The sequence below is a fragment of the Streptomyces sp. NPDC005820 genome (assembly GCF_040630255.1).
Taxonomy (GTDB): Bacteria; Actinomycetota; Actinomycetes; order Streptomycetales; family Streptomycetaceae; genus Streptomyces.
In genome coordinates this window covers 111,706-168,049 of sequence record NZ_JBEXXE010000017.1, presented here as the reverse complement: position 1 = coordinate 168,049, position 56,344 = coordinate 111,706, and the positions used below count along the sequence as shown (strand labels likewise).

The 56,344-nt window shown below is 72.3% G+C and carries 52 protein-coding genes, 1 tRNA gene and 3 pseudogenes (1 of these 56 cut by a window edge); 40 read left to right on the top strand and 16 right to left on the bottom strand.

All coding sequences use genetic code 11. From position 1 onward, the window contains the following. On the bottom strand, positions 1 to 232 hold the 5' end (the start) of the coding sequence (locus ABZ464_RS22395) for an aldehyde dehydrogenase family protein (RefSeq protein ID WP_359279384.1). Its footprint begins 1,235 nt before the window's first position; the window shows 232 of its 1,467 coding nt (coding positions 1–232); it begins with the start codon at positions 230 to 232; its stop codon lies off the left edge, out of view. Next, the gene (locus tag ABZ464_RS22390; RefSeq protein WP_359279383.1) at positions 229 to 960 is read right to left on the bottom strand and encodes an SDR family oxidoreductase; all 732 of its coding nucleotides are present in this window, start codon (positions 958 to 960) and stop codon (positions 229 to 231) included. The genes ABZ464_RS22395 and ABZ464_RS22390 overlap by 4 nt, the downstream gene beginning before the upstream one ends. Positions 961 to 1,126: 166 nt before the next feature. Here ABZ464_RS22390 and ABZ464_RS22385 point away from each other — a divergent pair, with 166 nt between their 5' ends. From ABZ464_RS22385 to ABZ464_RS22370, 4 genes are all read left to right on the top strand, one after another. Then, positions 1,127 to 1,933, top strand: coding sequence for a TauD/TfdA family dioxygenase (locus ABZ464_RS22385; protein WP_359279382.1), 807 nt, complete (start codon positions 1,127 to 1,129; stop codon positions 1,931 to 1,933). Continuing rightward, entirely contained in the window at positions 1,930 to 2,682 is a 753-nt protein-coding gene (locus ABZ464_RS22380) for an SDR family NAD(P)-dependent oxidoreductase (protein WP_359279381.1), read from the top strand. The genes ABZ464_RS22385 and ABZ464_RS22380 overlap by 4 nt, the downstream gene beginning before the upstream one ends. Beyond that, entirely contained in the window at positions 2,679 to 3,203 is a 525-nt protein-coding gene (locus ABZ464_RS22375) for a carboxymuconolactone decarboxylase family protein (RefSeq protein ID WP_359279380.1), read from the top strand. The genes ABZ464_RS22380 and ABZ464_RS22375 overlap by 4 nt, the downstream gene beginning before the upstream one ends. A 118-nt stretch (positions 3,204 to 3,321) precedes the next feature. After that, positions 3,322 to 3,759, top strand: coding sequence for a hypothetical protein (locus ABZ464_RS22370; RefSeq protein ID WP_359279379.1), 438 nt, complete (start codon positions 3,322 to 3,324; stop codon positions 3,757 to 3,759). Between the two features lie 16 nt (positions 3,760 to 3,775). Here ABZ464_RS22370 and ABZ464_RS22365 read toward each other — a convergent pair whose 3' ends face one another. The 3 genes from ABZ464_RS22365 to ABZ464_RS22355 are packed head-to-tail and all read right to left on the bottom strand — an operon-like array spanning position 3,776 to position 6,599. Beyond that, entirely contained in the window at positions 3,776 to 4,570 is a 795-nt protein-coding gene (locus tag ABZ464_RS22365) for an enoyl-CoA hydratase (protein ID WP_359279378.1), read from the bottom strand. A gap of 17 nt (positions 4,571 to 4,587) precedes the next feature. Beyond that, positions 4,588 to 5,748: an acyl-CoA dehydrogenase family protein gene (locus ABZ464_RS22360; RefSeq protein WP_359279377.1), complete on the bottom strand. Its 1,161-nt coding sequence runs from the start codon at positions 5,746 to 5,748 to the stop codon at positions 4,588 to 4,590. Continuing rightward, positions 5,745 to 6,599, bottom strand: coding sequence for an acyl-CoA dehydrogenase family protein (locus ABZ464_RS22355; RefSeq protein WP_359279376.1), 855 nt, complete (start codon positions 6,597 to 6,599; stop codon positions 5,745 to 5,747). Before ABZ464_RS22355 ends, ABZ464_RS22360 begins: the two co-directional genes overlap by 4 nt. A gap of 145 nt (positions 6,600 to 6,744) precedes the next feature. On the opposite strand from ABZ464_RS22355, the gene ABZ464_RS22350 reads away from it, so the two are divergent. Next, positions 6,745 to 7,587, top strand: coding sequence for a helix-turn-helix domain-containing protein (locus ABZ464_RS22350; protein WP_359279375.1), 843 nt, complete (start codon positions 6,745 to 6,747; stop codon positions 7,585 to 7,587). 357 nt (positions 7,588 to 7,944) lie between these two features. Here the strand turns inward: ABZ464_RS22350 and paaZ are convergent, their stop codons facing one another. Further along, on the bottom strand, positions 7,945 to 9,492 hold the full coding sequence (paaZ, locus tag ABZ464_RS22345) for a phenylacetic acid degradation bifunctional protein PaaZ (protein WP_359279374.1): 1,548 nt from the start codon (positions 9,490 to 9,492) through the stop codon (positions 7,945 to 7,947). A gap of 61 nt (positions 9,493 to 9,553) precedes the next feature. Beyond that, positions 9,554 to 10,441 carry a VOC family protein gene (locus ABZ464_RS22340; RefSeq protein ID WP_359279373.1) on the bottom strand — a complete coding sequence of 296 codons (888 nt, stop codon included), beginning with the start codon at positions 10,439 to 10,441 and terminating at the stop codon, positions 9,554 to 9,556. Between the two features lie 82 nt (positions 10,442 to 10,523). Here ABZ464_RS22340 and ABZ464_RS22335 point away from each other — a divergent pair, with 82 nt between their 5' ends. The 11 genes from ABZ464_RS22335 to ABZ464_RS22285 all read left to right on the top strand — a co-directional run bounded on the left by ABZ464_RS22335 (position 10,524) and on the right by ABZ464_RS22285 (position 20,805). After that, positions 10,524 to 11,117, top strand: a complete 594-nt coding sequence (locus tag ABZ464_RS22335) for a carboxymuconolactone decarboxylase family protein (RefSeq protein ID WP_359279372.1) — start codon at positions 10,524 to 10,526, stop codon at positions 11,115 to 11,117. Continuing rightward, positions 11,114 to 11,962 carry a fumarylacetoacetate hydrolase family protein gene (locus ABZ464_RS22330; protein ID WP_359279371.1) on the top strand — a complete coding sequence of 283 codons (849 nt, stop codon included), beginning with the start codon at positions 11,114 to 11,116 and terminating at the stop codon, positions 11,960 to 11,962. The genes ABZ464_RS22335 and ABZ464_RS22330 overlap by 4 nt, the downstream gene beginning before the upstream one ends. Positions 11,963 to 12,000: 38 nt before the next feature. Continuing rightward, entirely contained in the window at positions 12,001 to 12,546 is a 546-nt protein-coding gene (locus ABZ464_RS22325) for a MarR family transcriptional regulator (protein WP_359279370.1), read from the top strand. A 151-nt stretch (positions 12,547 to 12,697) separates the two neighbouring features. Beyond that, complete coding sequence (locus tag ABZ464_RS22320; protein WP_359279369.1) at positions 12,698 to 13,228, top strand: cupin domain-containing protein; 531 nt, start codon at positions 12,698 to 12,700, stop codon at positions 13,226 to 13,228. Continuing rightward, positions 13,225 to 14,424 carry a cytochrome P450 gene (locus ABZ464_RS22315; RefSeq protein WP_359279368.1) on the top strand — a complete coding sequence of 400 codons (1,200 nt, stop codon included), beginning with the start codon at positions 13,225 to 13,227 and terminating at the stop codon, positions 14,422 to 14,424. Before ABZ464_RS22320 ends, ABZ464_RS22315 begins: the two co-directional genes overlap by 4 nt. Before the next feature lie 49 nt (positions 14,425 to 14,473). Next, positions 14,474 to 14,797: a 2Fe-2S iron-sulfur cluster-binding protein gene (locus ABZ464_RS22310; protein ID WP_359279367.1), complete on the top strand. Its 324-nt coding sequence runs from the start codon at positions 14,474 to 14,476 to the stop codon at positions 14,795 to 14,797. Further along, complete coding sequence (locus tag ABZ464_RS22305; protein WP_359279366.1) at positions 14,794 to 16,032, top strand: FAD-dependent oxidoreductase; 1,239 nt, start codon at positions 14,794 to 14,796, stop codon at positions 16,030 to 16,032. The genes ABZ464_RS22310 and ABZ464_RS22305 overlap by 4 nt, the downstream gene beginning before the upstream one ends. Beyond that, positions 16,029 to 17,513 (top strand): AMP-binding protein, encoded by a 1,485-nt coding sequence (locus ABZ464_RS22300; protein WP_359279365.1) that lies wholly within the window; start codon positions 16,029 to 16,031, stop codon positions 17,511 to 17,513. The genes ABZ464_RS22305 and ABZ464_RS22300 overlap by 4 nt, the downstream gene beginning before the upstream one ends. Before the next feature lie 94 nt (positions 17,514 to 17,607). Then, complete coding sequence (locus ABZ464_RS22295; RefSeq protein ID WP_359279364.1) at positions 17,608 to 18,720, top strand: alcohol dehydrogenase catalytic domain-containing protein; 1,113 nt, start codon at positions 17,608 to 17,610, stop codon at positions 18,718 to 18,720. 25 nt (positions 18,721 to 18,745) lie between these two features. Continuing rightward, a complete protein-coding gene (locus ABZ464_RS22290; RefSeq protein ID WP_359279363.1) occupies positions 18,746 to 19,936 on the top strand; it encodes an acyl-CoA dehydrogenase family protein in 1,191 nt (396 codons plus the stop codon). Continuing rightward, on the top strand, positions 19,933 to 20,805 hold the full coding sequence (locus ABZ464_RS22285; protein ID WP_359279362.1) for a 3-hydroxybutyryl-CoA dehydrogenase: 873 nt from the start codon (positions 19,933 to 19,935) through the stop codon (positions 20,803 to 20,805). The genes ABZ464_RS22290 and ABZ464_RS22285 overlap by 4 nt, the downstream gene beginning before the upstream one ends. A 46-nt stretch (positions 20,806 to 20,851) precedes the next feature. Here the strand turns inward: ABZ464_RS22285 and ABZ464_RS22280 are convergent, their stop codons facing one another. After that, positions 20,852 to 21,781, bottom strand: a complete 930-nt coding sequence (locus tag ABZ464_RS22280; RefSeq protein WP_359279361.1) for a carbohydrate kinase family protein — start codon at positions 21,779 to 21,781, stop codon at positions 20,852 to 20,854. Next, entirely contained in the window at positions 21,778 to 22,473 is a 696-nt protein-coding gene (locus tag ABZ464_RS22275; RefSeq protein ID WP_359279360.1) for a class II aldolase/adducin family protein, read from the bottom strand. Before ABZ464_RS22275 ends, ABZ464_RS22280 begins: the two co-directional genes overlap by 4 nt. Positions 22,474 to 22,530: 57 nt before the next feature. Between ABZ464_RS22275 and ABZ464_RS22270 the strand changes: the two genes are divergently transcribed. Beyond that, a complete protein-coding gene (locus tag ABZ464_RS22270) occupies positions 22,531 to 23,145 on the top strand; it encodes a TetR family transcriptional regulator (RefSeq protein ID WP_359279359.1) in 615 nt (204 codons plus the stop codon). Between the two features lie 50 nt (positions 23,146 to 23,195). On the opposite strand, the pseudogene ABZ464_RS22265 reads toward ABZ464_RS22270, so the two are convergent. Next, positions 23,196 to 23,697, bottom strand: a pseudogene (locus tag ABZ464_RS22265) (hypothetical protein). Positions 23,698 to 24,161: 464 nt separating this feature from the next. On the opposite strand from ABZ464_RS22265, the gene ABZ464_RS22260 reads away from it, so the two are divergent. From ABZ464_RS22260 to ABZ464_RS22230, 7 genes and pseudogenes are all read left to right on the top strand, one after another. Next, a complete protein-coding gene (locus ABZ464_RS22260) occupies positions 24,162 to 25,211 on the top strand; it encodes a transposase (RefSeq protein WP_359279358.1) in 1,050 nt (349 codons plus the stop codon). 192 nt (positions 25,212 to 25,403) lie between these two features. Next, positions 25,404 to 26,165 (top strand): hypothetical protein, encoded by a 762-nt coding sequence (locus ABZ464_RS22255; RefSeq protein WP_359279357.1) that lies wholly within the window; start codon positions 25,404 to 25,406, stop codon positions 26,163 to 26,165. A gap of 553 nt (positions 26,166 to 26,718) precedes the next feature. Beyond that, on the top strand, positions 26,719 to 28,257 hold the full coding sequence (locus ABZ464_RS22250) for a histidine kinase (RefSeq protein ID WP_359279356.1): 1,539 nt from the start codon (positions 26,719 to 26,721) through the stop codon (positions 28,255 to 28,257). A gap of 130 nt (positions 28,258 to 28,387) precedes the next feature. After that, positions 28,388 to 29,065, top strand: a complete 678-nt coding sequence (locus ABZ464_RS22245) for a response regulator transcription factor (RefSeq protein ID WP_359279355.1) — start codon at positions 28,388 to 28,390, stop codon at positions 29,063 to 29,065. A 772-nt stretch (positions 29,066 to 29,837) separates the two neighbouring features. Next, entirely contained in the window at positions 29,838 to 30,980 is a 1,143-nt protein-coding gene (locus tag ABZ464_RS22240) for a hypothetical protein (protein WP_359279354.1), read from the top strand. Positions 30,981 to 31,103: 123 nt separating this feature from the next. Beyond that, complete coding sequence (locus ABZ464_RS22235; protein WP_359279353.1) at positions 31,104 to 31,355, top strand: hypothetical protein; 252 nt, start codon at positions 31,104 to 31,106, stop codon at positions 31,353 to 31,355. 144 nt (positions 31,356 to 31,499) lie between these two features. After that, positions 31,500 to 31,951: pseudogene (locus ABZ464_RS22230) on the top strand (hypothetical protein); the annotation flags it as partial. 75 nt (positions 31,952 to 32,026) lie between these two features. On the opposite strand, the gene ABZ464_RS22225 reads toward ABZ464_RS22230, so the two are convergent. Beyond that, positions 32,027 to 34,942 (bottom strand): AAA family ATPase, encoded by a 2,916-nt coding sequence (locus tag ABZ464_RS22225; RefSeq protein WP_359279352.1) that lies wholly within the window; start codon positions 34,940 to 34,942, stop codon positions 32,027 to 32,029. A 484-nt stretch (positions 34,943 to 35,426) separates the two neighbouring features. Here ABZ464_RS22225 and ABZ464_RS22220 point away from each other — a divergent pair, with 484 nt between their 5' ends. The 3 genes and pseudogenes from ABZ464_RS22220 to ABZ464_RS22210 form a co-directional block, all read left to right on the top strand. Beyond that, positions 35,427 to 36,164, top strand: a complete 738-nt coding sequence (locus ABZ464_RS22220) for a hypothetical protein (protein ID WP_359279351.1) — start codon at positions 35,427 to 35,429, stop codon at positions 36,162 to 36,164. Between the two features lie 8 nt (positions 36,165 to 36,172). After that, on the top strand, positions 36,173 to 36,463 hold the full coding sequence (locus tag ABZ464_RS22215) for a DNRLRE domain-containing protein (RefSeq protein ID WP_359279350.1): 291 nt from the start codon (positions 36,173 to 36,175) through the stop codon (positions 36,461 to 36,463). Positions 36,464 to 36,484: 21 nt separating this feature from the next. Next, positions 36,485 to 36,987: pseudogene (locus ABZ464_RS22210) on the top strand (helix-turn-helix domain-containing protein); the annotation flags it as partial. A gap of 518 nt (positions 36,988 to 37,505) precedes the next feature. On the opposite strand, the gene ABZ464_RS22205 reads toward ABZ464_RS22210, so the two are convergent. Together ABZ464_RS22205 and ABZ464_RS22200 are read right to left on the bottom strand one after the other, a co-directional pair. Then, a tRNA-Pro gene (locus ABZ464_RS22205) sits at positions 37,506 to 37,579 on the bottom strand. Positions 37,580 to 37,691: 112 nt separating this feature from the next. Then, positions 37,692 to 38,888 (bottom strand): serine hydrolase domain-containing protein, encoded by a 1,197-nt coding sequence (locus ABZ464_RS22200; RefSeq protein ID WP_359279349.1) that lies wholly within the window; start codon positions 38,886 to 38,888, stop codon positions 37,692 to 37,694. A 176-nt stretch (positions 38,889 to 39,064) separates the two neighbouring features. Here ABZ464_RS22200 and ABZ464_RS22195 point away from each other — a divergent pair, with 176 nt between their 5' ends. From ABZ464_RS22195 to ABZ464_RS22140, 12 genes are all read left to right on the top strand, one after another. After that, positions 39,065 to 40,231, top strand: coding sequence for an acyl-CoA dehydrogenase family protein (locus ABZ464_RS22195; RefSeq protein WP_359279348.1), 1,167 nt, complete (start codon positions 39,065 to 39,067; stop codon positions 40,229 to 40,231). After that, positions 40,231 to 40,998 carry an SDR family NAD(P)-dependent oxidoreductase gene (locus tag ABZ464_RS22190; RefSeq protein WP_359279347.1) on the top strand — a complete coding sequence of 256 codons (768 nt, stop codon included), beginning with the start codon at positions 40,231 to 40,233 and terminating at the stop codon, positions 40,996 to 40,998. The genes ABZ464_RS22195 and ABZ464_RS22190 overlap by 1 nt, the downstream gene beginning before the upstream one ends. Before the next feature lie 51 nt (positions 40,999 to 41,049). Further along, the gene (locus ABZ464_RS22185; RefSeq protein WP_359279346.1) at positions 41,050 to 41,853 is read left to right on the top strand and encodes an FCD domain-containing protein; all 804 of its coding nucleotides are present in this window, start codon (positions 41,050 to 41,052) and stop codon (positions 41,851 to 41,853) included. A gap of 80 nt (positions 41,854 to 41,933) precedes the next feature. Next, positions 41,934 to 42,746 (top strand): enoyl-CoA hydratase/isomerase family protein, encoded by an 813-nt coding sequence (locus ABZ464_RS22180; protein ID WP_359279345.1) that lies wholly within the window; start codon positions 41,934 to 41,936, stop codon positions 42,744 to 42,746. A 5-nt stretch (positions 42,747 to 42,751) separates the two neighbouring features. After that, the gene (locus tag ABZ464_RS22175; RefSeq protein WP_359279344.1) at positions 42,752 to 43,735 is read left to right on the top strand and encodes an acyl-CoA dehydrogenase family protein; all 984 of its coding nucleotides are present in this window, start codon (positions 42,752 to 42,754) and stop codon (positions 43,733 to 43,735) included. Continuing rightward, positions 43,732 to 44,880 carry an acyl-CoA dehydrogenase family protein gene (locus ABZ464_RS22170; RefSeq protein ID WP_359279343.1) on the top strand — a complete coding sequence of 383 codons (1,149 nt, stop codon included), beginning with the start codon at positions 43,732 to 43,734 and terminating at the stop codon, positions 44,878 to 44,880. Before ABZ464_RS22175 ends, ABZ464_RS22170 begins: the two co-directional genes overlap by 4 nt. Then, positions 44,877 to 46,460 (top strand): FadD3 family acyl-CoA ligase, encoded by a 1,584-nt coding sequence (locus ABZ464_RS22165; protein WP_359279342.1) that lies wholly within the window; start codon positions 44,877 to 44,879, stop codon positions 46,458 to 46,460. The genes ABZ464_RS22170 and ABZ464_RS22165 overlap by 4 nt, the downstream gene beginning before the upstream one ends. A 1-nt stretch (position 46,461) precedes the next feature. After that, on the top strand, positions 46,462 to 47,655 hold the full coding sequence (locus ABZ464_RS22160; RefSeq protein WP_359279341.1) for a CaiB/BaiF CoA-transferase family protein: 1,194 nt from the start codon (positions 46,462 to 46,464) through the stop codon (positions 47,653 to 47,655). Then, positions 47,652 to 48,449 (top strand): enoyl-CoA hydratase-related protein, encoded by a 798-nt coding sequence (locus ABZ464_RS22155; protein WP_359279340.1) that lies wholly within the window; start codon positions 47,652 to 47,654, stop codon positions 48,447 to 48,449. The genes ABZ464_RS22160 and ABZ464_RS22155 overlap by 4 nt, the downstream gene beginning before the upstream one ends. Then, positions 48,449 to 49,582 carry a thiolase family protein gene (locus tag ABZ464_RS22150; RefSeq protein WP_359279339.1) on the top strand — a complete coding sequence of 378 codons (1,134 nt, stop codon included), beginning with the start codon at positions 48,449 to 48,451 and terminating at the stop codon, positions 49,580 to 49,582. Before ABZ464_RS22155 ends, ABZ464_RS22150 begins: the two co-directional genes overlap by 1 nt. Before the next feature lie 12 nt (positions 49,583 to 49,594). Next, a complete protein-coding gene (locus tag ABZ464_RS22145) occupies positions 49,595 to 50,743 on the top strand; it encodes an acyl-CoA dehydrogenase family protein (protein WP_359279338.1) in 1,149 nt (382 codons plus the stop codon). Between the two features lie 3 nt (positions 50,744 to 50,746). After that, the gene (locus ABZ464_RS22140; protein ID WP_359279337.1) at positions 50,747 to 51,505 is read left to right on the top strand and encodes an SDR family oxidoreductase; all 759 of its coding nucleotides are present in this window, start codon (positions 50,747 to 50,749) and stop codon (positions 51,503 to 51,505) included. Here the strand turns inward: ABZ464_RS22140 and ABZ464_RS22135 are convergent. Both ABZ464_RS22135 and ABZ464_RS22130 read right to left on the bottom strand, forming a co-directional pair. Beyond that, positions 51,493 to 52,740 carry an amidohydrolase family protein gene (locus ABZ464_RS22135; protein WP_359279336.1) on the bottom strand — a complete coding sequence of 416 codons (1,248 nt, stop codon included), beginning with the start codon at positions 52,738 to 52,740 and terminating at the stop codon, positions 51,493 to 51,495. The two genes, ABZ464_RS22140 and ABZ464_RS22135, sit on opposite strands and share 13 nt — an antisense overlap. Further along, a complete protein-coding gene (locus tag ABZ464_RS22130; RefSeq protein WP_359279335.1) occupies positions 52,734 to 54,083 on the bottom strand; it encodes a CoA transferase in 1,350 nt (449 codons plus the stop codon). The genes ABZ464_RS22135 and ABZ464_RS22130 overlap by 7 nt, the downstream gene beginning before the upstream one ends. 49 nt (positions 54,084 to 54,132) lie before the next feature. Here ABZ464_RS22130 and ABZ464_RS22125 point away from each other — a divergent pair, with 49 nt between their 5' ends. Continuing rightward, positions 54,133 to 55,080 carry an enoyl-CoA hydratase/isomerase family protein gene (locus tag ABZ464_RS22125; protein WP_359279334.1) on the top strand — a complete coding sequence of 316 codons (948 nt, stop codon included), beginning with the start codon at positions 54,133 to 54,135 and terminating at the stop codon, positions 55,078 to 55,080. A gap of 18 nt (positions 55,081 to 55,098) precedes the next feature. On the opposite strand, the gene ABZ464_RS22120 is transcribed toward ABZ464_RS22125, so the two are convergent. Beyond that, the gene (locus ABZ464_RS22120) at positions 55,099 to 56,127 is read right to left on the bottom strand and encodes a LacI family DNA-binding transcriptional regulator (protein WP_359279333.1); all 1,029 of its coding nucleotides are present in this window, start codon (positions 56,125 to 56,127) and stop codon (positions 55,099 to 55,101) included. Positions 56,128 to 56,344 lie beyond the last annotated feature (217 nt).

Genomic DNA, 56,344 nt, shown 5'->3' with positions numbered 1-56,344 from the left:
GGGCACGTTCCAACTGGCGCAGACAGCGAAGCCGCAGCTCCCGGTCGGTGGACCAGCCGGTGGTGTCGAAGGCGCGGCGGGCGGCGGCGACGGCGCTCTCCGCGTCCGCCGTGGTGGCGTCCGGGGCGTGGCCGAGCAGTTCGCCGGTGGCGGGGTTGTGGGAGGCGAAGGTGGTCTCCGCCGCGACCAGTTTGCCGTCGATCAGCAGCGACTTGACGATGAGGGAGCTCACAGCCGCACCACCTGTCCGCCGTCCACCGCGATGATCTGCCCGGTGAGCCAGCTCGCGTCGTCGGAGAGCAGGAAGAGCACCGCGCCCGCCTGGTCGGCGGGGGTGCCCAGACGCTTGAGGGCGAGGTTCTGCACCATCGCGCCCCGGTATTCCTCGGGGACGATGCTGCGGGTGGCCTCGGTGTCCGTCGGCCCCGGGGCGATCGCGTTGACGCGGATGCCGCGCCCGCCGAGCTCGGCGGCGAGGGAGACGGTGAGATGGTTGAGGCCGGCCTTGGCCAGCCCGTAGAACCCGGTGGGCTGGTAGGCGGCGGTGGACGACTGGTTGACGATCGCCGCGCCCTCCGTCAGGTGCGGCAGGACGGCGCGGGTGACGTGCAGCGCGCCCAGCAGGTTCACCTTGAGGAAGCGGTCGAGGTAGTCGTAGTCGACGGTGACGATGCCCTCGCGGCGCATGCCGTGGAAGATCGCGGCGTTGTTGACCAGGTAGTCGATGCGCCCGAGCTCGGCGACGACGGTGTCGGCGAGGGCCTGCGCCGAGGCCGGGTCGGCGACGTCGACCCGCACGAAGAGGGCGTCGCCGATCTCCTTGGCGACCCGCTGCCCCTGCTCCTCGTTCAGTTCGGCGACGACCACCTTGGCGCCCTCGGCGGCCAGTGCCTTGGCGTACCCCTCGCCGATGCCCTGGCCGGCTCCGGTGACGATCGCCACCTTGTCCTTGAACCGCATCCCGCCTCCTTGTTCGGTAGGCCCCCGATGGTCGGACCCCGGTTGTCCGGAAACTACATTCTCTATTTGCGCGAATCAAGGATCCGGGCAAGAGAATCTGATGCTCTCCACTTCCGGTCCCGACCATGATGAGAATATGGTTCTCACGAATGGAAGGGGTGTTTCCATGATCGATTCGAAGGCCTTGAGCCCGTCGCTCGGGGTGGAGTTCACGGGCGTGGCCGATCCCCTCGACGACGCCTTCGTCGAACGCGCCGCCGAGGCCCTGAAATGGCGGGGAGTCCTGCTGGTCCGCGGGCTGCACCTCGACGACGAGCAGCAGCTGGCGTTCAGCCGGCGGCTCGGCGAGGTGGTCTCGCTCCGGGGCCGGGAGATCTTCCCGATCTCCCTGGACCCGGCGGTCAGCAGCACCGCCAAGTACCTGAAGGGCGCCTTCTACTGGCACCTCGACGGCACCACCGACGACGTACCCGTCAAGGCGACCACGCTGACGGCCCGTCATATCGCCGCCGTGGGCGGCGGAACCCAGTTCGCCAGCACCTACGCCGCCTACGAGAACCTGCCCGGGAAGGACCGCGAGCGGTACGAGAACCTGCGCGTGGTGCACAGCTTCGAGGCCTCGCAACGGCTGGTGAACCCGGACCCGACCGAGGAGGAGGTGGCGGGCTGGCGCACCCAGCCGACCCACGAGATGTCCCTGGTCTGGCGGCGCCGCGACGGCCGCCGCTCACTGGTCACGGGCACCACCGCCGACCACGTCGTGGGCATGGACCCCGAGGAGAGCCGCGCCCTGCTGGACGAGCTGCTCGACTGGAGCTCCCAGGACCGGTTCTGCTACACCCACGACTGGACCGTCGGCGACCTCGTCGTCTGGGACAACACCGGGATCCTGCACCGGGCGCTGCCCTACGACGAGAACTCCGAGCGGCTGCTGCACCGGACGACGGTCGTCGGCGAGGAGGCGTTCGGGTGAGCGGCGCCGACGTCCCCGGGGCCCCCGCCGGCCCGGTCGCCCCGGTCAGGACCGCCGTCGTCACCGGCGGCGCCTCCGGGATCGGCCGGGCCATCGCCCGGCGGCTGGCCGCCGACGGTCTGCAGGTCGCCGTCCTCGACCTCATCCCCGCCGAGGAGGGGCACGGCCTCACGGCCGACGTCACCGACCGGGAGCAGGTCGACAAGGCCATGGACGCCGTCCGTGAACGCCTCGGCCCGATCTCGGTGCTGGTGAACGCGGCCGGGAAGGACGGCTTCACCCGCTTCGGCGATCTGACCTTCGCCGACTGGCAGCGGGTCGTCGACATCAACCTCAACGGCGTCTTCCACTGCGTCCAGTCCGCGCTGCCGGACATGTGGGAGGGCCGCTGGGGCCGGATCGTCAACATATCCTCCAGCAGCACGCACTCCGGCCAGCCCTTCATGGCGCACTACGTCGCGGCCAAGTCCGCGGTGAACGGCCTGACCAAGTCCCTGGCCCTGGAGCTCGGCCCGCGCGGCATCACCGTCAACGCGGTCCCGCCCGGCTTCGTCGACACCCCGATGCTGCGCACCGCCGAGCGCAAGCAGCAGCTGGGCGGCTCCGTGGAGGACCACATCGCGCGCACCCCGGTACGGCGGGTCGGGCGCCCCGAGGACATCGCGGCGGCCTGCTCCTTCCTGGTGAGCGAGGAGGCCGGTTACATCACCGGTCAGATCCTCGGGGTGAACGGGGGCCGCAACACATGACGAGGCTGCCACCGGTTCCGTACGAGGACTGGGACGCCGAGGTCCTGCGTCCGCTGACCGGCGGGCGCACGATACCGCCGTCCAACGCCCTCGGCCTGCTCCTGAACCACCCGCACCTGGCCAGGGCGTTCCTCACCTTCAGCACCCAGCTCGTGTACCGCGGCACGTTGCCCGCCAGGACGCGGGAGCTGGCCGTCCTGCGGGTCGCCTGGCGGCGGCGCTGCCGCTACGAGTGGGCGCACCACTTGCTGATGGCACGTCAGGCCGGGGTCACGGAAGAGGAGTTGGAGCAGGTACGACAGGGCGCCGACACTCCGCTCAACCGGGCCGTGGACGAACTGGAGACCACCTCGACCCTCTGCGACGAGACCTACGCGGAGCTCGCGAAGGAACTGGACGAACGGCAGCTGATGGAATTCGTGTTCACCGTCGGCGCGTACGCGATGCAGGCCATGGCGTACAACACCTTCGGTCTTGAGCTCGACGAGGGCCTCCCGGACGGCGGCTTCGACGAGACGTGAGAACCGGGGCGGCGGGCGGCCGGGCCCACCGGCCGCCGCCCGCTGTCAGTGCCCCCCGTTATCGTCCGGTCCCCCAGCCCCTCCGCGCCGCCGAGGGCCCCGGAAAGGACGTGACGGCATGTCGATGTGGCTCGACCTGGTGAAGATCGACCCCGCTGTACTGGCGGCGGTCCAGGAGCGTCCCCAGCTGATCGACGCCCTGTTCTCCGAGGAGGACGACCCGGATCCCGTGGTCGCCGGCGTCCACTCCGACGCGGACTCCTTCGGCTACGACTACCGCCTGCTGTCGGACATCGCCGAGGGCCGGGCCCGGGCCGAGCAGGGCACCGGGGACTGGCAGTCGGCGTACCCCTGGCTCGCGCGGGCCGCCGGCCATGACTGCGCCGTCGTCGAGGCGTACGACTTCGGCTACGGCCCGGCGCACTTCCTCACCCCCGACGAGGTCGCAGAGGTCGCCCGGGGCCTGCGCACCGAGCACTGGGACCTCGATGACCTCCTCCCCTTCTTCACCAGGGCGGCGGCCGAGGGCAGGGCGGTACTCGGCGGCGTGAGCTAGGCCGGCCCCCAGGGGCTCATGAGCCCCCTCTGACGTGCTGCTTCATCTCCTCCAGCCGGGTCAGGATCGGGAAGCCGTCCACGCTGAGGGCGTTGCCGTGGCCGGTCTGGTGGATGTCGAAGACCGACTGCAGGGCGGCGTAGAAGCCCTGGACGTCGAGGGTCTGGTTGACGGCGCGCTTGGCCTGGCGCAGGCCGAAGGGGGGCATGCGGGCGATGCGGTGGGCCAGTTCCCGGACGGAGGCGTCGAGTTCGTCCAGGGGCACCACCTTGTTGACCATGCCCGCCTGTTCGGCCTCCCGGGCGGTCAGCGGCCGGCCGGTGAAGAGGATCTCCTTGGCCTTGCGCGGGCCCAGCTCCCAGGTGTGGCCGTGGTATTCGACTCCGCCGATGCCCATGTGCACCACCGGGTCGGAGAACTCGGCGTTCTCGGCGGCGACGATCAGATCGCAGGGCCAGCACAGCATCAGCCCGGCGGCGATGCACTTGCCCTGGACCGCCGCGATGGTGGGCTTGGGCAGGTTGCGCCACTTCAGGGAGTACTCCAGATAGCGGCGCGTCTCCGCGTCGTAGATCCACTCCAGGGTGATCTCGCCGGGGCCCGGCCAGCGGTCCTTGAGGTCGTGCCCGGCGGAGAAGTGACGGCCGTTGGCGCGCAGCACGACGACCCGTGCGTCCTCGTCGCGGGCGGCGCGGGTGAAGGCGGCGTCGAGGTCGTCGAGGAGCGCCATGGTCTGGGCGTTGGCGACCTCGGGGCGGTTCAGGGCGATGGTCGCGATGCCGTCCTCGACGTCGTACAGGATCTGGTCCATGCCGCTCCTTGGAGTGGTCAGCGGGGCAGGCCGAGGATGCGCTCGGCGATGATGTTGCGCTGGATCTCGCTGGTGCCGCCCGCGATGGTGCCGGCGAAGCTGCGCGCATAGCGCTCGAACCAGCTGGAGACGAAGTCCTCGTTGTTCATGTGGTGGTACGGGCCGGTGCGCACCGGGTGCGGCAGCGCGTCGGCGCCCGCCGCCTCCAGGGCGTGCAGGGAGGCGTTCTGGACGGCCTCGGAGCCCAGCAGCTTCAGCACCGAGATCTCGGCGGGGTCGCGGTCCGGGCCGAGCTGGCGGTGGCCGAGGAGACGCAGGGCCTGGAGGTCCATCTGGAGCGTGGCGTACCACTCCTGGTCGCCGCCGGTGCCGGCGGCGTCGCGCACCAGGTCCGCGAGGCGTTCGGCGTACGACAGCCAGAGCAGGGTGCGTTCATGGCCGAGGGAGCCGTTCGCCACCCGCCAGCCCTCGTTCAGCGGGCCGACGAGGTTCTCGCGGGGGACGCGGACGCCGGTGAGGAACACCTCGTTGAAGTCGAGGTCGTCCTCGGCGGCGATCGAGCCGAAGGGGCGGCGGACGACGCCCTGCGTGCCGGTGGGGATCAGCAGCGCGCTGATCCCCCGGTGCCTGGGCGCGTCGGGGTCGGTGCGCACGAAGGTGAGCAGGACGTCGGCGTCATGGGCGCCGGAGGTCCAGATCTTCTGCCCGTCGACGACGAAGGCGTCCTCCCGCAGGACCGCCCGGGTGCGCAGCGAGGCGAGGTCGGAGCCCGCCTCCGGTTCGCTCATGCCGAGCGCGGCGGTGATCTCGGCCCGCAGGATCGGCACCGCCCAGCGGGCCTTCTGCTCGTCGGTGCCGAAGGTGAGCAGGGAGGCCGCGATGATTCCCAGGCCCTGGGGGTTGAAGCTGTGGTAGATCCGGCGGTCGGCCAACTCCTGGAGGTGGGCGAGCTGCTGGGGCAGGGTGGCGTTCCGGCCGCCGTACTCGGGGGGCTGGCCCGGGAGCAGCCAGCCGTGGTCGAACAGGGTGCGCTGCCAGCGGCGGGCCCAGTCGGGGACATGGGCGCTGGAGCGGGGGCGTTCCCGGGCGTCGGCCTCGGCGGGCAGGTGCGCGTCGAGGAACGCGGCGAACTCGGCCCGGAATGCGGCGACCTGGGGGTCGCCGGCCAGTTTCATCATGGGAGCAGCGCCTTCCGGTGGGCGGACGCGGTGCCGAGGAGGAGGTCGCAGGACTGGGCCCGTTTCAGCGCGCACTGCAGCTCGTTCTCCCAGGTGAAGCCCATCGCGCCGAAGAGCTGGAGGCCGTGCCGGAAGACCAGGCGCTGGCACTCCCCCGCCGCCGCCTTCGCCATGTGCGCGGCGCGGGTGCGGCGTGGGTCGTCCTCGGCGATCGCCAGGGCGGCGAAGTGGGTGAGGGCACGGGCGCGTTCGATCGCCACATGCATGTCGGCGGCCTTGTGCTTGACGGCCTGGAAGGAGCCGAGCGGCCGTCCGAACTGCACCCGCTGCTTCACATGGGCCAGCGCGAGGTCCAGGACCCGGCGGCAGGCGCCGACCGCGGTGGCGGCGAGTCCGGTGAGCGCCAGATCCGGTACGCCGACGAGGAGTTCGCCGGGCGCGTGGACCCGGGCCACGTGCAGCCGCGGGTCGAGCACGGGGATCCGCTCGGCGGTCAGCTCGGCGCCGCGGACGACGGTGACGCCGTCCGGGGTGAGCAGGGCGACCTCGTCGGCGCGGTCGGCGTCGAGGACGTACCGCCCGAGGCCGTCGAAGACCGCGGTGCCACTGCCCTCGGGGAGCCGGCCGGCCAGCGGGACGAACCAGGTGGCGGTGGCCAGGAACGGGGTGGGGTCGGCGGCGCACCCCAGCTCCTCCAGGATGAGCGCCAGTTCCAGCGGGGGCGCCTCCAGCCAGCCGAGCCGCAGATACGTCTCCCACTGCTCCCGCTCGGGCCGGCCGCGCACCTTGGCGACCGCCTCCCGCACCGTGCGGCGCAGCAGCCGCTGTTCGTCGTCGAGTTCGAACTCCACTCCCGGCCTCCCTCCCCGACCCGACAGGGACACCGCGTGAGAATATCATTCTCGCTATGGGGAAGTAAGAGTCTTGTTTCCGAGACAGCGCAATTCGGTAGGGGGCGCGCCCTCTCTTTTCACATGAGTGGAGTACCGTTCTTCCATGAGTGCCGTCCCCGCAGATCCGGTCGAGACACCCGAGCCAGCCTGGCGGCAGCGTGCCGTCGAGCGCTCCACGCGCGCCGCGAAGCTGCGCGCGGAGCAACGCGTCCAGCGCTTCCTGGACGCCGCGCAGGAGCTGATCGCCGACAAGGGCACCACCGACTTCACGGTGCAGGAGATCGTGGAGCGCTCCCGTCAGTCGCTGCGCAGCTTCTACCAGCACTTCGACGGCAAGCACGAGCTGCTGCTCGCGCTCTTCGAGGACGCCCTGTCCCGGTCGGCCGCGCAGATCCGCGAGGCAGCGGCGGCCGGACGCGACCCGCTGGACCGGCTGAGGATCGCGGTCGACCTGCTGTACCACTCCTCCGAGCCGCGGGCGGGCGCGCAGTCCCCGCTGTTCACCGACTTCGCCATCCAGCTCCTGGTCAGCCACCCCGACCAGGTGGCCAGCGCCCATCTGCCGCTGCTCGGCTTCTTCACCGAGCTGGTGGAGGAGGCCGTGGCGGCGGGCCAGGCCGTCTCCCCCAAGCCGCGCCGCACCGCCTCCCTGATCATGCAGACGGCGATGTTCACCGCGCGGGCCCCCGCGGCCCCGGTCGGCGCGCATCCGTCGCCGATCTCCGCCGAGGAGGTGTGGGCGTTCTGCCTGGGCGGGATCACGGGCGGGGCGGTCACCGCCACTCGCGCGACGGAAGAGCAGCCGGAGGACGAGGCGGAGGCGCAGGCGACGGCACCCGAGCCCACCGCGAAGGCTCCCGCCAAGAAGGCCACCGCCTCCCGCCGGACGACGAGCCGGGCCACGGCTCCCAAGTCACCGGCCAGAGCGTCCCGCAGCAAGGCCTGACCCCCGCACGCACCTGAGGAGGCCGCCCCGCGCACATCACGGGGCGGCCTCCTCGGCCATGTCAGGGGACGGGCTCCTCGGCCATGTCAGGGGACGGTCTCCTCGGCCGCGTCACGGGGCGGTCTCCTCGGCCACGTCAGGGGACGGTCTCCTCGGCCGCGTCACGGGGCGGCCTCCTCGGCCATGTCAGGGGACGGCCTCCTCAGCCGCGTCACGGGGCGGCCCCTCAGCCGCATCACGGGGCGGCCCCTCAGCCGCGTCACGGGGCGGCCCCTCAGCCGCATCACGGGGCGGCCCCTCAGCCGCATCACGGGGCGGCCCCTCAGCCGCATCACGAGGCGGCCCCTCAGCCCCGTCTCACGCCCCCAGCGCGTCCAGCACTCGCGGTGAGCCCTGCAGCGCCGTCCGCTGCATCAGATCCAGCACGCCCCGCAGGCCCGCCAGTTCCGAGCCTCCGCCCGCCCGGCCGGGTCCGCCGTGCCGCAGCGCGGGCAGCGGGGAACCGTGCCCGGTGGTCTGCCCCAGCGTGAGCGAGTCGAGCAGGTGCAGCCGGCCGTGCCAGGCGGCCGTCTCCGTGACGAGACCGGTGGTCCACGGGACGTCGTCGCTCACCAGGGACGCGGCGAGGCTGCCGCGTCCGCGCGCCAGCAGCTCCGCCGCGTGCGCGGTGTCCCGGTACGCCAGCACGGTCGCCGCCGGTCCGAACGGCTCGACCTCGTGCGGCGCGGCGGCCTCCGGGTCGGCGGAGACGAGGAGGGTGTCGAGGAAGGCGCCCCGCCCGGGGTCCGCGTCGACGACGCGCACCTTCTCCGGGTCGCCGTGCACGAACCGCCCCGACGCGGCGATCCGGCGCACGGCCCGCCGTACGTCCTCCCGCTGGGCGAGGCTGACGACCGCGCCCATCCGGACCCCCTCGGCGGCCGGGTTGCCGACGGTCACCCCGGCCAGCTCGGCGGCGATCGCGTCGAGGGCGGCGGCCTCCCGCTCACGGGGGACGAGAACGCGGCGGATCGCGGTGCACTTCTGGCCCGCCTTGACCGTCATCTCGGTCACCACCTCGCGCACGAACGCGTCGAAGAGGGGGGAGCCGGGGGTGACGTCGGGGGCGAGGACGATCGCGTTGACGGAGTCCGCCTCGGCGTTGAAGCGGACCGAGCGGGCCACCACGGTCCCGTGGGTGCGCAGGGTCTCGGCGGTGGCCGCCGAGCCGGTGAAGGACAGGACGTCCTGTTCACCGAGGAGTTCGAGGGCGGGCCGGACCGAGCCGACGACCAACTGGAGCGCGCCGGGCGGCAGAACGCCGGCCTCCGTCACGATCCGGACCAGGTGCTCGGTGAGGTACGCCGTCGGGGTGGCCGGCTTCACCACGCTCGGCATGCCCGCCAGCACGGCCTGCGCGAGCTTCTCCAGCGGGGCCCAGACGGGGAAGTTGAAGGCGTTCACCTGGAGCATCAGGCCCGGGGAGGGGGTGACGAGGTGGACGCCGAGGAAGTCCTCGCCGCGGGCGAGGCGTTCGGCGGGGCCCTCGACCAGGTGCGGGGCGTCCGGGAGTCCGGCGCGGGCCCGGGCGGCGTAGTCGCGCAGGACGCGGATACCGCCGTCGACGTCGTAGCGGGCGTCGTTCAGGGTGGCGCCGGCGCGGGTGGAGAGGGCGTAGAGCTCCGCGCGCCGGGCGCGCACGGCGTCGGCGACGGCCTCCAGCAGGCCGGCCCGCTGAGGGAAGGTCAGGGTCCGCAGCGCGGGGCCGCCGACGCGACGGGCGTGCCCGAACGCCCCGGCGAGGTCGAGGCCGGCGGAGGAGACACGGCACACCAGGTCCCCGGTGACCGCGTCGTGCACGTCGGTCGCGGACCCGTCGGTGGCGGTGGGGGTGACCCAGGTGTCCTGCAGATGGCTCTGGAGCATGGATGCGGCCCGCTTTCTTCGAGGACGTCGGATGTGCTCCGCCCAGGGGGCGGGGAGGGGCTCACGGGACGGGGTGGTGGCCCCAGATGTCGGCGGTGTAGACGCGGCTGACCCAGGTGCTCTCGTCGACCTGCACCCCGCCCGCCCCGATCTCGATGCCGAAGCCGGCCGGGGAGGTCATGTAGAAGGAGAACATGCCGTCGTTGGCGTGCTTGCCGAGCGTGGCCATGAGCGGCACGTCGTGCTCGCGGGTGCGGTCGAGGGCGCGGCCGACCTCCTCGGGGCTGGAGACCTCGCACAGGATGTGGTGGGTGCCCTCGTTCTTGTACGAGCGGATGAAGGCGATGCTGTGGTGCCTCGGGTTGCAGCCGAGGAAGTAGAAGGTGCCCCAGGGGTAGTCGGCGGTGTCGCTGAGCCGGAAGCCCAGGACGTCGCAGTAGAAGTCGACCGCCTCCTGCACATGGGGTGTCTTCATCACCACGTGCCCGAGTCCCTGGTCGCCGGTCACGAAGTCGACGCCGAGCGGTGAGACGAACTGGGTGGGGGCGAGACGGCGCCCGCAGAAGAGCTCCGTGCGGATGCCGAGCGGGCCGGTGAAGTGCACCATCCGGGCCACCTGGCGGTCCCGGCACTCCTCGTCGGTGCCGACGGACACCTCGACGCCGGCCTCCTTGAGCCGCACGGTCGTCTCGTCGATGGCGGCCGGGTCGCGGACCTCCCAGCCGATGACCGTCACCCCGCCGGTCTCCGCCTCGGTCAGCCACATGCGGAACGGGTGCTGGTCCATCCGCAGCCGGTGGGACGCGAAACCGCCGGGCTCCCCCGGCCCTCCCGGCCCTCCCGGCTCTCCCGGCTCGACCGCGAGGCCTATCACTGTGCGGGCGTACTCCGCCCATGCTGTCGGGTCGGGGGCGCCGATGCCCACGTACCCCAGGCTCTGGATCGTCATGGCGAAGACGATATTTGTCAGACCCTTGACGGTCAAGGGTCATACGAATACGTTGACGCCATCGAGCCGAGGAGGTCCGACGATGCCGGGAGAAGTGCCCGAGAAGGCCCGCCTGCAGCCCGTCGACGAGAGCGAGCTGCACGAGAAGACCCTGGCGTCGCTGGCGCCGTACCGCGATCAGGACGGCCGGATCTACACGATCTGGGCGACCCTCGCGCACCACGAGGACGCGCTGCGCCGCTTCCTCGTCTTCGGCAACCACGTGCTGGGGAAGAACACCCTGCCGCTGAAGTCCCGCGAGCTGATGATCCTGCGGATCGCCGCCCGGGCGCAGGCGGCGTACGAGTGGGACCAGCACGTGCGCATCGCCCGCCGCGCCGGACTCGCCGACGGGACGATCCTGGCCGCCGCGACCGGCGCGGGGGACGGCCTCGACGAGCTGGACCGGGTGCTGCTCGCCGCCACCGACGCGCTCGTCGAGACCCAGAACGTTGACGACGACCTGTGGGAGCGGCTGTCGGCCCACCTGAGCACCGAGCAGGTCATCGACGTCCTCTACACCGTCGGCCAGTACCTGACCATCGCGACCGTGATCAACACGCTCGGGGTCCGGGTGGAAGGCGATCTCGCGCTGCCCCTCCCCCTGCCCACCGACTCGAAGGATGTGCCCGCATGAAGCTCGCCCACCTCGCCGGCCGCCCGGTCGTCGTCCGCGACGACCTCGCCCTCGACATCGCGGACGCGAGCAAGGGAGCGATCGAGCCGCGCCTGGAGGTCCTGTCGGACCTGGCCCTGCACGACGAGCTGCGCGCCCTCGCCGAGCGCGCCGACGACGCGGACTGGAAGCCGTTCGACCGGCACCACCTGGGCCGGGTCGCCAAGCCGTACAAGGCGATCGGGGTCGCGCTGAACTACCGGGCGCACGCCGAGGAGTCGAATCTGCCGGTCCCGGACGAGCCGTCGGTGTTCGCGAAGTTCGCCTCGTCGGTCGTCGGCCCGTACGACGCGATCGTGGTCGAGCCGCAGTACGACAAGGTCGACTACGAGGCCGAGCTGGTCGTCGTCATGGGCCGGACCGGCAAGAACATCCCCGAGGCCGAGGCGTGGTCGTACGTCGCCGGTGTCACCGCCGGTCAGGACGTCTCCGACCGCAAGGAACAGTGGCGCAAGCCGATCAACCAGTTCACGCTGCCGAAGTCGTACGACACCTTCAGCCCGATCGGGCCGTACCTGGTGACGCTCGACGAGTTCGCCGACCCGAACGACATCGAGGTGGCGGGCTGGGTCGACGACCTCGAGGTGCAGCGGGGCCGGACCTCGGACCTCATCTTCAGCGTGCCCGAGCTGATCGCCTGGCTGTCGAAGCGGGTGACGTTCGAGCCGGGCGACCTGATCTTCACCGGCACCCCGGCCGGCTGCGGCGTCCGCCGCACTCCGCGCCTCTACCTGACCGGGGGTAAGGTCCTGCGGACCGAGGTCACCGGCGTCGGCACTATGGTCAACCCGGTCGTCGCCGGTTGACTCCAGCCGGTCGAACCCAACGGAAAGGGCGGGAGATCGTGACGGACACCGTGGGCGAGCCGGGCATCGCCGGCGCCAGCCGGACCCGGGAGTTCTCCGAGCTCCTGCGCCACCACCATCGTGAGCTGGGCACGACCGAGCCCCGGGATCTCGACGCGATCGAGATGGTCACCGACCTCACCCGGCTCGAGGCCCGGCTGACCAAGGACTTCGAGAAGCATGTCCACCGGCCGCTGGGCCTGACCTGGGCGGGCTTCCGGATCCTGAACGCGCTCTGGGTCTACGGGCCGCTCGCCCAGCAGGACATCGGGCGGGTCTCCGGCTCCACCCGGGCCTCCATCTCCAGCGCGCTCGCGACCCTGGAGAGCCGGGGTCTGGTGGCCCGCGAACGGGTGGAGTCCGACCGCCGGCAGCTGACGGTCGAGCTGACCGCCGAGGGCCGCGAGACCCTGCGCCGGGCCATCGAGGCCCAGACGCGGCGCGAGCGGGCCTGGACGGGCGTGCTGCGCGACGACCAGCTCAGTGAGCTGGTGCATCTGCTGCGTACGCTGGTCAACCAGGAGACCCCGGCCGACGACGCCTGAGCCCTGCCGCACCGCGATGCCCTGCGACAGGTCCGTCCTCCAGATCGTCAGAACTTTTACCGTCAAACCTCTAACAAATCCCATCGAGGCGCTTTAACGTTCATCCACCCTCCCTGACGCCCCTCGCGTCGGTTTCTCAAAGGAGAGAATCATGGTCCGTCGTGTCGTCACCGGTGTCAGCCCCAGCGGCAAGCCCGTGATCGTCAGTGACGGCGAGCCGCCGCGCACCCGTCAGTACACCCACACCCCCGGCTTCGCCCGCTCCCTGGTGTGGAACACCTCGGCGCCCGCCGTCCCCTCCGCGGACCCGACGGCGGACCTCGTGTCCTTCGTCCCGGCCCCCGGCGAGACCGTCGCGCTCACCGTCACCTTCCCGCCGGCCGGTGTCTACGCCGACCCGACCTGGGACCCCGCGGCGGCCGGCGCCGAGCAGCTGGAGGCCACCCCCGGCCTCGCCGAGCTCTTCGAGCCCGACAACCCGGGCATGCACACCACCCCCACCGTCGACTACGGCGTCGTCCTCAGCGGCGAGATCGTCCTGGACCTCGACGGCGGCGAGACCGCGGTCCTCAAGCCCGGTGACCTCGTCGTGCAGAACGGCACCCGGCACGCCTGGCGCAACGACACCGCCGAGCCCGCCACGGTGTTCTTCGTCCTGATCGGCGCGGACGGCACCCCGTGAGCGCGCCCGCCACCGCCGCACCGGGCGCACCGGTCGTCGAGCTCGACCTCGAGGACCTGCGCCGCGACCCCTACCCCGCCTACGCCGAGCTGCGCCGCACCGCACCGCTCGCCTGGGTCCCCTCGGTCGGCCGGCATCTGCTCACCCGCCACGAGGACATCGTCCGCGCGGAGAAGCTGCCCGAGGTGTTCTCCTCCCGTGAGGAGGGCTCGCTGCTGCTGCGCACGGTCGGCCCGAACATGCTCCGCGAGGACGACCCGGACCACCGCAGGCTGCGGTCGGCGGCCGAGCCGCCCACCCGCCCCCGCCAGGTCCGCGACCTGTGGGCCGGCGCCTTCGAGAAGACCGCGCACGACCTGCTCGACGGGATCGCCGGCCGCGGCGAGGCCGACCTGATCGCCGACTTCGCCGAGCCCCTCGCCGCCGCCAACCTGGCCCTCGTCCTCGGCCTGCGCACCGCGAGCGCCGCGGACGTCTCCGACTGGTCGCGGGCGATGATGGCCGCCAACGGCAACTACGCCGACGACCCGGACGTCTGGCTGCGCGCCGAACGGGCCACCCGCGCCATCGAGGACGCGGTCGCCGAGGCCGCCGAGGCCGCCCGCCGCGAGCCCGACGGCTCGGTGATCTCCTCCATGGTCCACGCGGCCGCTCCGGTGGAGCTCTCCGAGATCCAGAACAACGTCAAGGTGATCATCGGCGGCGGGGTCAACGAGCCGCGGGACGTCTTCGGGGTCGGCGCCTGGGCACTGCTGAACCGCCCCGAGGTGCTGGACCGGGTCCTCGCCGACCCGGCCGCGTGGAAGCGGGTCTTCGAGGAGACCGCCCGCTGGGTCTCGCCGATCGGCATGTACCCGCGCCAGCTCACCGAGGCGTACGAGATCGCCGGGGTGACCCTCCCGGCGGGCAGCCGGGTCGCGCTGGTCATCGCCTCGGGCAACCGGGACGAGTCGGTGTTCGAGCGGGCCGGGGAGTTCGACCCCGACCGGCCGCACCGCCCGCACCTCGCGTTCGGCGGCGGTCCGCACTTCTGCATGGGCGCGTGGGTCGCGCGCCACGAGGTCAGCGCGCTCGCCTGGCCCCTGATCTTCAGCCGGCTGCGCGGACTGCGCCTCGCCGAGCACCCGGACGACCGTCTGGACGGCTGGGTGTTCCGCGGGCTGACCTCGCTGAACGTCACCTGGCAAGCAGCCTGAGCCGTTCCCATCGGCCGTCCTCATCGGCCATCCCCATCGGGAGAACCTCATGCCCACCGTCATCTTCCAGTTGCCCGACGGGACCGAACACAAGGTCACCGCCGCGTCGGGGACCGTGCTCATGCAGGCGGCCGTCGCGAACGGCGTACGGGGCATCGTGGCCGAGTGCGGCGGCAACGCCTCCTGCGCCACCTGCCACGTCTACGTCGACGCGGCGCACACCGGGCCGGCGGGCCCGCCGAACGACGTCGAGGACGAGATGCTGGACTTCACCGCCGCCGAACGCCGGCCCACCAGCCGTCTCAGCTGCCAGGTCCGCCTCTCCGACGCCCTGGACGGACTGGTCGTCCACATCCCCGAGGAGCAGGTGTGAGCGCGGGCGTGGTGATCGTGGGCGGCGGCCAGGGCGCCTTCAGCGTCGCCTCCACCCTGCGCGCCTGCGGCCACGACGGTCCGGTCACCGTGTTCGGGGCCGAGCCGCATCTGCCCTACCAGCGGCCTCCGTTGTCGAAGAGGGCGCACACCGGTCCGGACGGTCCCGAGGTCTTCCTGGTCCCGGAGACCTTCTACCGGGAGCGGGACATCGACCTCAGGCTGGACGACGAGGTCGTCTCCCTCGACCCCGCCGCCCGTACGGTCCTCGCCCGCTCCGGCGCCCGCGTCCCGTACGCCCAGCTGGTCCTCGCGACCGGCGCCCGCAACCGCCCGCTGCCCGTCCCGGGCGCCGGCCTGCCCGGCGTGCACGCCGTGCGCTCCCTGGACGACGCGCTGACCGTCGGCGCGGCGCTGACCACGGCCCGGGACGTGGTGGTCGTCGGCGGCGGCTTCATCGGCCTGGAACTGGCCCGGGTGGCCCTGGGGCAAGGCGCCCGGGTGACCGTCGTGGAACTCGCCGACCGGCTGCTCGGCCGCGCCGTCTCCCCCGTGCTGGAACCCCTGCTGCGCGAGCGCCACGAACGCTGCGGCGTCCGCTTCCTCACCGGCACCGCCGTACGGGCCCTGGAGGGCTCCGGCCGGATCGAGCGGGTCGTGACGTCCGCGGGCGTCCTGCCCGCCGACCTCGTCGTGTACGGCATCGGCGCCGCCCCCCGCGACGAGCTGGCGCGGGACGCCGGTCTCGCCGTGGACGACGGGGTGCTGGTCGACGAACTGCTCCGCTCGGTCTCCGACCCGTGCGTCTCCGCCGTCGGCGACTGCGCCCGCGGCCCCCATCCGCACGCGGCCGGACCGGTGCGGCTGGAGTCGGTGCAGAACGCCACCGACCAGGGGGCGCTGGTCGGCCGCCGACTCGCCGGGCGGCCGCCGGAGCCGTACGCCGGGCTGCCGTGGTTCTGGAGCGACCAGGGGGACGTCAAGCTCCAGATCGCCGGGCTGCGGGCGCCCTCCGACGACGTACGCCTGGCGGCCGGGGACTCCCCCGAGCGGCTGGCCGCGTACGCCTTCCGGGACGGGCTGCTGGTGGCCGTGGAGACCCTGGACTGGCCCGCCGAGCATCTCGCGGCACGCCGGCTCCTGGAACGCGGGACCCCGGTGACCGCCGCCGAACTGGCGGGGACGACCCTCGGCGCGCTCGCCCGCGCGAGACGCGCGGCGGAGGTGCGGACATGACGAGCACGTTCGGCGCGCATCTCACCGCCGCCGCGGCCGAGACCCCCTCCCGGACCGCCCTGGTCTTCGAGGACCGCACCTGGACCTATGCCGGGCTGGAGCGCGCGGTCCGGCGGACCGTCGCCCGCCTGGACAAGCACGGAGTGCGCCCGGGCGACCGGGTGGTGATGCAGGGGGCGGCCCGGCCCGAGGCCCTGATCACGCTGTTCGCGGTGACCCGGATGGGGGCGGTGCTGGTGCCGCTGCACCCGCAGGTGACCGGCGGCGAGCTGGCGGTGGTGTGCGAGGAGACCCGGCCGGTGGCCGTGGTGGCCGACGGGGGCTTCCCGGCGGGTACGGGGCACCGGCTGAGCTGGGCGGACCTGCACCCGGCCGGGGACGAGGGAGCCTTCGGGGACGAGGACCCCGCGCCCCCCTCCTTCGGTCCGCCCGCCGGGTCCGACGTCGCGGTCATCGCGTTCACCTCCGGCACCTCCGGCCGGCCCAAGGGCGTGGCGCTGACCCACGACAACCTCCACTGGAGCATGGTCAACGGTCTGGCCCGGCTGCCCTTCGGGGAGGACGACACCGCTCTCGTCTCCACCCCGCTGGCCCATGTCGCCGTGCTCGGCGGGCTCCCGCAGTACACCTGGGCGCGGCGCGGCACGGTGGTGCTGGCCCCGCGCTTCGACCCGGACCTCTTCGTCGACCTGGTCCGCGAGCACCGGGTGACCTGCGCGTTCGCGGTGCCCGCGATGTCCGCCCTGCTGGCCCGGCACCCCCGGTTCACCGGCGGCGACCTGGACACCCTGCGCTGGATCCTGTCCGGCGGCTCACCCGCCCAGAGCGCCACCCGCGAGCTGTTCCGGGCCCGCGGGATCGGGGTGGTCAACTCCTACGGGCTGACGGAGACCGCGGCCGGGGTGACGTACTCGGCGCCCGAGGCGCCGGCCGGGTCCACCGGGTCGCCGTGCCCGCACGTCGAACTGACGGTCGTGGACCCGGAGGGGACGCCCGCCCCTGCGGGCACGCCCGGCGAGATCTGGGTGCGCGGGCCCTCGGTGGCCGCCGTGTACTGGACGGCCGCCGGACCGGTGCCGGTGACCGACGGCGCGGGCTGGTTCCGGTCGGGGGACCGGGGCCTGTTCGACGCCGAGGGGCGGCTGTCGGTCGTCGGACGGCTGAAGGACACCATCATCACCGGCGGGGAGAACGTCGACCCCGCCGAGGTCGAGAACGCGCTCGCGGATCTGCCGGGGATCGTCGAGGTCGCGGTGTCGGGGGCGCCGGACCCGGTCTACGGCGAGGTCGTGACCGCCTTCCTCGTCGTCGGCGCCACGCACCCCGGTGGCTCCCCGTCCCTGGAGGACGTCCGGGGTCATCTCGACGGCCGGCTCGCCCGGCACAAGTGGCCCCGCCGGGTGCGCCTCGTGCCCGCCCTGCCGCGCGGGGCCACCGGAAAGCTGCAGCGGACGCGCCTCGCGACGCTGCTGGACGACTGAACCGCCGTACCACCACAACCCACCGGGACCGCACCGCAACGGGTGCCGTCTCTCCCACCCATACCCCGAAGCCCTCATACCCCGAGGAGACGCCATGAGTGCGACCATGCGAGCCGCGCGGATGCACAGTGTCGGCGAGCCGATGAAGATCGAGGAACTGCCCGTTCCCGAGCCCGGCCGCGGCGACGTCCGGGTGGCCGTGCACGCCGTCAACATCGTGCCCAATCTCGCCAACATCCTGAACATGTGGACCACGTGGTTCCCGGACAGCCCGCTGCCCACCCTGCCCGCGATCTTCGGTCTCGACCCGGCGGGGGTGATCGAGGAGATCGGCGAGGGCGTCGAGGGCTTCGAGGTCGGCGACCGGGTGTACGTCAACCCGGGCCGCTCCTGCGGCTCCTGCCGCTCGTGCCGGAGCGGCGACTCGATCAACTGCGCCAGCTACGCCTTCGCGGGCTACTTCGGCTTCTCCCCCACCGCGATCCACCTCCTCGACCGCTACCAGGGCGGCCTGGCCGAGTACATGGTGGCCCCGGCGTACAGCCTGGTGAAGCTGCCCGACAACCTGTCCTTCGAGGCGGCCGCCCGCTTCGGCTACATCGGCACCATGTACTCGGCGCTGCGCAAGGCCGAGGCCGGCCCCGGAAAGACGATCCTGATCAACGGGATCAGCGGCACGCTGGGCATCGCCGCCGCGCTCCTCGCGCCCGCCATGGGCCTGACCCATGTGTACGGCACCGGCCGGGACCGGGCCCTGCTGGAGCAGGTCGGCAAGCTGGCCGGCGGCCGGCTGCGGCTGCGCTCGCTGGACGACGGCCCGCTCGACGAGTGGGTCCGCGAGGAGACCGGCGGTCACGGCGCCGACATCTACATCGACGCCCTCGGCCCGGGCGCCCCGCACGAGACGTTCCGGGCGGGTATGCGGGCGATGGCGCGCGGCGGCATCGCAGTCAACATCGGCGCCGTCGCGGGCGATCTGCCGATCGACATCCACCGCATGATGGACCAGCAGCTGCGGCTGATCGGCTCGGCGTGGTTCACCTCCGCCGAGGGCCAGACCATGGCCGACATGGCCGGGGCCGGCCTGCTGGACCTGAGCCCCCTGGAGCACCACGTGTACCCGCTGGACCAGGTCAACGAGGCCATCGGCGGTATCGCCGTGCGCAACGGCGGCTTCAGCAACTTCATCATCGACCCGCGGGCCTGATTCCCGACCTCTCTGGAGACCGACCATGCACACAGCGCGCACCGGCCGCCCGGCCGACCCCCTCGACCTCCTGGAACTCGACAGCCTGCTCAGCCCCGAGGAGCGGGCGGTGCGCGACACCGTGCGCATCTTCTGCGAGCGGCGCGTCGACCCGTACATCGCCGACTGGTTCGAGCAGGGGGAGATCGAGGACATCCGCGGCCTCACCAAGGAACTCGGCGAACTGGGCCTGCTGGGCATGCACCTGGAGGGCTACGGCTGCGCCGGCATGAGCGCGGTCGACTACGGCCTGGCGTGTCTGGAGCTGGAGGCCACCGACTCCGGGCTGCGCTCCCTGGTGTCGGTGCAGGGTTCCCTGGCCATGTACGCGATCCACGCCTTCGGCTCCGAGGAGCAGAAGCGGGAGTGGCTGCCGAGGATGGCGGCGGGCACGGCGATCGGCTGCTTCGGCCTGACCGAGCCCGACTCCGGCTCCGACCCCGGCAGCATGCGCACCGCGGCCCGCCGCGACGGCGACGACTGGGTGCTCGACGGCCGCAAGATGTGGATCACCAACGGCTCGGTGGCCGATGTCGCCGTGGTCTGGGCGCGTACCGAGGACGGCATCCGCGGCTTCGTCGTCCCGACCGACACCCCCGGCTTCTCGGCTCCCGCTATCAAGCACAAGATGTCCCTGCGGGCGTCGGTGACCAGCGAACTCGTCCTCGATGCGGTACGACTGCCCGGATCGGCCGTGCTTCCTGGGGTACGGGGCCTGCGCGGCCCGCTGTCCTGCCTCGGCGAGGCCCGCTACGGCATCGCCTGGGGCGCGATGGGCGCCGCCCGCTCCGCGTTCCGGGCGGCGCTGGCCTACGCGGGCGACCGGGTCCAGTTCGGCCGCCCGATCAGCGGCTTCCAGCTGACCCAGGCCAAGCTCACCGACATGTCCCTGGAGCTGAACAAGGGCATCCTGCTGGCCCTGCACCTCGGACGCGTCAAGGACGACCGCGGCCTGCGCCCCGAGCAGGTCAGCCACGGCAAGCTCAACAACACCCGCGCGGCACTGGAGATCTGCCGCACCGCGCGGACCGTGCTGGGCGCCAACGGCATCTCGCTGGAGTACCCCGTCATCCGGCACGCCAACAACCTCGAGTCGATCCTCACCTACGAGGGCACGGTCGAGATGCACACGCTGGTGATCGGGCAGGCGCTGACGGGCCAGGCGGCGTTCCGGTGACCTCGGACATCCGCAGGGTGGGGGTCGTCGGCTGCGGGCTGATGGGCGCGGGCATCGCCGAGGTCTGCGCCCGGGCCGGGCTGGACGTCGTGGTCCACGAGACGGGTCCGGACGCGGCCGAGGCGGGCCGCGCCCGGATCACCGCCTCGCTGGAGCGTGGCGTACGACGCGGAAAGCTCACCGGCGCGGACCGCGCCGCCGCCCTCGACCGGCTGCGGGTCACCCCCGACCTCGCCGCACTGGCCGACCGGGACCTGGTGGTGGAGGCGGCGACGGAGGACGAGAAGGTCAAGACCGATCTCTTCGCCGAGCTGGACCGGATCGTCACCCGCGAGGACGCGATACTCGCCTCCAACACCTCGTCCCTGCCCATCATGAAACTGGGCATGGCCACCACCCGCCCGCACCAGGTGATCGGGGTCCACTTCTTCAACCCGGTCCCGGTCCTGGAGCTGGTCGAGATCGTGCCGTCTCTCCTGACGAGCCCTCAGACTCAGTTCCGCGCCGAGGAGTTCGTCACGTCGGTCCTGGGCAAGAAGGTGATCCGCGCCCAGGACCGGGCGGGCTTCGTGGTGAACGCCCTGCTGGTGCCGTATCTCCTGTCGGCGATCCGGATGCTGGAGTCCGGCCACGCCTCGGCACAGGACATCGACACGGGCATGGTCCTTGGCTGCGCCCACCCCATGGGCCCCCTGAGCCTGGCGGACCTGATCGGCCTGGACACCCTCAAGGCCATAGCGGAGGCGATGTACGCAGACTTCAAGGACCCCCAGCACGCCCCACCACCCCTACTGCTACGGATGGTGGAGGCGGGCCTACTGGGCCGCAAGTCAGGCCGAGGGTTCCATGAATACGCCGGTAACACCTGAGGGGCGCGGGGAACTGTCCGACCAGCCCCCACGGCGCCGCACCCCCTCACGCACGGCACTTGGCAGACGAGGCGAACGCATCGGCCCCCGCCAGATCGAAGTCACCGTGATCACTGCCGAGCCCCTGCGCGACCAGCGCGGCAGCCGCACTGCCCAGCACCGCCGCGTCACCGGGCGTACGCCCCAGCCCGACCCCCCGCAGATACCCCGCCGAGAACGCGTCCCCGCAGCCGGTGGTGTCCACGACGTCCACCACGAACGCCGGCACCGGCTCCGCCCCGTCCGCACTCACCACCAGCGCCCCGTCACCACCCCGGGTGACCGCGACGACCCCCACCCCGGCGGCGAGCAACTTGCGCGCACCGGTGAGTAGATCCTCCTCGCCCGTGAATCCCAGCACCTGGTCCTCGTTGGGCAGGAAGTGGTCGACATGGGGCAGCGCCGCCTCGATCTGCTCGAAGCTGCCGAGCACGCCGGGCGCGAGCAGGTCGACCGAGGTGACGACCCCGTGTTCCTTCGCGTACGACAGGATCCGCGTCGCGGTGTCGACCCCGATCAACTCGGGCCCGCCCAGGTGCAGATGGGTGGCCTCGGCAAGGGCGTCCCAGGGCACGTCGTCCACGCCGTAGGTGATGTTCGCGCCGAGCAGGTGCAGCGAGGGCCGGTCGCCGTTGGGGCGGATGGGCAGGACGCTGGCGGAGGTCGCGGTGTCCGTGCGGCGGACCAGGAACTCGGTGTCGATTCCGGCCCGGTTGAGCAGCTGCACGAGCATGTCGCCGCTGGGGTCGGAGCCCACGGCGCCGGCGCTGTACACCTGCGCGCCCAGCTTGGCGAGGGTGAGGGCGGTGCCGCCGGCCGTTCCGGCGGCGGTCATCGGGATGTCCTCGACCAGGGTCGCGCCCTGTCCCTCGGGTATCGCCTCCACCGGCCGCACCAGGACGTCCAGCACGTGCACGCCCATCGTGAAGACCTTCATCTGCTCCCCCTGTTTTCCTCGTGCGCGGGTGGCATCGGACGGGTGGTTCCGTAGTTGCGGGCGATCGCCGCCTCGATCACCGCGAGTTGCTGCTGTTCGTCCAGGAAGCGGGGGGTCCCCATGGAGGCCGCGCGCTGGTAGACGCCGCAGGCCCATTCGAGGAGCAGGGCGTGTTCGACGGCCTGGTCGAGGGTGACGGCGTGGGTGACCGAGCCGTGGTTCGCCATCAGGGCGGCACTGCGCCCCTCGAGGGCGGTGAGCACCGACTCGGCGAGCTCCGGGGTGCCGAAGGTGGCGTACGGGGCGACCCGGACCGAACCGCCGAGGGCGAGCAACTGGTAGTGGATGCACGGGAGTTCGTCGAGCACACAGGACACGGCGGTGGCCTGGGGCGCGTGGGTGTGGACGACCGCTCCGGTGCCGTAGCGGCGGTAGACGCCCAGGTGCAGTTCCAGTTCCGAGGTCGGCTCGTACGTCCCCTCGACGAGCTTCCCGTCGAGGTCGACCACGGTCACCTGGTCCGGGGTCAGCGCGGCGAGGACCGCTCCGGTCGCGGTGATGGCGACCCGGTCGTCGACGCGGACGCTCACGTTCCCGGCCGTGCCGATGAGGAGGCCCTCGGCCCCCAGGCGCCGGCAGGCGTCCGCGACGGCGGTCCGCTCCTGGCTCGGCGTCGAGCTTGAGGCGGTCATGGGCGCGAAGGTAGCGTAAACGTGAAACAAAGTCACGTTCACGTTCGGAGCCGGTTCTTGGACACTCCTCTGCGCCGCACCCCCCGCCAGGCACGCAGCAAGGCCCGTCTGGCGCTGCTCCTCGGGGCCGCCGAGCGCATCCTGGTCCAGGAGGGCGTGGAGGCGCTGACGACGACCCGGGTGGCTGCCGAGGCGAAGGTCTCCGTGGGCTCGCTCTACCAGTACCTACCCGATCGCGGCGCGATCATCGACGCCCTCGCGGCGGGGTATCTCGCCCGCCTGGAGGCCGTCACGGACGATCTCGCCCGGGCCGCGGCCGTGGAGCGGTGGGAGGACCCGGTCGGGGTGCTGATCGACGCGTACGCCGGGATCTACCGGACGGAACACGGTTTCCGGGCTTTGTGGTTCGGCAGCGGGCTGACCGAGCGGACCCGGGCGGCGGACCGTGAGCACAAGCGCCGGATGGCCGACGGGATCCGCCGGGTGCTGCTCGCGCTGGACGTCGTACGCGACGACGAGCCGCTCGCCCGCGCCTGCCATGCCGCCGTCCTCGCGGCCGACGCGCTCGCCCAGGAGGCGTTCCGCCGGGACGCGGACGGGGACGCGGCGCTGCTCGACGAGGCGAAGGTGATGCTGCGCGGCTATCTGACGGACGTCGTGGCCCGCTACTGACCCCTCGGCCCGCCGGACCGCACGGCCTGCACGAGTCTTTCCGAATACGGTCAGTGGTCGTAGGCGGTCAGTGAGCGGCTGACCGCCTGGCCGGTCTGGAAGTTGGCCCGCCGTTTTGTTCCAGGTCGAGCCGGCCCTTGAGGGTGTCGTTGACCGACTCGATCAGCTGGCGGACCTTCTCGAGCATCGGCTCGCCGGGCCGCAGGATCTCCCACCAGGTACAGCCCCGGCCCCCAGAAGGACCGCGAATGCGACACGCAGTAACCGTAGTTGGCCCAGCCCGCCGACTCCGAGCGCTTGACCGTGGGGCGGGACATCCCGCACGGCACCGGGGCGAGTCCGTGATCCACACGGTGTCGTGCCAGAAGTCGGTGCGCTGCGGGATCAAGGGGAACATGTCCTGCAGGTGTGAGCGGACATACCGCAGCCAGCGGGCCTCGCGGTGGAAGCCGCGCATCGCCTGCGTGACCGCCAGACACAGCAATTCCCCGCCATGTCGTCGTCGATCTTCACGTACAGTGCGGTCACGCGGGTGTTCGGGTTCGTCGTCACAAGCGATCATGAACACCCTCTCTTCATGTCCGCAGGCATTTGGAAAGCCTCGTCCAGGCGTGGGGATCGCCCTCGCCCTGTACTTCCGCTCGCGGCGCCGGCACGTCTACAACCGGCTCGGCAGAGCCGACCGGGGTATCGACCTCACCGACGAGACCTGACCGAGCCACGGTCCCGCACCGCGCCGCCCAGCGAGCCGCCCCGGACACTGCGGCACTTGGCACCGAATGGTGGTCAAGCGCACCGCCACGTCGGCCAGGTCGCCGCCGGGAAGCGGTCGCCAACGCCGAGGCCGGGGGCGGCGGTGGGCTCCGGACCGTACGGGACAAGGTGGTCGACGGCTCGGCCCCGTTCATCTGGCGGGCCGGCCGGGTGCGCGGCTCGCGGCCGCGCTGAGCATCCGCGTCGCCAAGGACAAGCTCCTTGAACTCCTCCGCGGGTTGCCGGAGTTACCACAGTTCAGCGTGCGGGTCCTCGGGGTCGACGACTTCGCGTTACGCAAGGGCGACTCGTACGCCACGATCCTGGTGGATCTGGAAGGCCGGCGCCCGGTCGATGTGCTGCCGGGCCGGGACGCCGAGCCACTGGCCGACTGGTTGCGCGGTCACCCCGAGATCGAGGTGATCTGCCGGGACCGGGCCGGCGCCTACGCCGAAGGTGCCCGGAGCGGGGCTCCGCAGGCCCGGCAAGTGGCAGACGCCCGGCACCTGCTGCGCAACCTCGCCGAAGCTGTGGAGAAGACGGTCGGCGCCCATCACCCGTGCATCCGCGAGGCGTTCACGACGCCCCCGTCCGCCCCGGAGTCCGCCGCGGCACTCAGCGGGACGGCGGAGCCACCGCCGGAAGGGGCCTCGTTCGTCCCGCCGGACGGCACCCGGGACGTCCTCGGGCACCCGCGGCGGCTGGTGGCCCGCACCACCGATCGGTACACGGCGGTGCAGCAGTTGCTGTCCGAGGGTAAATCCCTGGCCGCGATCGGCCGCCGGCTGCGGCTGGACCACTCGACCGTACGGCGCTTCGCCCGCGCTCAAAGGCTCGACGAACTGCTGGTCAAGGCCACCAACCGGGCATCGATCCTGGACGAACACAGGCCCTACCTGCACATGCGTTGGCGCGAGGGCTGCCGCGACATCCCTCAGCTGCACCGGGAACTGCGCGCACGTGGCTTCACCGGAGACATCCAGTGCGTCCGCCGCTACTTCCGCCCCTTCAAAAGGCCGTACAGCCCCAAACCGAAGAACCAGCCCGCGCCCGTTCCCGAGCTGCGGCCCGCCCCGAAACCCCGGCGCGTCGTCCGCTGGATCATGACGAACCCCGGACACCTTGCCCCGAGGCCGACGCGGCCGAGCTCAAAGAGATCCGGGCCGCCTGCCCACACTCGACGCCACCGCACGCCACGTTCGCGACTTCGCCGACATGATGCGCGATCTGCGGAGGCGAGGAACTGCCCGCGTGGATGGACCGCGTCCTCGCAGACGACCTGCCCGCTCTGCATTCCCTGGTCAACGGCATGAAGAGGGACCCGGACGCGGTCACAGCCGGCCTGTCCATGCACTGGAGTTCTGGCCAGGTCGAGGGACACGTGACCAGAGCCGAGCTCCTCAGTAAGCGGGATGCTGTCATTTTTGATGGCGGGCTGGGGCCCGCCCCGGTAAGTTAGCGATCTTCGGGCGGTGCTCCCCCGGAGTCCTCGAAGGCGAACGTTCATGAAGAACCTCGACCTATCCCGCGCCCGGCTTCGCCTCGACGCCGCACTGGATGGCCTGGCAGTCACCTTCCGGGGGATGACCGCTCACCCCGACGAGCACAACTGCGACTGCCACTGGGGCAGCGCGGAAGATCTTGCCCAACTCAAGGTGGCGGACACGGAGCTGGACCCCGACCTCCTGCAGCGCACATGGGAGGCCATCGACTGGAGCGATCACGCGTCCGTCCTGCGCAGGATTCTGCCCCAGTTCGCCACGGCCCTCGTCAGCGGCCTCATCGAGCCCGTCTTCGGCATGGAAACGGTCGGGCGCTCGTTCGCACTCGGCCACTGGCAGCAGTGGCCTGCTGAGCAGGCCGCGGCAGTCGAGGAATTCCTGCACGCCTGGTGGGCGCACACGCTCACCGATCAGGATCCCGCCGTACCCGCGTGCGAGGTCCTCATACTGAGCGCCGAGGCAACGGGCGCGCTGAGCCCGTGGCTCCACACCTGGGAAACACTGACCGGGCCCGCGGCCGACCACCACCTGGCCGAATTGGCGACACAGTGGGAGTACGACCTGCTCGGTGACCAACTGCCCTGGGACGCTTGGGAGAACGGGGAAGAGATGCGCGCCGAGCTGACTGTCTGGCTGGTCCGCCATGCTCCAACCCGGCTACGCGCCATCGGCGTGTCCGAAGAACTGCTTCACCGGATACGGCTGCTCGGGGTCACCGGTCTTGACCGTTGGGAGGACCCGCACTGGCCCGGCCACCGCTACTGATCCACCGAACGCGCGATGCCCCCGACTGCGTAGAAGCAGCTGCGCCGGGGGCAGGCCGCATCACAAGATCTCCGACAGAGCCCGAAACCGCACTGGAGTACCGGGAGCGGGCGGCCGCAGCTGAATGAGGCCGCGCCGCTTTTCCCGTCCCGCTGTCCACCGGACACCCGTCGGGCACTTGATGTTCAGGTCTGAACGATTGCGGATGATTCGGTTCGAGTTGTGGCGCGCCTGCACCCTCCCCCACTACCAATGTGCGACCGCATGTGAATCCGCCCCGTTCCGGGGGCCGGCGGGTGATCAAAGCCCGCGTACGGACGTGTCACGGTCCCCGACCGCCGGGAACAGCGATTCCTGACCCGTTCAGCGCGGGGCTAGCGGGCCTGGGCACGCCCTTCGTTGACGCCGCCCAGCGCCACGCAGGCGCAACAGCTCTGCAGAACGGGAGATGCACAGCTCGGTGGTGAACGACGTGCGGCTGGCGACCGTATCCCGCGTTGTGCGGGAGGCTCGGGCTCTGGCGTCTCCGGGCGCGCGACCGATGGAACGGGTCGTGCGGGAGATCGGGCTGCTCGGCTTGGTGGCGCTGCTCACCTGGGCGTCGGCCACACAGTGGTTCAGTCCGGAGTGGACGCCGACAGGCTCCCACGCGGAGGGGACTCTGACCTGGGCGTCCGTGAGCGGTACGGTCCTCACCATGCTGCTCCGACTGTGGTCGCCGACCGCCGCGGTGATCGCCGCGACCGCGTCGTTCGGCTGGTGGCCCGTGTCGGGCAGCGCTGTCGCGGTGGCGGCCTTCAGGGTGTGCGGACAGCACAGGTCGGCAGCGCGTCGGTTCGCCGTCCTGGGTGTGGCCGCCCTGATCGGCTACGGCGTAGCCGTGCTCTCCAGCCCCATGCCGACCTCCGTGGTGACTGGGCTTCACCTGCTCACGGCCCTGGTCTGCCTGGGGTTGCCGGCCGGGGTGCGTGCCCTGCTCGGAACGGCGGACCGCGTGATCCAGGCGCTGCGGGAGCGTGCGCTGTTCCTGGAGGAGAACTACCGGTTGACTCAGTCGACGGCACGTCTCAAGGAACAGTCCCGCATAGCCCAGGAGATGCACGACCAGCTCGGCCACCGGCTCAGCCTGATCTCTCAGTACGCGGGGGCTCTGGAACTGGCGTCGGCCGAAAAGGCGCGTATCGACGGTGGCGGGGGCGACGGCAGCGAGGCCGCTCTGATCCGCGGGACGGCCCAGACGGCGATGCGGGAACTGCGCCTGATCCTCGGCATCCTGCGGGCCCCGGGCCGCGAGGCCGCGGCGCTGCAGCCGGCCGAGGAGACCGGTGTTCGCTCGGACATAGAGCGGCTGATCGAGGAATCCCGGTCGGCAGGTGTCGACATCGGCCTGACGTGGCAGGGAGCCGACCTGTCCGATGTCGCCGCTCCCGTGCGACGGGCCATGCACCGCATCGTCCGCGAGGGGCTGACCAACGTGCACCGGCATGCGTCCGGTTCGGCCGTCAGGGTCGTGGTCGAGCGCGGCCGGGACACCGTCCGCGTCGACCTCCGCAACGGAAGCAGTCCCTCACCGTCGTCCGGCAGGACCCCGCTCGCGCCAGGTACCGGAATGGGACTCGTCGTTTGCGTGCAGGAGCGGGTGGCCCTGCTCGGTGGGGATTTCTCCGCCGAGCCCACCGAGGACGGCGGTTTCCGGATGAGCGCCGAACTGCCTTTGCGCGAGCCCACGGGGTCCGTACCCGGCACCCGGCGGGGCCGGCCGAACGGGTTAGCCGTCGACGACCGGGCGACACCGGCCACGACGGCTCGAACTGCCAGGCCGCATACGCCTTTCGGCTACTGGGTGCGCCAGGGCACAGGCGCGGTGTTCGCCGCCTGCCTGGTCGGCGTCGCGGCGCTGATCTCCCTTGCGTTCTCCGTGATGCCCTGGTCCTTCGCGGACTACCGCAGGATGGTGACCGCCCCCCTGTCCGAGACGGTGAAGCTCGGTATGACCCGGGAGGAAGTGACCTACATCGCAGGCCAGGACGACCCGATGGCACGGCTTGCCGCCCGACTCGTGGAGTCACCCACCCCCTCCCCCGGCTCCTAGCATCTACGTGCAGGACTGGGATTTTCAGGCCCGTATCGTCCGGATCTGTTTTCGCAAGGACCGTCTGATCGGCATGGACGATTACGACATCGACGACGACGTCACCGGAGATCCCTAGGATGCGACGGGTATGAGCGCTGATCCGACCGGGCCGATCCGAGTCCTGCTGGCCGACGACGAGGCCCTGATGCGGGCGGGCCTGCGCCTTGTCCTGGCCCGCGCCGAAGGCATCGAGGTGGTCGCGGAGGCCGCCGACGGCGCCGAGGCGGTCGACCTCGCCGTCAGCCACCGCATCGACGTGGTGCTGATGGACATCCGGATGCCCCGGGTGGACGGCCTCGCCGCCGCCGAGAGGCTGGCTGCCCTTGCCTCCTCGGTACAGGTCGTCATGCTCACCACGTTCGGTGAGGACGAGTACATCACCCGCGCGCTCCAGGCCGGCGCCGCGGGCTTCGTGCTGAAGGACACCGGACCTCAGGAACTCATCCAGGCGGTACACGTCGCCGCGCGCGGAGACGCCATCCTCTCCCCGCGCATCACCCGGGACCTGATCGACCAGTACGTGCTCACCCATGGGCGACGGAACGCCGAAGCACGACGGCTGTCACAAGTCCTGACCGCCCGCGAGCAGGACGTGCTCGTCCTGGTCGGCCTCGGGCTGTCCAACGCCGGGATCGGCAGAAGGCTCCACCTGGGCGAGGGCACCGTGAAGACACATGTGCGGCACATCCTGACCAAGCTGGGCTGTGCCAACCGTGTCCAGGCCGCGATCCTCGCTCATGACGCCGGCCTGCTGTCCGCGGAGTGAGTCTCATGGAGCCACCCGTACGTCGTCACTGACATCCCTTCACCGGTTTACCTTCCTCGACCGTCTGTGCCATCTACCGATCGGACGAGAAGGCGTGGCCGTTCGGGTGAGGTGCCGGGCTCTCCCCCCAGGCAAGAGTCGGACCCGGCGGTCGCCAGAGGGCGGACCGTGACATTCGCTCATGTCCTGTGGCGCACAGGCCTGGTGGGAAGGGAATCGATGGGGTGGCAGGGGAAGGCGGAAGCAGAAAAGGAATCGTACGCAGGGCGGTCTTTGCGGGTGTCGCCTCCACCGCCCTGCTGGGCACGGTCGGCGGGGCACTGCCCGCGACCGCTGTGCCGGGGGCAGGAGCTGACGGCGGTGCGGGGTTCGGTGCTGCGCCGTCTGTGCAGGGCACGGTGGGTCGTACGGTCGAGCGGATCACGCTGATCACCGGGGACACGGTGGCCCTGGACGCCAGGGGCAGGGTCACAGAAGTCGGGCGCGGCCCGGGACGCGCCGGGATACCGGTGTCCGTGCAGCGCTTCGCCGGGCACACGTATGTGACTCCCGTGGATGTCGTCGGCCTGCTGGCCGAAGGCCGTCTGGACCGGAGGCTGTTCGACGTGACGGGGCTCGCCGCCGCCGACTACGACGACGCGCACCGGCGGAGACCCTCGACGCCCGCACCGCCAAGCCCATCCGCGTCACCGCGCCCGACGCACGGGCACGTCTGCGCAGTGCACAGCTGCTCTTCGCGGCCGGTACCCCAGGGACCGGGTACTACAACGGTGTGATCGCGGACGACTACGACACCGTCCGGGTGGCCCAGGCCGGGCCGTCCGCCCCTTCGAAGGACTTCGTCGTCCAGTACGGCGGGATCTGGCAGCGCGGAGCCACCGATCCGCTGTACGGCCTCGTCGTCACCCGCAGGGGATCGATGTTCACCGGACTGAACCGCACCGTCTCCGCACGCGGTCTGGCGAAGATCGTCACCGCCATGGGGCCCGTCCCGGCGGGCGCCCGGGTCACGCCCGGCGCCGCCTGGACCGTACCCGGCTGGGAAGGGGACATCAACGTTCCCGAACTTGCCGGAGTCGCGCGGAAGGCGCCGTACGGCTCAGCGGTCAACTACGTATCCGCGGAAGGGGGCCTGCGCTGGAAACTGGCTACGACCGTCGGTACCGATTCCCTGGTGGGGTACTGGGAGGGTGAGTTCCACCGTTACCAGCCCGGCCGCACCTACCGGGAGAAGAACTTCGACACCGCTGTGTTCGGCCCGTCCCTGCCCGAGAGCTACGGCGGACAGTACGTGGGGTCCGACTACGCGCTCTGTGTGCCCCTGTTCAGCGACGGCGCCGGCCACACCGGCTACCTCGCCCCTTCCCAAGCCGCGTACCGCACCCGGTTCACCATGGGCGACACCGTCCTCCTCGACGAGAAGCAGGACTTGTGCAACACCCTCGAAGGAGGCAGCGGACTGAGCAACCGCACCGCCCGCTATCGGCTCAGCATGGACGCGACCCGCAAGGCCGCCGTGTACCGCGTCGGCACCCGCGTCTCCATGGTCTGGGACTTCACTCTGCGGCCCTCGCCCGACGACTTCGCCGACATGCCGTTGTCCGTCGTCCGTTTCACCCCGAAACTCGGCCTGGACAGCACCGCCGAGGCAGGGACCCGCATCACCGTCCCGCTGGTGGTCCAGGGCGCTGCGGCGGCCCCGGGCGCGCTCAAATCCCTGGCCGTCAAGGTGTCCTATGACGGCGGGCGCACCTGGAAGAGCACGGCGGTCCACGGTGCGGCCGGCGGCAAGCGGTCCGTGACACTGACCCAGCCGAAGACCCCGGGCTCGGTGTCGTTCCGTGCCACGGCCGTCGACAACAGGGGCAACAGCGTTACCCAGACGCTGATCAACGCCTACCGCACCGTCAGTTGAGCTGACGACACGCTGACCACAACGGTAGGACGACGCCGCCGGTTCGCCGCCCCCACGGTGGACCGGCGGCGTCGGCGTGTGCCCCGGGCGGTGGGGCACATACGTACATGGAATACGGTGTGGGTGCAGACCGTGCCGAACCTTGCGGCCGGCGCTCTGTTACTGGCCGTGGTGAACGACGCGGCGGACCATGGTCAGGACGAGGGGGCCGGGCTGCTCCGGTTCGTGGCGGTGTTGTCGCTGCTGATCGCGGGGGCGCTCCTGCTGTGCGGCGTTTTCGCGGGCAAGCGGTCGAACGGCATCCGTGTCACGGTCATCGTCATCGAGGCGCTGAGCCTGCTGAGCGGGGGGCGGCGGAACCGGTTCGACCAGTGAGGTACGTACCGAAGGGCGTGCCCGGGCCGGCCGCCGACGGCGAACGCCTCTCGAACGGGAGCAACCCGACTACCGCTTCGACATCAACCGCCTCTTCGTCACATCAACAGGCCGAGCCACAACAGCAGTTCGGCAAGGCCGTCCGGGGTGGTCAACAGCGGCAAGGACATCGTGCTCGGCGTCACGGGCAAGAAGGCCGTTCCCGTCACGTTCACCGCCTTCGACGAGGAGGGCGTATCCCTCACCCAGGCCTTCCTGTGGCAGGGCACGGCAACGGCACCGCGGGGACCTGGAAACTCTTCCTGGGCGTCTACGACCTCTACGCGAACGCCAGTTACGACGACGACGTCGCCAGGACCAAGATCAAGCGTGCCGCCAAGCCGACCGCCAACGCCTCCCCGGAGCCGGTGAGGAAGGGCAGGACCATCACGGTCACCGGCAAGCTGAGCCGCGCCGACTGGACCACGGGCAAGTACGCGGGATACGCGGGCCGGCCGGTGCAGTTGCAGTTCCGCAAGAAGGACCGCTTCGTGTTCGCCGGCACCACCACGACCGGCTCGGCGACGGCGCCCGGCGACCTCGTCGACGTCAGGTAGGCGGCTTCCCGGCCGAGACCGCGGTGGCCGGTTCGCGGAGCTCACCGGTCACCGCCGAGGGCACCCGGAGCAGGCTCAGGCCTGCTCCGCGCGGCCGTCCCCGAAACGGCTCCCGGTGCGGCGGCGGGTCATCAGCGCGGCCAGGGCGGTACGCGAGGAGATCCCGGTCTTGCGGAAGGTGCGGGAGACATGGGTCTCCACGGTGCGCCGGCTGACGTAGAGCCGGTCCGCGATGGCCTGGCTGGTGAGCCCTTCCGCCACCAGTTCGGCGATCTCCAGCTCCCGGGCGGTCAGGGTGGCCAGCCGCTCGGTGAGTTCGGAGCGGTCCGGGGAACCGTACGGGGCGCTGGAGACGCCACCGGGCGGACGGGTGGCGTCGGCGAGGCCGACCAGCATTCCGCTGCCGCCCGCCTCGGCGAGCCGGTGCCCCCTGATCCAGGCGTGCGTGCCGCCCCTACCGCGGCCCGCCGCCGCTTCCAGAGGTGCGCCGAGCAGCAGGGAGTGGGCCTCCCAGAAGACCGCGCCGCAGCGGGCGCTCTCCGCCGCGGCCTCCGCGAACAGGTCCGCCGCCGCTGCCGTGTCCCCCTGCGCCAGCGGCAGATGGGCGGTGCTGCGCAGCGCGGACGCCCGCTGCATCGGCAGCCCCAGCTGTTCCGCCTCCTTCCGCGCCCGCTCGGCCCAGCCGCGGGCCTCCTCGGACCTGCCCGTCACCAGTGCGGACGTGACCAGGATCTCCAGGTAGAGCGGCCGCATCGACGGCTGGATCCGCTGCAGTTCGGGGCCGCCGGCCTGAAGCATCGCCTCCCGGGCGCGGACCGGGTCGCCGGCCATGAGCGCGGCCCAGCCGTAGATGCACCAGGCCGTGGAGGCCCACCAGTCGACCCCGGTACCGGCCGCGGCCACCGCCTCCTCGGCGACGGCGAGAGGGCGTGGATCGCCCGGCGGGCAGGCTGCGACGAGAGCCGCGGCCTTGCTCGCCAGTACGAACGCGAGCAACTGGTCGCTGCCGATCCCGCGGGCGATGTCCTCGGCCTGGTCGGCGAGTTCCAGCGCCGAGGAGATCCGGCAGGTCTGGACCCGGACATGGGACAGGCACAGCAGTAGATGAGGCACGACATAGAGCTGACCGCTGCGGCGGGCGATGCCGAGGCCGCGCTCCGCGTGCCGCTCCGCGTCCTGGTAGTGCTCCAGGAAGGCCTCCGCCCAGCCGAGCCGGGCCAGTGGTTCGCACAGCGCGGTGAGGTCGTTGTCGGGCAGGGAGTCGACCAGGGCGGCGGCCTGCCGGGCGAGCCGGTGCGCCGCGGTCATGTTGCCCTCGTACGCCTCTCCCAGGGCGGCGACGGCGAGGACGCCCGCCTCCCCGACCTCGTCCCCCGTGGACCGGGCCGCCGTGAGCGCCGCCTCGACCTCGGTGCGCACCCGGGCGTACGAGGTGTCGCTGTCCTGGGGCGCGGCCGAGCCGAGCTCCAGGCCGAGCCGGACGACGTCGGCCGGTGCGGGGCCGCGGGCCAGTTCGCGGCGCAACAGCGCGACGGCCTCGGTGCAGCGCCCCAGATGACGCTCCACCAGCGCGCACAGGACGACCGCGCGCACCCTGAGGCCCTGGTCCTCGCCGGTGGCCGGGCCACCGGGTGACCGCCGTGGCGTGGCGATCAGCTCCTGGAGCAGGTCGCGGCTCTCGCGCAGGCCACCGCACGCGGCCAGCGCCCGGGCCCGCCGTAAGACCAACTCGCGTCGCCGGGTGTGGTGTTCGGGAGTGTGCGGGAGGTGACGGAGTGCCACATCGAGCCAGTGGGCACAGCTCGCCGGAGCCGTTCGGGCCGTTTGTGCGGCGGCCTCGTCGAGCACGGCCACCGCTGCCGGGTCCCATTCGGTCAGCGACTGTTCGACGTGGTGGGCCCGCACGGCGGCGGAGGCGCCCGCGCGGGCCAGTTCCTGCGCGGCGAGCCGGTGGATCTCGACGCGTCTCAGGAAGGGCGTGCTTTCGTGGACGAGGGTCCGTACGACCGGGTGCCGCAGGGTCAGCAGGCCCTGCGGAGCGGAGCGCAGCAGGTCGCGGCGGGTGAGAGCGTGGACATCGTCGGTGAACGCGGTGCCGGAGCGGCCGGTCACCCGGCTCACCATCGCCGGGGTGGCGTGCTCGCCCAGTACCGCCACGGCCTCGACGACGCCTCGCCGGGAGGGGGCGAGCACGGTGAGTTCCTCCAGCAGCAGGGTGCCCAGCCCGGGCGGCGCCGAGGACTCGGGCGCCGTACCCCCGCGGTGGGCCTGAAGGAGGGTCAGGAAGTAGAACGGGTTGCCCTCGCTCGCGGCGTACAGCGCGGCGGTCTCGGCGGGCGGCAGTCCGGGGCCGGCCAGTTCGGCGCAGTGGTGTGCGCTCAGCGGTCGCAGGCCGAGTCCGACGACCGTGCCGGTGTCGAGTCCTCGGGTGAGTCTGGCGGCGAGGGACTCGGGACTCTGGCGGTCACGGCGCGTCACGGCCACGACGACGGGGGCGTGCACGGGATGGCGTACGAGATGGTCCAGCAGCTCCAGTGACGCCGGGTCCGCCCAGTGCAGGTCGTCCAGGGCCAGCAGCAGCCCGGACGGGGCGGCGAGCCGGGCCAGCAGGGCGGCCGTGGACCGGTGCAGTCCAAAACGGTCGCCCGCGCCGCTCCGCTGCAGAAGGGGCGCCACCGCGTCGGTCTCCTGGAAGCCGTCCAGGGTGTGCGGGTCGAGGTGGGCGAGCGCGTCGGTGAACACCTGGAAAGGCACCTGCCGCTCGTACTCCGTGGCCCTGCCGCGCAGTACCGTCATTCCGCGTCGGCGTGCCCGTGCGCAGACCTCGCCGAGCAGCCGACTCTTGCCGATGCCGGCCTCACCGGTGATGTCGACGAGCCGGGAACGGTCGCTGTCACGGTACGTCTCGCCCCTCGCGGTGCCGCGCGCGTCGCCTGCCGCGCGGTCGAGCAGCGCGTCGAACCGGGCCAGTTCGACGGAGCGACCCAGCAACGGAGCCCCGTTTCCGCCGCCCCCGACTACCCCGTCCGCTTCCACAGTCGCCCCCTGTCTTCACATTCCCCTCACGCATCATTCTCTCCCGGTGATCGTCGTAACCGCCGCGCCGGAACGTGCTCTCCACGTTCCGCACGCGTGGCGACCCCGGCGAGACTGTCCATTTTCGGACACTTGATCATCACAACTTCGCCGCATGGGTGTTGCTTATGTCGGTCAATGCATCTGTTTGACCGGGGAGTTGACCGAACCTGTAACGAGCCGGCCTTCACCAAGCCACCAGTGGCTGACAGATGCGCCTCCAGTTGGCTGATCTCGAACGGTTCGTCAGGAGCTTGGCATGTACGAGGTGTTCGGCAGGTGCGTTCGGGTGCCTTCGGTGGGGATGTCCGGGCTGGTGGCGCTGCGCCTGGCGGCAGTCGGTGCTGGTCTTGGGCATCGCGCGGCTGACCGCCCGCCTCCTCGGACGGCGGACGCCTCGGTGTACGCCAACCCGGACGGCACCACCACCGCCGAGTCGTACGCCGGTCCGGTCCGGGTCGAGCAGGCGGACGGCACCTGGCGCACGGTCGACACCGGCCTCACCGAGGTCGGCCCCCATCTGGAACCGCAGGTCTCCCCGGCGGACGTCACGGTCTCGGACGGCGGTGACAGGGCCCTGGTCTCGGTCACCCGGGGCAGCAAGGTCTTCGGTCTGGACTGGCCCGAGAAGCTCCCGGCCCCCACGGTGGACGGGGACACCGCCTCCTACGACGCGGGCGACGACGCCACCCTCACCGTCAAGGCCCTCTCCCCGGGCTTCGAGCAGTCGGTCGTCCTGGACAAGGCGCCCACCGAACCCGTCGTCTACCGAATACCCGTGCACGCCGACGGGCTGACGCTCTCCCAGGCCGACTCCGGGCATCTGCTGCTCAAGGACGCCGACGGCAAGCTGGTGGCCGAGGCCCCGGCGCCGATGATGTGGGACTCCAGCGAGGACAAGGCCTCGGGGGAGCCGGAGCACCGGGCGCAGGTCGACACGAAGGTCGAGACCGCCGACGACGGTTCGCAGACCCTCGTCCTCACCCCGGACCCCGCCTTCCTCGCCGACAGCGACCTCGCCCACCCGGTGACCGTGGACCCGACCTCGACGCTCGCGGTGACCACCGACACCTGGCTGCAGACGCCCGACTGTCGGGAACCTATGACGCGGGCGCGGACAAGGCCCGCTCGTATCTGAAGTTCGACGTGTCGAAGTTCGCCGGCAAGGACATCACCGACACCAACCTGGCGCTGTACTCGTACTACTCGTCGACCTGCTCGACCTCCGGATCCGGCACCACCGTCCGCCGGATCACCTCCTCCTGGTCGTCGACATCGGTCACCTGGGCGACCCGTCCGTCCTCCACCGGGACCGGCACCGTCGTCAACACCGGCGCGCACGGCTACTCCTCGTCCTGCCCGGCGGCCTGGTCCGACTGGGACATCGACGAGAGCGAGCCGGCCGCGCCCTTGGTCTACGCCCATGTGACTGTCTAGTGTGATGCGCCCGAAATTCTGATGGTCAGTAAGTACCCTGTTGGCATCTCGCATTCGGGGCCTTCTGCTGTGGCGATCACGTTGTCCGAGGCCGAGCGTGCCGAGTTGGTGCGCCGGACGGGATTGCCGCACCGGCGCACGGCCGAGAAGGCCCGCATCATCCTGGCGTGTGCTGACGGCATGTCAAACGCGTGTGTCGCACGGATCGTCGGTGTCCAGGCCAAGACGGTCGGCAAGTGGCGTCGGGCTTTCGCCGCAGAGCGGTGGCCAGGACCGCCCAGTTCCTCGCGTTGCGAGCCAAGATCGTGCTGCGCTGCGCGGAGGGCGGGACGAACCAGCAGGCCGCGGCCGACCTCGGCATCGACAGGTCGACCGTGGACCGCCGGCGGGCCCGGTTCATCGCGAAACGCCTCGATGGCCTGCAGGACGAGCCGCGCTCGGGCCGGCCGCCCTCGATCCTCCTCGACCAGGTCGAGGAGGTCGTCGTGGCCACCCTGGAATCGGTCCCGGGCCGGGACACGCACTGGTCACGGGCCTCGATGGCCCAGCGCACCGGCCTGTCGAAGTCGACGATCGGGCGGATCCGGAAGCGGTTCGACCTCAAGCCCCACCTGCAGGACTCCTTCAAGCTGTCCACCGATCCGCAGTTCGTCGCCAAGGTCGTCGACGTCGTCGATCAGGGCGTGGCTCGGCGAACACCCCCGCTTCCACGTCCATTTCACCCCCACCGACTCCTCCTGGATGAACCAAGTGGAGCGATGGTTCGGCCTGCCGACCGACAAGCTCATCCGCCGCGGCGTCCACACCTCAGTGAAGGCAGGACCAAGACAGCCGACGAGATCCTCGACTCCCGTGAAGCAGAACCAACCATCAGAATTTCTGGCGCATCACACTAGAAAGCCGCAGGTAAAACCATGCACCCGCGCCACCGGCCTGCCACAGCCCCTTCAAAATGCACTGGTCCCCAAGCGGTCCCCAAGAATGATCAAAGGGCCGCTTCAGATCTCCTCTGAAACGGCCCCTGACCTGCGACTTTGTAAAGTCGGGACGACAGGATTTGAACCTGCGACCCCTTGACCCCCAGTCAAGTGCGCTACCAAGCTGCGCCACGTCCCGTCGCGCTGCCGCGGCGGTGAGCTGCGGGAACGCGCAGGTAAACCTTACCGTACGCGCACGGGCGCGGGCGTCGGGGCCGGGTGCGCGGCAGGCTCCGCGTACGGGCGGCCGGTCAGCCGTCCAGCGGGTGCTTCGGGTCGAGCCGGTCGGCGATCCGCTCGGCGATCGTCTGGGCGGTGTTGCCGCCGGGCGCGTTGCGGCCCACCGTCGTGGACACGGCGATGGTCAGCCGCTGGTGCGGCTCGTACGCCATCACGGCCGCGTAGCCGAAGAAGGACGGGTTCTGCACCACCCAGCCGTTCTTGACGATGACGCCGACGCCGAAGTGGAAGTCCTCGGTCATGGGCAGGCAGATCGTGGCCGGGCACTTCTTCGTGGGGTGGCCGAGACCGACCGTGCCCGGGTTCAGCTGGGTGCGGAAGGAGCTGCGGGAGAGCAGTTCGCCCGCGCCGACGCCCTTTCCGGAGCGGGCCAGGTCGCAGATGTCCTGGGTGATGACCGCGCCGGGGGCGGTGGTCCAGGACGGGTTGAAGTAGGTGGACTCCTCGTAGGTGCCGCGCTCGTCGTCGTAGGCGTGCAGGACGGGCTCCGGGATCACGGCCGTGGTGTTGGCGACCGTGTTGTGCAGCCCGAGCGGGCGGTAGACGCGCTGGCGCAGCAGCTTGTCCAGCGGGGTGCCGGTGATCTTCTCCAGGGCGCGGCCGAGGAGCTGGAAGTTGGCGTGCGAGTAGCTCCAGTTGGTGCCCGGCCTGTACCAGAGGGGGTGGCTGAGGGAGATCCCGACGACCTCCCCGGGGGTCCAGTGCCGCCACGGGTCGGCGTACAGCTTCTTCAGGAAGACCGGGTCGGGGACGTAGTCGTGGATCCCCGAGGTGGAGTCGCCGAGCATGCGCAGGGTGATCTCGTCGCCGTGCGGGAGGTCGGGCAGCCAGCGGGAGACCGGCTCGTCGAGGCCGACCTTGTGCTCCTGGACGAGCTGGAGCAGCACCGTGCCCATGAAGGCGATGCCGACCGAGCCGGTCCTGAAGTGCATCGCGGGGGTGGCCGGCACACCGGTCATGGACTCGCCGACGGCGCCGGTGTACAGGTTCTTCCCGTCGACCGTGACCTTGACGAGGGCGGCCTTGAGATCGAGGTCCTTCTTGGCCTTGCGGACGATGTCGAGGACCTTGCGCGCCTGGCCCTGCGGGTTCCGCGTGGTGGCGCAGGCGCGGTGGCGGTGGTCGGGTGCGGCGGTGGCGACCGCCGTCGGCAGGGTGGCGGCGAGGAGGGCGGCGGCACACAGCACCGCCGTACGGGTACGCGTCATATGCGCACTATGGGTGGATCGCCGTAGCTCCTCCCATGCCAACACTCCGGCCGCCGCGCGCCCGGACCCGTACGGAGGAGCTGACGGGAGTTGACACCTGCTTTGGTCTGACCTTTGAATGGTTCGCACTTCGCGTGTTTCACTTCGTACGCATCCGGCAGAGGGGTGTCCCCGCCGTGGACTTCGAGTTGACCGAGGACCAGAACACGATCCGCAAGGCCGTCGCCGGGCTCCTGAAGGACTTCGACGACCGGTACTGGATGGAGAAGGACCGCGACCACGCGTTCCCCGAGGAGTTCTACGCCGCCGTCGCGGGCGGCGGCTGGCTGGGCATCACCATCCCGGAGGAGTACGGCGGCCACGGCCTCGGCATCACCGAGGCCACGCTGCTGCTGGAGGAGGTCGCGCGCTCCGGCGGCGGGATGAACGCCGCCAGCGCGATCCACATGTCGATCTTCGGCATGCATCCGGTGGTGGTGCACGGCTCCGAGGAGCTCAAGCGCCGCACCCTGCCCCGCATCGCCTCCGGCGACCTGCATGTGTGCTTCGGGGTGACGGAGCCCGGCGCGGGACTCGACACGACGAGCATCACGACGTACGCCCGCCGGGAGGGCGACCACTACGTCGTCAGCGGCCGCAAGGTGTGGATCTCCAAGGCGATGGAGTCGGAGAAGATCCTGCTGCTGACCCGGACGTCGAGGCTCGACGAGGTCGGCCGGCGCACCGACGGCATGACCCTGTTCCTCACCGACCTCGACCGCGCCCGGGTCGACGTCCGGCCGATCCCGAAGATGGGCCGCAACGCCGTCACCTCGAACGAGCTGTTCATCGACGATCTGCGGGTGCCGGTTCAGGACCGGGTCGGCGAGGAGGGCGAAGGCTTCCGCTATCTCCTCGACGGGCTCAACCCGGAGCGCATGCTGATCGCGGCGGAGGCGCTCGGCATCGGCCGGGTCGCCCTCGAGAGGGCGGTGCGCTACGGCCGTGAGCGCGTCGTCTTCGGCCGGCCGATCGGCCAGAACCAGGGCATCCAGTTCCCGCTCGCCGACGCCCTCGCACGGCTGGACGCGGCCGAGCTGGTGCTGCGCAAGGCGACCTGGCTGTACGACCAGGGGCGGCCCTGCGGGCGGGAGGCGAACACGGCCAAGTACCTGTGCGCGGACGCCGGTTTCACCGCCGCCGACCGGGCGCTGCAGACGCACGGCGGGATGGGCTACTCCGAGGAGTATCCGGTGGCCCGGTTCTTCCGTGAGGCGCGGCTGATGCGGATCGCGCCGATCAGTCAGGAAATGATCCTCAACTATCTGGGATCGCACACACTGGGACTGCCGAGGAGCTACTGATGACCGACCGGTCGGGTCTGTTCGATCTCACGGGGCGTTCCGCGCTGGTCACCGGCGCGGCGGGCGGTATCGGCTCCGCCGTCGCCGAGGCGCTCGCAGGCGCGGGTGCGGCGGTGCTGGTGACCGATGTGGACGGGGCGGCCGCGGCGGCCGTCGCCGGGAAGATAGCCGCGGACGGGGGTACGGCGGACAGCGCGCCGCTGGATGTCACGGACCGCTCCTCGGCGGACGCGGCCGTGGCCCGCGCGGCCGGGCTCACCGGCGGCACGCTGCACATCCTCGTCAACAACGCCGGGGTCACCGCCCCCGCCATGTTCGACAGGCTGACGGAGGACTCCTTCCGCCGGATCCTCGACGTCCACGTCCTGGGCGCCCACCACTGCGCCCAGGCGGCGCTGCCGTATCTGCCCGAGGACGGCACGGGCCGGATCATCAACGTCACGTCCTCGGCCGGTCTGGTCGGCACCCTGGGCCAGGTGAACTACTCCGCCGCCAAGGCCGGGATCATCGGTCTGACGAAGTCCCTGGCCCGGGAACTGGCCCGCCGGAACATCCTCGTCAACGCCCTCGCCCCGCTGGCCGCGACCCCGATGACCGAGACCATCCGCACGAACGAGAAGTTCGCGCCCCGGATGCTGGCCCGGATCCCGCTGGGCCGCTGGGCCGAGCCGGCGGAGGTCGCGGGCGCCTTCGTGTTCCTCGCCTCCGACGCGGCGTCCTTCGTCACCGGGCAGGTGCTGCCGGTGGACGGGGGCATGGTCATGTGACAGCGGGGCGGGGCGGCGTATTGAATGGACGGGGTCGGCCGGACCTCTGCAATGGTCCGGCCGAAACGGACGCACCCCCTCACCCCGCACCCCGACGAGAGGCCCGAGACCGTGTCGCCCTCCGAGCAGGAGACCACCCCCCGCTTCCGGACGCTGACCGTGCCGAAGGCGTCGGACGTGCTCGCGAACGAGGTGCGGGAGCGCATCCTGTCCGGGGAGTTCGGCGAGGGGACCGCGCTGCCCCCGGAGCGGCAGCTGGTCGAGCAGACCGGGCTGAGCCGGGCGACCGTGCGTGAGGCGCTGCGGATCCTGGAGGTCGAGGGGCTGCTGGAGATCCGGCCGGGACGTGGGGGCGGGGCCTTCGTGCACCGGCCGGGGCGGGAGTCCCTGGCGAACACCGTGCAGCTGGTGATCCGGGGGCAGGGCATCCGGCTGGAGGCGCTGCACGAGACCCGCGAGGCGATCGAGCCGGCCTGCGCCGCGCTCGCGGCCCGTCGGCGCACCGAGCGAGATCTCGAGGAACTCGACGCGGCCCACGCGGAGTTGACCGGCGCGGGCGCGGACGTGCAGCGGTTTCTGCGGGCCAACGTGCGCTGGCACACCGCCGTGGCGCGGGCGGGCGGCAACGAACTGCTCATCGGGTTCATGAGCGCCCTCTCCCGGTCCATCCACGCGGCCACGGACCTGGAGACCTTCCTGGACGTCGGCGTCCGTGAGCTGACCGCCCGGGCGCACACCCGGATCACGGAGGCGATCCGGGCCGGCGACGAGGCGGCGGCGGCCCGGCGGATGACCCGGCATGTATGCGGGTTCGCGGCGGCGGCGGCCGAGGTGGACGACCGGGAATCGATCTGAGGCCATCAGCTGAGAATGTGATTCTCTATTTCGCGCAACACCATTGACAGTTTCGGTCTGACCTTTAATACCATCCCGGTATGAGCGAGGTGAGTCCCGTACTGACCGTGGCTGCCGACGGCGACATCCGCGTCGTCACGCTGAACCGCCCCGACCGGCTGAACGGCGTGTCCGAGGAGCTGCACCGCAGGCTCTCCGAGGTGTGGCGCGAGCTGGCCGACGACGCCGGGGCACGGGCGGTCGTGCTGACCGGCGCGGGCCGGGCGTTCAGCGCGGGCGGCGACTTCGACCATCTGCGCCGCCACCACACCGATCCGGAGCTGCGGGAGCGGTCGGTGCGGCTGGACCGCACGATCCAGACCGACATGATCCGCTTCCCGCTGCCGGTGGTCGCGGCCGTGAACGGCCCCGCCGTGGGCCTGGGCTGCTCGCTGGCCCTCGGCTGCGATCTGGTCCTGATGGCCGAGGACGCCTATCTGGCCGACCCGCATGTGTCCGTGGGACTGGTCGCGGGCGACGGCGGGGTCACCCTCTGGCCGCTGCTGACGAGCCTGCTGCGGGTGAAGGAGTACCTCTTCACCGGGGACCGCATCCCGGCCTCGACGGCGGTCGAACTGGGCCTGGCCAACCGGGTGGTGCCCGGCGACCGGCTGCTGGACGAGGCGCTCGCCCTCGCCCGCCGGCTCGCCGCCCAGCCCGCCGAGGCCCTGCGCGCCACCAAGGCGGCCCTCGCGACGGTGGTCGAACAGGTCTCCCGGGGCGGCATGGAGGCCGCGCTGCTGGCCGAGCGGGCCACGATGACCAGCCCGGACCACATCCGCATCGTCGACGCGCTCGCCTCCCGGGCCGCCCGCCCGGCGGCGGCCGCGAACGCTGAGGCCGAGGAGGGCTGAGGGGCGTGGAGTCCGAGGAGTTCACCCTGGTCCGCGAGCTGCTGCGGTCGTTCGCGGCCCGGCACCGGATCGGCTCGGCCGACGAGGCGAAGCCCGCCGCCCGCACGGCGGCACAGCAGGCGCTCGACGAGCTGGGCCTCGCCGAGCTGCGCCGTACGGCGATACCCGTCGCCACCGTCCAGGAGTGCGCGCTGCTCGCCGAGGAGCACGGCCGCCACCCCCTGACCACGTCCTTCCTCGGGACGACCCTGCTGGCGCCCGAGGTCGTACGGCTCCTCGGCGAGGCGGGCCAGGAGATCGACGGCACCCCCGCCATCGCCCTCGCCCCCGACCTCGGCCTCCCGCGACCGGGGCACACCGCACTCGTCGCCTGGGACTGCGAGGGCGCCGACAGCGCACTGTGTGTGGACACCGAAGGCACCGTCAGCCGGGCCGAGTTGGGGCCACCCGCCCCCACCGCCGACCTGCTGCGCACCGTGCGCGGCGCCCGGCGCGGGCCGGTCGTCGGCCGACTCACCGCAGCGGCCCTGCGGCACTGGGAGGCCTACGCCCTGGTGCTCGTGACGAGCGAACTCGTCGGCGCGGCCCGGGAGTTCGTCACGCTGAGCGTCGACTACGCCCGCGAGCGCCGCCAGTACGGCCGTCCGATCGGCTCGTTCCAGGCGGTACGGCATCTGCTGGCCGACGCGACGGTCCTGGTGGAGGCGTGCACGAGCGCCACCCGGTACGCCGCCTGGTGCCTGGACCACGAACCGCCCGACCGGGCGCTCACCGCGGCCCGGGTGGCGAAGGCGGAGGCCGGCTCCTCGGCGGTGGAGGCGGTGTACACGGGGATGCAGGTGTTCGGCGGGATCGCCCAGACCTGGGAGCACCTGGCCCATCTGTATCTGCGCAGGGTCCTGGTGGACGCGACCGCGCTGGCGCCCCCCGAGCGGCTGCTGCCCGACCTGGCGGCACCGGAACCGGAGCCGGAGGCGGTGACGGCATGACGGACACGCCCCTGGACTTCGGCGACCCCGCCGACCTCGAGCGCCTGCGCGCCGCCTTCCGCGCCTGGCTGGCCGGGCACCCGCTCCCCGAGCGCCTCCCGGACGAGCCGCTGCCCCTCTTCCTGCACCGCTGGCACCGGCTGCTGCACTCCGGCGGCTGGGTCGGCCTCGACGTCCCCGAGGAGTACGGCGGCCGTGGACTGACGTCCCTTCACCAGGTGGCGGTGAGCGATGAGTTGGGGGCGCGCGGCGCACCCGGTGTCCCCCGCATCGGCTATCTCGCCCACGCCCTGCTGGAGTTCGCCTCCGAGGAGCAGCGCCGCCTGCTGCTGCCGCGCATGCTCGCCGGGGACGACGTGTGGTGCCAGGGGTTCAGCGAGCCCGGCGCCGGCTCGGACCTCGCCGGGATGACCACGTACGCCGAACGCCATGCCGACGGCCACTACACCGTGCGCGGGCAGAAGCTCTGGACGAGTTACGCGCAGTACTCCGACCACTGCCTCCTGCTGGCCCGCACCGATCGCACGGCCCGCCCGCACGCCTCGATCACCGCGTTCGCGCTGCCCCTCGACCGGCCCGGGGTGACCGTGCGCCCGCTGCGGGCGGCCAACGGCGACGACGAGTTCTGCGAGCTGTTCCTGGACGACGTACGCCTGGAGGAGTCCGAGCGGATCGGGGCCGAGGGGGACGGCTGGGCGCTGGCGATGACCACGGTGTCGTACGAACGCAACGCCCTGGACACCGGGCATCTGTCGAAGTACGGGCTGCTGGTGGAGCGGCTGCGGCGGGCCGCCCGGGAGCGGCGCGGCGGACTGCCGGACGGGCTGCTGTCGGAGATCGGGCGCTGCTTCGTCGACTACGAGGTGCTGCTCGCGCACGCCCGCCGCCGGATCGCCGAACGGCTCGCCGGACAGATCGCGGGGCCGGAGTCGTCCGTCGACAAACTGCTGATGACCCGGGCCGAACAGCGCCTGTACGCCACGGCGTTGAAGGTGTTCCCGCAGGAGGTGCACGGGCCCGGCGGGGACGTCTTCGCCGAGTACCTCTACTCCCGGGCCGCGTCCGTGTACGGCGGCACCTCGCAGATCCAGCGGAACATCATCGCCCAGCGCGTGCTGCGCCTGACCGACGGAGCGGACCGATGAGCCAACTCGGGCGGCACGACGTGGAGTTCCGGAGCATTCCGCATGTCATCAGGCTGGCCGCCCGCCGGTTCGGCGACGCGACGGCGCTGGTGGAGGGCGAACGGCGGCTGAGCTTCCGTGACGTGGAGGAGCTGATGCTGCGGTCCGTGCGGTCGGCGGTGGCGCTCGGCGTCGGGCCGGGCGACCGGGTGGGCCTGTGCGCACCGAACTCGGCGGAGTGGATCGTCGCCGCGCTCGGCATCCAGGGCGCGGGCGGGATCGTCGTGCCGCTCAACACCCGTTTCAAGGCGGGGGAGATCTCCTACATCCTGCGCAAGTCCGGGGCCAAGGCACTCTTCGCCGCCGCGTCCTTCCTGGGCACCGACTACATCGCCGCGCTGAAAGAGGCGGACCCCGCTCTTCCGGCGCTGGCGAGGACGGTCTCGCTGCTCGGGCCGCGCGGCTCGGCCGGGCTGAGCTGGGAGGAGTTCCTGGCCCTCGGCGAGGGGGCGGACGTCTCCGCCGCACACACCGCGATCGACCGGATCGGCCCGGACGACGTCTCGGACGTGATGTTCACCTCCGGCACCACCGGCCACCCCAAGGGCGTGATCCTCACCCACGGCCAGTCGCTGCGCGCCTACGGCTGGATGTCCGAGGAGTACACCTTCCGCGCCTCGGACACCTTCCTGGTCGTCCCGCCGTTCTTCCACTGCTTCGGCTACAAGGCGGGCTGGCTGGCGTCCTTCCTGCACGGGGTGACCGTCGTCCCCATGGCGGTCTTCGACGCCGGCCGGGCCCTGGAGATCATCGAGCGGGAGCGGGTGAGCATCCTCCTCGGCCCGCCCACGATCTTCCACGACCTCCTCGACCACCCCGACCGCGCCGGACGCGACCTCTCCGCCCTGCGGGTGTCCATGACCGGCGGCACGACGATCCCGGAGTCGCTGATCCGGGCGATGAAGAAGGACCTGGGCTTCGACATCGTGCTGAGCGCGTACGGACTCACCGAGTCGACGGCCCTGGTCACCTCGACCCGCCCCGGCGACGGCGAGGAGACCGTCGCCCGCACCACCGGCCGCCCGATCCCCGGCGTCGAGGTACGGATCGCCGCCGACGACAGCGCGAACGGGGTCGGTGAGGTCCTGGTGCGCGGCTACAACGTCACGCGCGGCTACTGGGACGACCCGGCCGCCACCGCCGAGGCCGTCGACCCGGACGGCTGGCTGCACACCGGGGACGTCGGGCGGCTCGACCCGGACGGCAATCTGTCGATCGTCGACCGGAAGAAGGAGATGTACATCGTCGGCGGGTTCAACGCCTACCCCGCCGAGACAGAGAAGCTCCTCCTCGGCTACGGGCCCGTCGCCCAGGTCGCGGTCGTCGGCGTGCCCGACGAGCGGCTCGGGGAGGTCGGCTGCGCCTTCGTCGTCCTCCGGGCGGGCGCGGAGGTCACCGAGGCGGACGTGGTGGCCTGGGCCCGGGAGCACATGGCCAACTTCAAGGTGCCGCGCCATGTGCGGTTCGTGGCGGAGCTGCCGCGCAACGCGAGCCAGAAGGTGCTCAAGCACGAGCTGCGCGCGCGGTTCGGGAGCCGTTGAGATGGGGCGGGAGGGCCCCCTCGCGGGGATCACGGTCGTGACGCTGGAGCAGGCGGTGTCGGCCCCCATGTGCACCCGTACGCTCGGGGACTTCGGGGCGCGGGTCATCAAGGTGGAGAACCCCCGGGGCGGTGACTTCGCCCGGCACTACGACGATGTCGTGGGCGGTCTCGCCGCGCACTTCGTGTGGGCCAACCGGGGCAAGGAGTCCGTCGCCCTCGACCTCAAGTCCCCGGCCGGGATGGAGGTGCTGCACCGGCTGCTGGACCGCGCCGAGGTGCTGGTCTCCAACCTCACGCCCGGCTCACTGTCCCAACTCGGTCTCTCCGTGCAGGACTTGGAGGCGAGGCACCCGGATCTGATCCATGTCGGGATCGACGGATACGGCTCCGGCGGCCCCCTCTCCCACAAGCGCGCCTACGACCTGCTGGTCCAGGCCGAGTCGGGGGCCTGCGCGGTGACGGGCAGCCCGGGACACCCCGCCAAGCCGGGGCCGCCGGTGGCGGACGTGAGCAGCGGGCTGTACGCGGCGCTGTCGGTGATGGCGCTGCTGTACGACAGGGAGCGCGGCCGGCGGGCGCCCGCGTCGGTGACCGTGAGCCTCTTCGACACCATGGCCGAGCTGATGGGGTACCCGCTGACCTACACCCGGCACTCGGGCGTCGAGCAGCAGCCGCTCGGGATGAGCTCGCCCGCCGTCGCGCCGTACGGCGCCTATCCGACGGCCGACGGGCAGACCGTCGTGCTGGGGACGACGAACGACCGCGAGTGGGACCGCCTCGCCCGTGAGCTGCTGGGACGGCCGGACCTCGCCGACGACGACCGGTTCCGCGGCAACGCGGGCCGGGTGGCGCACCGGGCCGTCCTGGACGCCGAGATCACCGCCTGGTGCGCGCGGCACGGCCTGGCGGACGTCCAGGACCGGGCCGACGCGGCGGGCATCGGCAACGCCCGCTACAACACGCCGGGCGAGGTCCTCGCCCATCCGCAGCTCGCCGCCCGCGACCGCTGGCGGGAGATCGACACCCCGGCGGGTCCGGTACCGGCGCTGCTGCCGCCGCCGGTGATCGACGGCTACGACCCGCCGATGGGCGCGGTGCCGGCGCTGGGGCAGCACACCGACGCATTGCTCGCCGAACTCGGCCTGTCCGAGCGGGAGATCGCCGGGCTGCGGGAACGGGGTGCGTTCGGATGAGCGTGCTCCTGACGCGCGACGCCGACGGGGTGCGCACCCTGACCCTCAACCGGCCGCACCGCCGCAACGCCCTCGACGCGGAGCTCTGGGAGGCGCTGCGGGGGGCCCTGACCGAGGCCGGGCGCGACCGGGGCGTACGGGCGCTGGTGCTGACCGGGGCGGGCGGGGCGTTCTGCTCCGGGGCGGATCTGCCCAAGGAGGTCAGCGCGGCCCATCCCCTGTACCGGATGCGGACGTTGACCGATGTGGCGCTGCTGCTGCACGAGCTGCCGGTGCCGACGGTCGCCAAGGTGACCGGGCCGGCGGTGGGCGCGGGCTGGAACCTGGCCCTCGGCTGCGATCTGGTGGTGGCGACCCCGGAGTCGACGTTCTCGCAGATCTTCGCGCGGCGCGGTCTCTCCCCCGACCTGGGCGGCTCCTGGCTGCTGCCCCGGCTCGTCGGTCTCCAACAGGCCAAACGGCTGGCCCTGTTGGCGGAGACGGTCGACGCGGCGCAGGCCCGGGCGCTCGGGCTGGTCACCTGGGTGGTGGACGCGGGCGAGGTGGACGCCTTCGTGGACGACGTCACCGCCCGGCTGACGGCCGGGCCGCCGGTGGCGCTCGCCCAGACCAAGGCGTTGCTGAACGAGGGCGCCGATCGCACCCTGCGGGACGCCCTCGCGAACGAGGCGCGGGCGCAGTCGGTGAACTTCGCCACCGCCGACGCCCCGGAGGCGTTCGCCGCCTTCGCGCAGAAGCGCGCGCCGCGCTTCACGGGCCGCTGGGCGGTACCGGGACGAACGGAGGACATGTGATGCGGGAAGCGGTGATCGTGGCGGCGGTGCGCACGCCCGTCGGCAGAAGGGACGGGGGGCTGGCGGACGTCCATCCGGCCGACCTGTCCGCCGCCGTGCTCGGCGCCCTGGTGGACCGCACCGGCCTCGACCCCGGGACGGTCGACGACGTGATCTGGGGATGCGTCTCCCAGGTCGGCGACCAGTCGAGCAACATCGGCCGGTACGCGGTCCTCGCGGCGGGCTGGCCGCAGAGCGTGCCCGGGACCACGGTGAACCGGGCCTGCGGGTCGAGTCAGCAGGCCCTGGAGTTCGCGGTCCAGTCGGTGCTGTCCGGTCAGCACGAACTGGTGGTGGCGGGCGGGGTGGAGGTGATGAGCCGGGTGCCGCTCGGCTCGGCCAGGGCGGGCGGGACGCCGTACGGCCCCCGGGTCCTCGCCCGCTATGACGACTTCTCCTTCAACCAGGGGCTGTCCGCCGAACTGATCGCGGACAAGTGGGGGCTCACCCGGGAGCGGCTGGACGCGTTCGCGGCGCTGTCGCACGAGCGGGCGGCGGCCGCGCAGGACGCGGGCGCGTTCGCCGGGGAGATCGTTCCGGTGGCGGGGGTCGGGGCGGACGAGGGGATCCGGCGGGGCAGCAGCGTGGCGACGCTGGCCCGGCTGAAGCCCTCCTTCCAGGAGGACGGGGTGATCCACGCGGGCAACGCCTCGCAGATCTCCGACGGCGCGGCCGCCCTGGTCGTCACCACCCCCGAGCGGGCACGGGAGTCGGGGCTGCCGCCGCTGGTCCGGTACCGGGCGGGCGCGGTGGTGGGTTCCGATCCGGTGCTGATGCTGACGGGGCCGATCCCGGCCACCGAGAAGGTGCTGCGCAAGGCCGGGGTGGGGCTCGCCGAGGTCGGGGTGTTCGAGGTGAACGAGGCCTTCGCGTCCGTGCCGCTGGCCTGGCTCGCCGAGACCGGCGCCGACCCGGAGCGGCTGAACCCGCTCGGCGGTGCGATCGCCCTCGGGCATCCGCTGGGCGCCTCCGGGGCCGTCCTGATGACCCGCATGATCCACCACATGCGGGCGCACGGACTGCGCTACGGCCTGCAGACCATGTGCGAGGGCGGCGGCACCGCCAACGCCACCCTCGTCGAACTCGCCTCCTGACGGGAGCCGTCCGTGCAGCGCACGCTCTTCACCGACGACCACGAGACGTTCCGCGCCCTGGTCCGGGACGTGGTGGCGAACGAGGTGGTCCCGCACTACACCGCCTGGGAGAAGGACGGCCGGGTGCCCCGCTCGTTCTTCGAACTCCTGGGCTCGCTGGGCCTGTTGGGCATGGCGGTGCCGGAGGAGTACGGCGGGGGCGGCCGGCCCGACTACCGCTACAACGTCGTCCTCCAGGAGGAGGCGGCCCGCGCCCTGGTCACCCTGGGCACGGTCCGCACCCAACTCGACGTCGTCCTGCCCTACTTCCTCGCCTACGCCGACACCGCCCAGCGGCAGCGCTGGTTCCCCGGCCTGGCCTCCGGGAAGCTGCTGACCGCCATCGCGATGACCGAGCCCGGCACCGGCTCCGACCTCGCCGGGATCCGCACGACCGCCGTGCGGGACGGGGACACGTATGTGCTGAACGGGGCGAAGACGTTCATCACCGGCGGGCTGCTCGCGGATCTGGTGATCGTGGTGGCGCGCACGGCGTCCGACCCCGGGGACCGACGGGCCGGGCTGACGCTGCTGGTCGTCGAGGACGGCATGCCCGGCTTCACCCGGGGGCGGGTGCTCGACAAGCTGGGCATCAAGACACAGGACACCGTCGAGCTGGCCTTCGACGACGTCCGCGTACCGGTCGCCAACCGGCTCGGCGAGGAGGGCGCCGCCTTCTCCTACCTCGGCCACAACCTCCCCCAGGAACGGATGACGGTGGCGGTCGGCTCGGTGGCGCAGACGCGCGCCGCGCTGGACACGACGGTCGCGTACGTCAAGGAGCGCGAGGTGTTCGGGCGGACGGTCGCCGGGTTCCAGAACACGAAGTTCGAACTCGCCGCCGTCTCCGCCGAGTTGGAGGCGGCGCAGACCCTGCTCGACCGGGCGGTGCTGGAGCTGGTCGAGGGCCGGCTGTCCGGCGCGGACGCGGCGAGGGTCAAGCTGTTCTGCACCGAGGCGCAGGCCCGGGCAGTCGACCGCTGCCTTCAACTCTTCGGCGGATACGGCTACATGCTGGAGTACCCGATCGCCCGGCTGTACGCGGACGCCCGCATCACCCGGATCTACGCCGGGACGAGCGAGGTCATGAAGGTCATCATCGCCAAGTCTTTGGGGTTGTGAGCCATGGAGGACTTCTCCGGCAGGGCGGGCGTGGCGTTCGTCGCGGGCGGCACCGGCGGCATCGGCGCGGCCGTCGTACGGGCCCTGGCCGCGCGGGGCAGCGCGGTCGCGTTCACCTACCGGTCCGACCGGGACGGGGCGCGGGCACTGGCCGAGGAGGTGAAGGCGGCCGAGGTGCTGTGCGTCGACCTGACCGACGAGGAGGCGACGGCCCGGGCGGTGACCGGGACGGCGCGGGCGTACGGCGGGATCCACACGCTGGTGTACGCGGCCGGCCCGCATGTGCCGATGCGGCATCTGAGCCGGGTGACACCGGGCGAGTACCGGGCCCAGCTGGAGGCGGACGCGGTCGCCTTCTTCAACCTCGTCCATCCGGCGCTGCCCGTGCTCCGCGAGAGCCGCGGCAACATCGTCGCGGTGACGACCGTCGCCACGCGTCGCTTCCCGGTGCGCGACGGGCTCTCCTCGGGCGCCAAGGGCGCCGTGGAGGCGGTGGCCCGCGCGCTCGCCGCCGAGGAGGGCCGCTACGGGGTCCGGGTGAACTGTGTCGCGCCCGGCATGCTCCAGGACGGGATCGCGGCCCGGCTGATCGAGTCGGGCGAGCTGGACGAGGCGGCGCTCGCGGTCACCCGCCGCAACATTCCGCTGCGCCGGTTCGGTGCGGCGACGGACGTCGCGGAGGCGGTGGCCTTCCTCGCCTCGGACCGGGCGGGGTTCATCACGGGGCAGGCGCTGGGGGTCGACGGTGGCTACACCGTGTGAATCGGCCGGCCTCCGACGTACGCGGCGCGCACGGCGTCCGCCGAGAGCGTGCCGAGCGCCTCGCGCAGGGGGACGTGGAGCAGGCACAGGTCGGCGGTCGAGCCGACGGTCAACCGGCGGGGCCGGGCCGGGTGTCCGGGGCGCCCGAGGAACAGGCGCAGGGCGGCCGCGGGCGTGACGCCCTCCCCGTCGTCGCGTGCGACGGCGGCCCGCATCACCGCCCACGGGTCGTGGGTGCCGTAGGGCGCGTCCGTGCCGGCGGCGACCGGGACGCCCGCCTCGGCCAGGGTGCGGCAGCGGTAGAGGTGCGGGCGGTCGTCGGGGTGGACGTCGGTGGCGTAGGCCGCGGCGCGTTCCACGGGGAAGTGCGGCTGGGTCACCACGGTCACGCCGAGCCGGCGGATCCAGGCGACCGTCTCCGCCGGGACGACGGCGGCGTGCTCGATACGGTCGCCGGCGACCGGTCCCGCCTCGTCCAGGGCGAGCAGGGTCACCAGCAGCTGCACCCGGGTGACGCAGTGGACGGCGACGGGGCGGGGCCGCGACCGGGCGACGACGGAGGCGAGTTCGGCGGGGGACGGGAGGGTCGGGTCGTCGAGCATCAGCTTCACCGGACCCTCGGCGGACATCACGAGGACCCGCTGCGGGAGGACCGAGAGCATACGCGCGAGTCCCTCACGGGGGTGGGGGTCGGCGTTGGTGAAGCCGGTGACACCGAGCCGGGCGGCCCGCCGGCCGACCGCCGCCAGGTCGAGCGGCACGGGTGGGACGAGGTCCCGCAGCCGCCGGTCCTCCCGCCAGAGCCGGCCGTCGCCGTCGAGGCCCGCGGCGCGCAGGGCGGCGCTGTTGAGGAACCACATCGCCCCGCTGCGGTGCTGGACCCGCACCGGCCGGTCGGGGACGAGCGCGTCCAGCACCCGGCGGTCCAGCTCCCCGGCGACGCTCTCGTGGTAGCCGACGGCTCGCACCCACTCCCCCGGCGCACCGGACCGCAGCGCCGCCCCGAGCTCCCCGCCGCCGCGCACCGCGCCGGGTCCGACCCGCACCGACCCCGCCTCGGCGGCGAGCGCCGCCAGGTGCACATGGTGATCGTGCAGCCCGGGCAGCAGCGCACCCCCGCGCCCGTCGACGTCGGCAGCCCCGGGCAGCCCCGGCCCGATCTCGGCGAGCCGGCCGTCCCGCACCCGCACGTCGACCCGCCGCCGCCCGTCCACCTCCACATCCCGGATCAACACGACCGGGCCCCGGGTGCCTCGCCGTGGGGGTGCGCCCTCTCTCCGTACAGGTGCGCCACGGACTCGCCGTAGGGGTGCGGCAGGGACTCGCCGTACGGGTGCGCCATCTCTCCGTGCGGATGCGCCATGGGCTCGCCGTAGGGGTACGCCACGGACTCGCCGCACGGATGCGTCATGGACTCGCCGGACGGGTGTGCCACGGAACCGACCGCTCCGCCGTCCCGGGCCACGTCCGGCGGCGACGCTGCCGGGCGCCCGACTTCCCCGTGATGCGAGACCGCCTCCGGTCCCTCGCCGGTTCCCGGCCCGGTGACAGCCCACCGAGCCCCCGCGAGGCGCGCCGCGCACGCCGTCATCGACACGCACAGCAGCTCCCCGCCCCCGGCGGCCAGTGAGCGGGCGGTGGCGTGGGCGGCGAACAGGCCCGTGACGGGGTCGGCGAGCGCGTCGCCGAGGAACACCGGCCGGCCGGCCGGGTCCCGGCCGGTGAGGCCGCCCGCCACGGCCGCGTCGTCGCCGAAGGCGACCCGGTGGTCCGCACGGCCGTACCCGGTGATGCTCACCCAGACCCGGCCGGGCCGGGCGGCGAGGAAGTCCTCCGCGTGGATGCCGAGCCGGCGCAGCGCCCTCGGCCGGGACGCCTCGATCACGATGTCCGCCTCGGCGACCAGGTCGGCGAGTGCCGGGGTGGTGAAGTCGAGCACGCGGCTCTCGTGCCCGTCGTGCAGCAGCCGGTAGAAGGCGGGGTGCCCGAAGCGGGCGCCGTCGGGCCGGGCGGTGCTCTCCGCCTTCACCACGCGCGCCCCGGCGAGCCCCAGCAGCCGGGCGCAGAGCGGACCGGCCCAGAGGGCGGAGAGGTCGACGACCCGGAGGCCGGTGAGGGGGCGGGGCCGTCGGGGCCCGTGCCGGGTCGCCCGTACGGGGGGCCGGTCGGCGCCCGCCGAGGCGTGCGCCGCCGCCGGGATGCCCAACAGCTGGGCGTGGTGAGCGAGTTGCGCGGCGGTGACGCCCCGCGCCGCCGTGGGCAGATCGGCGTCAGGGGCCGCTCCGAGGAGGGCCAGCAGGGCGGGCAGGGCGGCCGTGTCGTCGGGGCGGGCCAGGTTGACGGCGGCCCAGCCGTCGGCGGTGGCGAGGAGCCGGCAGGAGCCACCCGCCGAGACCCGGCCGGGGAGGGCGGCGAACCCGGCGAGGCGGGCCCGGAGGAAGAGGGCCTCGGACAGGTCGACGGGGACGCCGGTCAGGGAGGTGAAGTCGTCGGCCGCCTCGGTGAGCGGCCCGAGGTACGGCGCCACGGACTCGGTCCAGGGCGGTGCGCTCGCGTCAAGAGTGGCGTTCTTCTCCATGCGAACACCCTTCTCCTCCAAGGTGAGGCAAGATTACACTCCGGGGGCCATGGAGCCGCCCTTCCGTCTGATCGACCTCGACCGCAGCACCGAGCCGCAGCACCAGCCGGGGCAGTCCGTGCTGGTGGGGGTGGCCGACCGGCCCCGGCCGGCGGGCGACGCGTTCGACGTCCTGCTGACGGCCGTGCCCGACCCGCCGCGCCCCTGGGTGGGATGCGCCGACCCGGACGCCGTCGTCCGTCTCCTGCGCGAGCGCGTCACCCGGCAGCCGGCGGCGGCCGTCACCCTCGTACAGGTCCTGCGGACGGGAGCCGCGCTGCCCGCCCCGGACCGGCTGGTCCTCGAATCGCTGGCGTACTCCGCGCTGCAGGGCGGTGCGGGTTTCCGCGACTGGCTGGCCGGCGCCCCCGCGCGCACCCCGCGCCCGGCCGCCGAGCCGGTGCTGCTGCGCCGCGACGGCGGACGCCTCACCGTCACCCTGGACCGACCCCGGGTGCGCAACGCCTTCGACGCCGCCACCCGCGACGCCCTGTGCGAGGCGCTGGAGGTGGCCGTCGCGGACCCCACGGTCACCCGCGTCGACCTGCGGGGCAACGGTCCCGCGTTCTGCAGCGGGGGCGACCTCGCCGAGTTCGGTACGTCCCGGGATCCGGCCGCCGCCCATCTGGTCCGGGTCGGCCGCAGTCCCGCCGCCCTGCTGCTGCGCTGCGCGGCCAGGGTGACCGCTCATCTGCACGGGGCCTGTGTGGGCGCGGGCATCGAACTGGCGGCGTTCGCCGGCCGTGTGCGGGCCGCACCGGACACCACGGTCCGGCTGCCGGAGCTCGGCATGGGGCTGATTCCCGGCGCGGGCGGCACGGCGAGCCTTCCGGTCCGGATCGGCCGGCGGCGCACGGCGTATCTCGCCCTGACCGGCACCCCGTTGGGGGCGGCGGAGGCGTACGCCTGGGGACTGGTCGACGAGATCGACGAGATCGACGAGGACGCGGGCGCCTGAGGGCTTGGTGACGGTCCGTCAGCCGGTGTGCGGAGGTGGCGCGGTGGAGCTGCGTACCAGCAACTCGACGGCCGGGACGCCGGGTTCGGGCGGCACCCGCCCGCCTTCCACCGCGGCGGCGAGGACGGCGACGGCACGATCCGCGACGGCGGCGAAGTCCTGGCGCAGGGTGGTCAGGGGCGGGGAGAGATAGGCGGCCGCGGGGACGTCGTCGAAGCCGACCACGCTCACGTCGTGCGGCACGGTCCGGCCGACCTCGGCGAACGCCCGGATCAGCCCGATCGCCATGTCGTCGTTGGCCGCGAACACGGCGGTGACCTCGGGCAGCCGGGCGAGTTCACGGCCCGCCGCGTAGCCCGAGGCGGGGGTCCAGTCGCCCTCGGCGGCGAGGGGCGGCTCGGGTGCCCCCGCGGCGGCCAGGGCCTCGCGCCAGCCGCGCACCCGTTCCCGGGCGCTGGACCAGTCCTGCGGGCCGGGGACGTGCCGGACCGTGCGGTGACCGAGGGCGAGCAGATGCCCGGTGGCGATCCGGGCGGCGGCGACCCCGTCGGCCTCGACGACGACGGCGCTGCGGCCGCCCGTCGTCTCGACGGGGGTGCCGAGGCTGACGACCGGCAGGTCGGTGGGGAGTCGGGTGGAGCGGCCGTCGTGGATCGGCTCGGCCAGCACGACGCCGTCCACACCCTGTTCCAGCAGCGACTCCAGGGCCGCCGTGACCCCCCGGCCGGGCGAGGTGGTCGCGAAGGCGCAGGCGTATCCGGCCCGGCGCACGGCCTGTTCCAGGCCGAAGAGGAGCGAGGTCGGACCGTGCAGCGCGGAGCCGAGGGCGACGACACCGATCCTGCGGTAGCGGCCCAGCAGGAGGGCGCGGGCGGCGGTGTTGGGGCGGTAGTCCAGCTCCCGTATGACGCGCAGGACGCGCTCGCGCACCTCGGGGCTGACATGGGGCTCGCCGTTGACGACCCGTGACACGGTCTTCTGCGAGACGCCCGCCGCCCGGGCCACCTCCGTCATCCCCGGACCGCGCCGGGGTCGGGGGGAGGACATGGGCGCTCCTGTCGCGTTCGGGTGCGACTACGCAGTCAAGCCGCTCGACGACCTCCCGAAGAACGGCTTGACTACGTAGTCACGTCAGTCTTGGCGGTGGATCCCCGCACGTCAAGACCCGTCCCGACCTTTCCCGGACACTCGTCACCCGACACACGGATTTTCCTCACACGTCATCCACGGCCCACCGGGGGCCGTAAATGCGCATTTCGATTCG

Coding starts and splice junctions, on each gene's coding strand:
- ABZ464_RS22390 (WP_359279383.1), bottom strand. CDS start 960: ATGCGGTTCAAGGACAAGGTGGCGATCGTCACCGGAGCCGGCCAGGGC.
- ABZ464_RS22385 (WP_359279382.1), top strand. CDS start 1,127: ATGATCGATTCGAAGGCCTTGAGCCCGTCGCTCGGGGTGGAGTTCACG.
- ABZ464_RS22375 (WP_359279380.1), top strand. CDS start 2,679: ATGACGAGGCTGCCACCGGTTCCGTACGAGGACTGGGACGCCGAGGTC.
- ABZ464_RS22370 (WP_359279379.1), top strand. CDS start 3,322: ATGTCGATGTGGCTCGACCTGGTGAAGATCGACCCCGCTGTACTGGCG.
- ABZ464_RS22365 (WP_359279378.1), bottom strand. CDS start 4,570: ATGGACCAGATCCTGTACGACGTCGAGGACGGCATCGCGACCATCGCC.
- ABZ464_RS22360 (WP_359279377.1), bottom strand. CDS start 5,748: ATGATGAAACTGGCCGGCGACCCCCAGGTCGCCGCATTCCGGGCCGAG.
- ABZ464_RS22350 (WP_359279375.1), top strand. CDS start 6,745: ATGAGTGCCGTCCCCGCAGATCCGGTCGAGACACCCGAGCCAGCCTGG.
- paaZ (WP_359279374.1), bottom strand. CDS start 9,492: ATGCTCCAGAGCCATCTGCAGGACACCTGGGTCACCCCCACCGCCACC.
- ABZ464_RS22340 (WP_359279373.1), bottom strand. CDS start 10,441: ATGACGATCCAGAGCCTGGGGTACGTGGGCATCGGCGCCCCCGACCCG.
- ABZ464_RS22335 (WP_359279372.1), top strand. CDS start 10,524: ATGCCGGGAGAAGTGCCCGAGAAGGCCCGCCTGCAGCCCGTCGACGAG.
- ABZ464_RS22330 (WP_359279371.1), top strand. CDS start 11,114: ATGAAGCTCGCCCACCTCGCCGGCCGCCCGGTCGTCGTCCGCGACGAC.
- ABZ464_RS22320 (WP_359279369.1), top strand. CDS start 12,698: ATGGTCCGTCGTGTCGTCACCGGTGTCAGCCCCAGCGGCAAGCCCGTG.
- ABZ464_RS22310 (WP_359279367.1), top strand. CDS start 14,474: ATGCCCACCGTCATCTTCCAGTTGCCCGACGGGACCGAACACAAGGTC.
- ABZ464_RS22300 (WP_359279365.1), top strand. CDS start 16,029: ATGACGAGCACGTTCGGCGCGCATCTCACCGCCGCCGCGGCCGAGACC.
- ABZ464_RS22295 (WP_359279364.1), top strand. CDS start 17,608: ATGAGTGCGACCATGCGAGCCGCGCGGATGCACAGTGTCGGCGAGCCG.
- ABZ464_RS22290 (WP_359279363.1), top strand. CDS start 18,746: ATGCACACAGCGCGCACCGGCCGCCCGGCCGACCCCCTCGACCTCCTG.
- ABZ464_RS22280 (WP_359279361.1), bottom strand. CDS start 21,781: ATGAAGGTCTTCACGATGGGCGTGCACGTGCTGGACGTCCTGGTGCGG.
- ABZ464_RS22275 (WP_359279360.1), bottom strand. CDS start 22,473: ATGACCGCCTCAAGCTCGACGCCGAGCCAGGAGCGGACCGCCGTCGCG.
- ABZ464_RS22255 (WP_359279357.1), top strand. CDS start 25,404: ATGAAGAACCTCGACCTATCCCGCGCCCGGCTTCGCCTCGACGCCGCA.
- ABZ464_RS22245 (WP_359279355.1), top strand. CDS start 28,388: ATGAGCGCTGATCCGACCGGGCCGATCCGAGTCCTGCTGGCCGACGAC.
- ABZ464_RS22200 (WP_359279349.1), bottom strand. CDS start 38,888: ATGACGCGTACCCGTACGGCGGTGCTGTGTGCCGCCGCCCTCCTCGCC.
- ABZ464_RS22190 (WP_359279347.1), top strand. CDS start 40,231: ATGACCGACCGGTCGGGTCTGTTCGATCTCACGGGGCGTTCCGCGCTG.
- ABZ464_RS22185 (WP_359279346.1), top strand. CDS start 41,050: ATGGTCCGGCCGAAACGGACGCACCCCCTCACCCCGCACCCCGACGAG.
- ABZ464_RS22180 (WP_359279345.1), top strand. CDS start 41,934: ATGAGCGAGGTGAGTCCCGTACTGACCGTGGCTGCCGACGGCGACATC.
- ABZ464_RS22170 (WP_359279343.1), top strand. CDS start 43,732: ATGACGGACACGCCCCTGGACTTCGGCGACCCCGCCGACCTCGAGCGC.
- ABZ464_RS22165 (WP_359279342.1), top strand. CDS start 44,877: ATGAGCCAACTCGGGCGGCACGACGTGGAGTTCCGGAGCATTCCGCAT.
- ABZ464_RS22160 (WP_359279341.1), top strand. CDS start 46,462: ATGGGGCGGGAGGGCCCCCTCGCGGGGATCACGGTCGTGACGCTGGAG.
- ABZ464_RS22155 (WP_359279340.1), top strand. CDS start 47,652: ATGAGCGTGCTCCTGACGCGCGACGCCGACGGGGTGCGCACCCTGACC.
- ABZ464_RS22150 (WP_359279339.1), top strand. CDS start 48,449: ATGCGGGAAGCGGTGATCGTGGCGGCGGTGCGCACGCCCGTCGGCAGA.
- ABZ464_RS22140 (WP_359279337.1), top strand. CDS start 50,747: ATGGAGGACTTCTCCGGCAGGGCGGGCGTGGCGTTCGTCGCGGGCGGC.
- ABZ464_RS22130 (WP_359279335.1), bottom strand. CDS start 54,083: ATGGAGAAGAACGCCACTCTTGACGCGAGCGCACCGCCCTGGACCGAG.
- ABZ464_RS22125 (WP_359279334.1), top strand. CDS start 54,133: ATGGAGCCGCCCTTCCGTCTGATCGACCTCGACCGCAGCACCGAGCCG.
- ABZ464_RS22120 (WP_359279333.1), bottom strand. CDS start 56,127: ATGTCCTCCCCCCGACCCCGGCGCGGTCCGGGGATGACGGAGGTGGCC.